Source organism: Gordonia sp. Z-3 (assembly GCF_036233855.1).
Classification (GTDB): Bacteria; Actinomycetota; Actinomycetes; order Mycobacteriales; family Mycobacteriaceae; genus Gordonia; species Gordonia tangerina.
In genome coordinates this window covers 1-57671 of sequence record NZ_JAZARS010000009.1, presented here as the reverse complement: position 1 = coordinate 57671, position 57671 = coordinate 1, and the positions used below count along the sequence as shown (strand labels likewise).

The 57671-nt window shown below is 66.0% G+C and carries 48 protein-coding genes and 1 riboswitch (1 of these 49 running past the window's edge); of the genes, 20 read left to right on the top strand and 28 right to left on the bottom strand.

The annotated features are described in order from the left end of the window. The 3 genes from arsB to VX037_RS12175 all read right to left on the bottom strand — a co-directional run. Positions 1-487, bottom strand: the 5' end (the start) of a protein-coding gene (arsB, locus tag VX037_RS12185; RefSeq protein WP_328714436.1) for an ACR3 family arsenite efflux transporter. 614 nt of this gene lie to the left of the window's left edge; 487 of the gene's 1101 nt are visible here — the first part of the coding sequence; it begins with the start codon at positions 485-487; its stop codon lies beyond the left edge, outside the window. After that, entirely contained in the window at positions 484-849 is a 366-nt protein-coding gene (locus VX037_RS12180; RefSeq protein WP_235726102.1) for an ArsR/SmtB family transcription factor, read from the bottom strand. Before VX037_RS12180 ends, arsB begins: the two co-directional genes overlap by 4 nt. Before the next feature lie 82 nt (positions 850-931). Next, complete coding sequence (locus VX037_RS12175; protein ID WP_328714435.1) at positions 932-2194, bottom strand: PucR family transcriptional regulator; 1263 nt, start codon at positions 2192-2194, stop codon at positions 932-934. Positions 2195-2322: 128 nt separating this feature from the next. Here VX037_RS12175 and VX037_RS12170 point away from each other — a divergent pair, with 128 nt between their 5' ends. From VX037_RS12170 to VX037_RS12155, 4 genes are all read left to right on the top strand, one after another. Further along, positions 2323-3837 (top strand): flavin-containing monooxygenase, encoded by a 1515-nt coding sequence (locus VX037_RS12170; RefSeq protein ID WP_328714433.1) that lies wholly within the window; start codon positions 2323-2325, stop codon positions 3835-3837. Positions 3838-3842: 5 nt separating this feature from the next. After that, positions 3843-4745, top strand: a complete 903-nt coding sequence (locus VX037_RS12165) for an alpha/beta hydrolase (protein ID WP_235726121.1) — start codon at positions 3843-3845, stop codon at positions 4743-4745. Positions 4746-5056: 311 nt separating this feature from the next. Continuing rightward, positions 5057-6061 carry a YihY/virulence factor BrkB family protein gene (locus VX037_RS12160; RefSeq protein WP_235726099.1) on the top strand — a complete coding sequence of 335 codons (1005 nt, stop codon included), beginning with the start codon at positions 5057-5059 and terminating at the stop codon, positions 6059-6061. A 78-nt stretch (positions 6062-6139) separates the two neighbouring features. Next, a complete protein-coding gene (locus tag VX037_RS12155; protein WP_235726098.1) occupies positions 6140-7009 on the top strand; it encodes a D-hexose-6-phosphate mutarotase in 870 nt (289 codons plus the stop codon). An 8-nt stretch (positions 7010-7017) separates the two neighbouring features. Here the strand turns inward: VX037_RS12155 and VX037_RS12150 are convergent, their stop codons facing one another. Then, entirely contained in the window at positions 7018-7581 is a 564-nt protein-coding gene (locus tag VX037_RS12150) for a YceI family protein (RefSeq protein ID WP_235726097.1), read from the bottom strand. 111 nt (positions 7582-7692) lie between these two features. On the opposite strand from VX037_RS12150, the gene VX037_RS12145 reads away from it, so the two are divergent. Further along, complete coding sequence (locus tag VX037_RS12145; protein WP_235726096.1) at positions 7693-8493, top strand: crotonase/enoyl-CoA hydratase family protein; 801 nt, start codon at positions 7693-7695, stop codon at positions 8491-8493. 28 nt (positions 8494-8521) lie between these two features. Here VX037_RS12145 and VX037_RS12140 read toward each other — a convergent pair whose 3' ends face one another. Next, positions 8522-9913, bottom strand: coding sequence for an NAD(P)-binding protein (locus VX037_RS12140; RefSeq protein ID WP_266063335.1), 1392 nt, complete (start codon positions 9911-9913; stop codon positions 8522-8524). Positions 9914-10044: 131 nt separating this feature from the next. Between VX037_RS12140 and VX037_RS12135 the strand changes: the two genes are divergently transcribed. Both VX037_RS12135 and VX037_RS12130 read left to right on the top strand, forming a co-directional pair. Continuing rightward, on the top strand, positions 10045-10701 hold the full coding sequence (locus tag VX037_RS12135) for a HEAT repeat domain-containing protein (protein ID WP_266063343.1): 657 nt from the start codon (positions 10045-10047) through the stop codon (positions 10699-10701). Between the two features lie 9 nt (positions 10702-10710). After that, positions 10711-11703, top strand: a complete 993-nt coding sequence (locus VX037_RS12130) for a MerR family transcriptional regulator (RefSeq protein WP_328714431.1) — start codon at positions 10711-10713, stop codon at positions 11701-11703. Here the strand turns inward: VX037_RS12130 and VX037_RS12125 are convergent, their stop codons facing one another. The 4 genes from VX037_RS12125 to VX037_RS12110 form a co-directional block, all read right to left on the bottom strand. Beyond that, a complete protein-coding gene (locus VX037_RS12125; protein ID WP_235726093.1) occupies positions 11704-12198 on the bottom strand; it encodes an SRPBCC family protein in 495 nt (164 codons plus the stop codon). It lies immediately after the preceding gene. Between the two features lie 3 nt (positions 12199-12201). Then, positions 12202-12543 (bottom strand): ArsR/SmtB family transcription factor, encoded by a 342-nt coding sequence (locus tag VX037_RS12120; protein ID WP_266063332.1) that lies wholly within the window; start codon positions 12541-12543, stop codon positions 12202-12204. A gap of 130 nt (positions 12544-12673) precedes the next feature. Beyond that, complete coding sequence (locus tag VX037_RS12115) at positions 12674-13423, bottom strand: DUF4386 domain-containing protein (RefSeq protein ID WP_287015521.1); 750 nt, start codon at positions 13421-13423, stop codon at positions 12674-12676. A 247-nt stretch (positions 13424-13670) separates the two neighbouring features. Beyond that, positions 13671-19163: an ATP-binding protein gene (locus VX037_RS12110; RefSeq protein ID WP_328714429.1), complete on the bottom strand. Its 5493-nt coding sequence runs from the start codon at positions 19161-19163 to the stop codon at positions 13671-13673. A gap of 422 nt (positions 19164-19585) precedes the next feature. Between VX037_RS12110 and VX037_RS12105 the strand changes: the two genes are divergently transcribed. Further along, positions 19586-20437, top strand: a complete 852-nt coding sequence (locus VX037_RS12105; protein WP_235726343.1) for a 3-hydroxybutyryl-CoA dehydrogenase — start codon at positions 19586-19588, stop codon at positions 20435-20437. Between the two features lie 118 nt (positions 20438-20555). Here VX037_RS12105 and fadD5 read toward each other — a convergent pair whose 3' ends face one another. The 3 genes from fadD5 to VX037_RS12090 all read right to left on the bottom strand — a co-directional run bounded on the left by fadD5 (position 20556) and on the right by VX037_RS12090 (position 24858). Then, entirely contained in the window at positions 20556-22166 is a 1611-nt protein-coding gene (fadD5, locus tag VX037_RS12100; protein WP_235725995.1) for a fatty-acid--CoA ligase FadD5, read from the bottom strand. A gap of 138 nt (positions 22167-22304) precedes the next feature. Continuing rightward, complete coding sequence (locus VX037_RS12095) at positions 22305-23720, bottom strand: aldehyde dehydrogenase family protein (RefSeq protein WP_266063327.1); 1416 nt, start codon at positions 23718-23720, stop codon at positions 22305-22307. 10 nt (positions 23721-23730) lie between these two features. Further along, the gene (locus VX037_RS12090) at positions 23731-24858 is read right to left on the bottom strand and encodes an NDMA-dependent alcohol dehydrogenase (RefSeq protein WP_235725997.1); all 1128 of its coding nucleotides are present in this window, start codon (positions 24856-24858) and stop codon (positions 23731-23733) included. 330 nt (positions 24859-25188) lie between these two features. Between VX037_RS12090 and VX037_RS12085 the strand changes: the two genes are divergently transcribed. Beyond that, positions 25189-26265 carry an AraC family transcriptional regulator gene (locus VX037_RS12085; RefSeq protein ID WP_328714604.1) on the top strand — a complete coding sequence of 359 codons (1077 nt, stop codon included), beginning with the start codon at positions 25189-25191 and terminating at the stop codon, positions 26263-26265. Positions 26266-26325: 60 nt separating this feature from the next. Here the strand turns inward: VX037_RS12085 and VX037_RS12080 are convergent, their stop codons facing one another. Both VX037_RS12080 and VX037_RS12075 read right to left on the bottom strand, forming a co-directional pair. Then, positions 26326-27912 carry a flavin-containing monooxygenase gene (locus VX037_RS12080; RefSeq protein ID WP_235725998.1) on the bottom strand — a complete coding sequence of 529 codons (1587 nt, stop codon included), beginning with the start codon at positions 27910-27912 and terminating at the stop codon, positions 26326-26328. Beyond that, on the bottom strand, positions 27905-28885 hold the full coding sequence (locus tag VX037_RS12075) for an alpha/beta hydrolase (RefSeq protein WP_328714428.1): 981 nt from the start codon (positions 28883-28885) through the stop codon (positions 27905-27907). Before VX037_RS12075 ends, VX037_RS12080 begins: the two co-directional genes overlap by 8 nt. Positions 28886-29046: 161 nt before the next feature. Between VX037_RS12075 and VX037_RS12070 the strand changes: the two genes are divergently transcribed. The 4 genes from VX037_RS12070 to VX037_RS12055 all read left to right on the top strand — a co-directional run bounded on the left by VX037_RS12070 (position 29047) and on the right by VX037_RS12055 (position 34219). Continuing rightward, complete coding sequence (locus tag VX037_RS12070) at positions 29047-29907, top strand: LLM class F420-dependent oxidoreductase (RefSeq protein WP_328714427.1); 861 nt, start codon at positions 29047-29049, stop codon at positions 29905-29907. Positions 29908-30002: 95 nt separating this feature from the next. Continuing rightward, positions 30003-30380 (top strand): thioredoxin, encoded by a 378-nt coding sequence (trxA, locus tag VX037_RS12065; protein WP_235726001.1) that lies wholly within the window; start codon positions 30003-30005, stop codon positions 30378-30380. A gap of 126 nt (positions 30381-30506) precedes the next feature. After that, the gene (locus VX037_RS12060; protein WP_328714426.1) at positions 30507-31844 is read left to right on the top strand and encodes an NAD(P)H-binding protein; all 1338 of its coding nucleotides are present in this window, start codon (positions 30507-30509) and stop codon (positions 31842-31844) included. Positions 31845-31981: 137 nt separating this feature from the next. Continuing rightward, complete coding sequence (locus VX037_RS12055; protein ID WP_328714425.1) at positions 31982-34219, top strand: NADP-dependent isocitrate dehydrogenase; 2238 nt, start codon at positions 31982-31984, stop codon at positions 34217-34219. A gap of 119 nt (positions 34220-34338) precedes the next feature. Here the strand turns inward: VX037_RS12055 and VX037_RS12050 are convergent, their stop codons facing one another. The 5 genes from VX037_RS12050 to VX037_RS12030 all read right to left on the bottom strand — a co-directional run bounded on the left by VX037_RS12050 (position 34339) and on the right by VX037_RS12030 (position 41094). Further along, positions 34339-37698 (bottom strand): ATP-binding protein, encoded by a 3360-nt coding sequence (locus VX037_RS12050; protein ID WP_328714423.1) that lies wholly within the window; start codon positions 37696-37698, stop codon positions 34339-34341. Next, positions 37695-38546: a DUF4194 domain-containing protein gene (locus VX037_RS12045; RefSeq protein ID WP_328714420.1), complete on the bottom strand. Its 852-nt coding sequence runs from the start codon at positions 38544-38546 to the stop codon at positions 37695-37697. Before VX037_RS12045 ends, VX037_RS12050 begins: the two co-directional genes overlap by 4 nt. Then, positions 38543-40006 carry a DUF3375 domain-containing protein gene (locus tag VX037_RS12040; RefSeq protein ID WP_328714418.1) on the bottom strand — a complete coding sequence of 488 codons (1464 nt, stop codon included), beginning with the start codon at positions 40004-40006 and terminating at the stop codon, positions 38543-38545. The genes VX037_RS12045 and VX037_RS12040 overlap by 4 nt, the downstream gene beginning before the upstream one ends. Positions 40007-40138: 132 nt before the next feature. Continuing rightward, positions 40139-40711: a zeta toxin family protein gene (locus VX037_RS12035; protein WP_266063324.1), complete on the bottom strand. Its 573-nt coding sequence runs from the start codon at positions 40709-40711 to the stop codon at positions 40139-40141. After that, complete coding sequence (locus tag VX037_RS12030; RefSeq protein ID WP_328714416.1) at positions 40708-41094, bottom strand: TA system antitoxin ParD family protein; 387 nt, start codon at positions 41092-41094, stop codon at positions 40708-40710. The genes VX037_RS12035 and VX037_RS12030 overlap by 4 nt, the downstream gene beginning before the upstream one ends. Before the next feature lie 202 nt (positions 41095-41296). On the opposite strand from VX037_RS12030, the gene VX037_RS12025 reads away from it, so the two are divergent. Both VX037_RS12025 and VX037_RS12020 read left to right on the top strand, forming a co-directional pair. Beyond that, complete coding sequence (locus VX037_RS12025) at positions 41297-42412, top strand: alpha/beta hydrolase (protein ID WP_235726009.1); 1116 nt, start codon at positions 41297-41299, stop codon at positions 42410-42412. Between the two features lie 149 nt (positions 42413-42561). Next, positions 42562-44052 (top strand): cryptochrome/photolyase family protein, encoded by a 1491-nt coding sequence (locus VX037_RS12020; protein WP_328714415.1) that lies wholly within the window; start codon positions 42562-42564, stop codon positions 44050-44052. 6 nt (positions 44053-44058) lie between these two features. Here the strand turns inward: VX037_RS12020 and VX037_RS12015 are convergent, their stop codons facing one another. After that, positions 44059-44910, bottom strand: coding sequence for an oxygenase MpaB family protein (locus tag VX037_RS12015; RefSeq protein ID WP_328714413.1), 852 nt, complete (start codon positions 44908-44910; stop codon positions 44059-44061). Between the two features lie 134 nt (positions 44911-45044). Beyond that, positions 45045-45108: riboswitch (guanidine-III (ykkC-III) riboswitch) on the top strand. A 15-nt stretch (positions 45109-45123) separates the two neighbouring features. Between VX037_RS12015 and VX037_RS12010 the strand changes: the two genes are divergently transcribed. Both VX037_RS12010 and VX037_RS12005 read left to right on the top strand, forming a co-directional pair. Beyond that, positions 45124-45438, top strand: a complete 315-nt coding sequence (locus tag VX037_RS12010; protein WP_235726012.1) for a DMT family transporter — start codon at positions 45124-45126, stop codon at positions 45436-45438. Between the two features lie 34 nt (positions 45439-45472). Further along, complete coding sequence (locus VX037_RS12005; RefSeq protein ID WP_235726013.1) at positions 45473-45955, top strand: SRPBCC family protein; 483 nt, start codon at positions 45473-45475, stop codon at positions 45953-45955. Here VX037_RS12005 and VX037_RS12000 read toward each other — a convergent pair. The 4 genes from VX037_RS12000 to VX037_RS11985 form a co-directional block, all read right to left on the bottom strand. Then, positions 45934-46353: a MaoC family dehydratase gene (locus tag VX037_RS12000; RefSeq protein ID WP_287015512.1), complete on the bottom strand. Its 420-nt coding sequence runs from the start codon at positions 46351-46353 to the stop codon at positions 45934-45936. The two genes, VX037_RS12005 and VX037_RS12000, sit on opposite strands and share 22 nt — an antisense overlap. A gap of 5 nt (positions 46354-46358) precedes the next feature. Beyond that, complete coding sequence (locus tag VX037_RS11995) at positions 46359-46760, bottom strand: hypothetical protein (RefSeq protein ID WP_328714412.1); 402 nt, start codon at positions 46758-46760, stop codon at positions 46359-46361. Between the two features lie 110 nt (positions 46761-46870). After that, the gene (locus tag VX037_RS11990; RefSeq protein ID WP_328714411.1) at positions 46871-47569 is read right to left on the bottom strand and encodes a response regulator transcription factor; all 699 of its coding nucleotides are present in this window, start codon (positions 47567-47569) and stop codon (positions 46871-46873) included. Continuing rightward, positions 47569-48735, bottom strand: a complete 1167-nt coding sequence (locus tag VX037_RS11985; protein WP_328714409.1) for a sensor histidine kinase — start codon at positions 48733-48735, stop codon at positions 47569-47571. The genes VX037_RS11990 and VX037_RS11985 overlap by 1 nt, the downstream gene beginning before the upstream one ends. Before the next feature lie 169 nt (positions 48736-48904). Here VX037_RS11985 and VX037_RS11980 point away from each other — a divergent pair, with 169 nt between their 5' ends. Continuing rightward, positions 48905-49483 carry a hypothetical protein gene (locus VX037_RS11980; protein WP_328714407.1) on the top strand — a complete coding sequence of 193 codons (579 nt, stop codon included), beginning with the start codon at positions 48905-48907 and terminating at the stop codon, positions 49481-49483. Positions 49484-49568: 85 nt separating this feature from the next. Here VX037_RS11980 and VX037_RS11975 read toward each other — a convergent pair whose 3' ends face one another. From VX037_RS11975 to VX037_RS11960, 4 genes are all read right to left on the bottom strand, one after another. Beyond that, the gene (locus tag VX037_RS11975; RefSeq protein ID WP_235726019.1) at positions 49569-50846 is read right to left on the bottom strand and encodes an acyl-CoA dehydrogenase family protein; all 1278 of its coding nucleotides are present in this window, start codon (positions 50844-50846) and stop codon (positions 49569-49571) included. A gap of 34 nt (positions 50847-50880) precedes the next feature. Next, positions 50881-52287, bottom strand: coding sequence for a phosphotransferase family protein (locus VX037_RS11970; protein WP_442903668.1), 1407 nt, complete (start codon positions 52285-52287; stop codon positions 50881-50883). A gap of 99 nt (positions 52288-52386) precedes the next feature. After that, complete coding sequence (locus VX037_RS11965; protein ID WP_328714403.1) at positions 52387-53886, bottom strand: CoA transferase; 1500 nt, start codon at positions 53884-53886, stop codon at positions 52387-52389. Further along, positions 53883-55688 carry an acyclic terpene utilization AtuA family protein gene (locus tag VX037_RS11960; RefSeq protein ID WP_328714401.1) on the bottom strand — a complete coding sequence of 602 codons (1806 nt, stop codon included), beginning with the start codon at positions 55686-55688 and terminating at the stop codon, positions 53883-53885. The genes VX037_RS11965 and VX037_RS11960 overlap by 4 nt, the downstream gene beginning before the upstream one ends. A gap of 136 nt (positions 55689-55824) precedes the next feature. Between VX037_RS11960 and VX037_RS11955 the strand changes: the two genes are divergently transcribed. Next, positions 55825-56763 carry a LysR family transcriptional regulator gene (locus VX037_RS11955; protein ID WP_328714399.1) on the top strand — a complete coding sequence of 313 codons (939 nt, stop codon included), beginning with the start codon at positions 55825-55827 and terminating at the stop codon, positions 56761-56763. Positions 56764-56881: 118 nt separating this feature from the next. Beyond that, positions 56882-57671: IS1634 family transposase (locus VX037_RS11950; RefSeq protein ID WP_442903667.1), on the top strand; the 790-nt coding region annotated here is incomplete at its 3' end.

Sequence of the window (57671 nt, the reverse complement as noted above, 5' to 3'; positions counted from 1 at the left end):
GGACGGCGAACATGATGACCTGGAAGATCGAGTTCAACGCGACGAGGACGGCGGCCGCCTCGCGATCGCCGCAGGCGAGGTCGTTCCAGATGATGACCATCGCGATACATCTCGCGAGCCCCACGATGATCAAACCCGTGCGGTACTCCGGGAGATCCGGTAACAGCAGCCACGCCAACGTGAACATCAGCGCCGGGCCGATTACCCAGTTCAACACCAGAGAGCCGATGAGAAGGCGCCGGTCTCCGGTCACCGAGTCCAGTCGGTCGTACCGGACCTTGGCCAGGACCGGGTACATCATGATCAGCAAGCCGAGGGCGATCGGCAGTGATATTCCGTCGATCTCCACCTCTGCGAGCGCGTCGCCGAGACCGGGGACGCCCCGACCGAGCAGCAGGCCGGCCACCATCGCCGCCCCGATCCAGACCGGCAGAAATCGATCCACGACCGACAACCGTCCGGCGACTGCGGTGTCTGTCGCGCTCACTCGGCAACCTCACACGATGTCGGCTCTCCCACCACGGCCGCGAGGTCGCTCAGCACGGCGGCGAGCTGTGCCAAAGCGTCGGAGTTGACGCGGTAGTACACCCACGTGGCGCGTCGTTCGCTGGTCACCAGTCCGGCTTCCCGCAGCACCTTGAGGTGATGTGAGATCGTCGGCTGCGACAGATCGAAAGGACCCGAGATGTCACAGACGCACGCTTCGCCACCGGGCGAGGCGGCGACCTCGCCGAGGAGGCGCAGCCGCACGGGATCCCCGAGCGCCTTCAGCGCCGGCGCCCACGACCCCGCCCGTTCCGGGGTCATACCGCCCCCGATGGCGGTCAGGACAAGCTCTTGATTCGACATGCGTCAATATTCACATACGTCGAAGTAAGGGGTCAATGTGCTGAACCCAAAGTTCATCATGACGTCATTCGCGCAGCTGCGGTCACCCCCATTGAGTAGCCGTCGTAGTGGGCGGCCCGCCCGGTAGGACGCGCGGGCCGAGAAAATGGACGATGTCGAGCGCGGTCATGACCGCCAATCGGCGTTCGCCGGGCGGGTGCCCGAGCAATTCGGTCGCCTTGCCGACGCGTTGCAAGATGGTGTTGCGATGCGTGTGCAGGCGTTCCGCCGTTGTCGACGCGTTGTCGGCCTCGGACAGATACACCCGCAGCGTTGTGCGCAGACGGTCGGCACGCTCGCCGTCGGCGGCGAGTGCACCCAGCGTGTCGGAGACGAACTGACTGGCGGCCCGTTCGTCACGCGCCAGAGCCGCGATGGGTGCGATGTCACCGAAGGTGACCAGACGGTCGCCACCCGCATTCTCGGCGACCAGTTGCTCGACGACCAGGGCGTCCGCGTGCGACGACCGGAATCCCGCTAGCCCCCAGCGGGTGGGCCCGACGGCAACTCGTACGCCCGTGGGTGCCGCATTTGCCGCATCGCGGAGGCGATCGACGGTTGCGTCGCCTTCCCTCGGTAACCACGCCCACATCGTGCGAACGCCTGCGGAGATGTTCAGCGGTGGTCGAGCCCCCAAGGCACGGGCCAGAGATGCCGCAACCGATTCCAGGGTGCCGTCATCGCCGACCGGATCGTCGAGCCACAACACCACTGCGGTGTGGTCACGTGCGACCTCGTAGCCCAGCCGTCCCGTCGCGACCCGCTCGTCGATCGGTGCGCCGTCCAAGATCAGCCGGACGGTCTCGGTCCGCCGGGCGAGTGCGCCCCCGAGCATCTCTTCGCGCAGTCGTTGCGCCTCGGCCACCAGATCGAGCAGGACCCGGTCGACATAGGTGAACATCGCCTCGGCGAATCGCTCGATGACGGCGACGAGTTCCGGGCCCGGGGGCACGACCATCGGCGCGATCTGCATGAAACGCTGCCACACCGCGGTCTGTCCTCGCCGGTACGACTGAAACATCACATCGAGCTCCAGCCCACGGCGCACAACTGTGCGCAGGATCTCGCGAGCCTCGGTCGGCGGTGTGTCCGGCAGTGGGCCGCTCGGGTCGTCACGCAGGTTTCGCAGTACATTCTCGATGTTGGCCCGATTGCTCGCAGACATCTCCTCGGTGATGGCACGATCTGCGGCGAGACTGGGCACGATCTCGGAAACGGACTCATTCATCGCGTCGACCAGATCGTCGAGTTCCTCGAGCATGCGCCCGGCGATGTCGCTGATCAGTGAGACGTCGACATCAGCCATCAACCCAGCATATGTCGGATCTTCCATAGAGGGACGCAATCAATGTGTGAACCACCATAGATCGCGGTCCTTGGTTCCCATACCGTGATGACGGTCACGATCGACGGAGATCACAAAGGAGCCTTGCGATGGTCCCCACCACACCGCCCACCGACACCGACACCGACACCGACTTTGACGTCGTCATCATCGGCGCCGGTATCTCCGGCATCGGAGCCGCCCACCATCTCAAGACAAAGCGTCCGTCCACGTCGTTTGCGATCCTCGAGGGTCGTTCGGCACTCGGTGGTACCTGGGACCTCTTCCGGTACCCCGGCATCCGCTCCGATTCGGACATGCCATCCTTCGGATTCGGTTTCAAGCCGTGGACACACCGACAGTCCATCGCCGACGCGCACGTCATTCTCGATTACCTGAACGAGGCCGTCGACGAGAACGGCATCCGCGCGCACATCCGCTACAACGCCAAGGTTGACGGCGCCGACTTCGACTCGGCCACCGGACGTTGGACGATCCGCACCACCGACGCCGAGACCGGCGACCCCATCACGTACACAGCGCGATTCATCTACTCCGGGACCGGTTACTACAACTACGAGGCGGGCTACACACCTGAGTTCCCGGGCCGTGACACCTTCCGCGGCCAGGTCATCCACCCCCAGCACTGGCCCGACGATCTCGATTACACAGGTAAGAAGGTGGTGGTGATCGGCAGCGGCGCCACCGCGGTCACCCTGATCCCGGCGATGGCCGCACAGGCCGCCCACGTCACGATGTTGCAGCGCTCCCCGAGTTATGTCCTGTCCCTGCCCGGCGAAGACGTGATCGCGAACACGATGAACAAGCTGGTCGGGCCCGACAAGGCCTACCGAATCATCCGGCGCAAGAACATCGCACTCAACCGGGGCATCTTCAAGGCGAGCAAGCGCGCGCCGAAGGTCGTTCGCAAGCTGCTGATGGCCGACGTGAAGCGGCGCCTACCCAAGGGCTACGACGTCGACACACATTTCAACCCGAGCTACGACCCGTGGGATCAGCGCCTGTGCATGGTGCCCAACGGTGATCTGTTCACTGCGATCTCATCCGGTAAGGCCTCGGTGGTCACCGACCACATCGATGCCTTCACCGAGACCGGCATCGCGCTGACATCGGGACAGCACCTCGACGCCGACATCATCGTCACCGCCACCGGTCTCGACATCATGCCGTTCGGCGGCATCGACCTGAGCGTCGACGGCGAGCAGGTCGATGTGTCCGACACGGTCGTGTACAAGGCGATGATGCTCAGTGGTGTCCCCAATTTCGTGTTCGCGATCGGATACACCAACATCGCCTGGACCTTGAAGGTGGACCTCATCTGCACCCATATGATGCGGCTCCTCGCTCACATGGACGAGCACGGTATGGACGTCGTGACCCCCGTGCTGACCGACTCGACGATGGAGCGTACTCCGCTGCTCGACATGAGCTCGGGATACGTGCAGCGGCGTATCGGGACGTTTCCGAAGGCCGGAACCGCCGGACCGTGGACCGTCAAGATGGCTTACGAGGCCGACATCGAGCGTCTCGAGCACGGCCCGGTCGCCGACCCCGCGCTGAAGTTCGAGTCGACTCGGCTCGAGACCGCCGCTGTCGCATCATGAGTGCCCTGCGTTCCGACATCACGTTCACCAGCCATGGGGTGCGCTGTGCCGCATGGCATGTGCGAGCCACCTCCGATGGCCTCGCCAGGAAAGGGAGGCGGCCGTGTGTGGTGATCGGACACGGCTTCGGCGGAACGCGTGACACCGCCTTGCTCGATTTCGCGGAGGGTTTCGCCGACGCCGGCATCGACTCGCTCGTATTCGACTACCGCGGCTTCGGCGCGTCCGACGGCACATCTCGCCAAGCCGTGTCCTACCGGAGGCAGCGTCAGGACTACCACGCCGCCGTCGACGCGGCCCGCCGGCTGCGGAGTGTCGACCCCGACCGGATCGCGCTCTGGGGCACCTCCTACTCAGGTGGCCACGTCCTTGCCGTCGCGGCAGTCGACCCGCGGGTCGCCGCGGTGGTGTCACTCGTGCCTGCACCTGACGGCGCGGCGGCGGTGTGGCAGATCGCTCGCTGCGCCGGACCGGTTGCGCCGCTCAAGCTGATCGGCCACGGACTGCGGGACGTGCTTCAGACGCTGACCGGCGGCTCGCCGCATCAGATCCCGCTGGCTGCGCAGCCGGGCTCGCTCGCTGTGCTCGCCGCTCCCGGCGCGCTGGAGGGTTATGAGGCCATCGGTGGCCCCACTTGGCGCAATGAGGTGTGTGCGCGAACCTCGCTGGAGGTTGCGTTCAACCGGCCGGTCACACACGCGCCGAAGATCACCTGTCCGACGCTCGTGCAGATCGGCAGCGAGGACCGAGTGGCTCCCCCACACGCCGCCCGCAGGGCGGCCCGTCGCGCCGGCGGCCCAACCACCGTGCTGGAGTATCCCGTCGACCACTTCGATGTGTATCTCGGTCCGTGGCAGCAGAAGGCGCTCGCAGACGAAGTCGATTTCTTGGTCGGTGCATTGGCGTGACGCCGGCGATCGCGCTTGACAGTGATGCTGCAACAAGTGATAAGCGACGCGTGCGAAGTCGCAGACGCCTTGGGGTTCATGCGAGAAGCTGGAGCTGGCGGCCCACCTGCTCATCGAGTTCACACATCGGCAGCCGCACCGGCGCACGACCCGGGAGGTGCGGTCAGGCGTTGATCGGCTCTACCCGAGACACTCGGCGTGTGCCGTGCGTCGACATAGTGAAGGACATACACTCACCGCAGCGGAGCCGCCCGGCGTAACGAACCAGCCGACCGGATCAGGTCTCTGGGTTCGACGAAAGGTGGCGCAGGGTGTCGGTGGCGGCGCGCATCGACGGCTTCCAGCGTCGCTACCCCAAGACGGGGTATCCCCTCGCTGTCGCGTACAAATTCTTCGACGATCAGGGCGGCTACCTTGCCGCACTGATCACCTACTACGGTTTCATCTCGCTGTTCCCGCTGATGCTGGTGTTCACCTCGGTGCTCGGTTTTGTCCTCGAGGGCAATCCTGAACTCCAGAGGCAGATTGTCGATTCGGCGCTCTCGCAGATCCCGGTGGTCGGTGAACAGTTGGGCGAGCAGGGCCAACTCAGCGGGTCGGCGACCGCGGTGACCATCGGTGTGGTGAGTGCGATCTATGGCGCGCTCGGGGTGTCCGTCGCCATCCAGAATGCGATGAACATCGTGTGGGCGGTGCCGCGCAACGAACGACCCAATCCGATCCAGGCGCGACTCAAAGGTGCGATGTTGCTGTCGACGGTGGGGCTGGCAGTCATCGGACTGACCGTCCTCAACGGTGTCATTGCCTCCATCGACCTCGTCGGTAACGGTCGTGTGCTGGCGATCGTGGGGCCAGTGATCCTGTATGCGGGGGTCTTCGTGGTCGGATTCCGGTTCGGCACCGCCCGCGACGTGAGTGTTCGTGACGTGCTGCCCGGCGCGATCGTCGCCGCGATCGGATGGCAGGCGTTGCAGACCTTTGGCAGCGTGTTCGTCCAACGCGTCATCGCAAACGCCAGCGCCACCAACGGGGTGTTCGCCGTTGTGCTGGGTCTGCTCGCCTTTCTGTACCTGGCATCGGTGATGGCCGTGGTGTGCATGGAGATCAACGCAGTGCGCGTGGATCGCCTGTACCCGCGGTCGCTGTTGACGCCGTTCACCGACAACGTGGTACTGACCCGGGGTGATCGAGCCGCGTATCAGGCACAAGCGCAGGCGCAGCGCCACAAAGGATTCCAGGAGATCGATGTGAAGTTCGGTCGGCACGAGCGTGACGACGCGCGATCCCACGACGACTCGCCGCCGGAGGAACCGTGACGTGAGTTCGGCGCGGCGGAGACGACTCGACCCGGTTACGCCGCACTGTGGTGTGGCACGCTGTGACATTCTGGGAATGTGACGACATCTGACGACATCGGCGGCGTACGGTACGACACTTTCCACGGGCTCGACGCGGTCGTGGTGGAGACACCGCAGGCGGTCGCCGTGATCTCCCTGTTCGGTGGGCAGGTCGTGTCATTCCTCCCGGCGGACGCTACCGCCGACGTCATCTGGCTGTCTCCCCTGCTCGCCGCACCGCCCACCCCGATTCGAGGCGGCGTGCCACTGTGTTGGCCGTACTTCGCGCGCGAGGGACAGCCCGACGATGCGCCGTCACACGGATACGCCCGCACCGCGCGGTGGGATGTGATCGGTGGGCGGGCAAACGGATCCGAGGGTGTCGAGCTCGTATTGGCACCGCAGGAGATCCCCGAAACACTTCTGCAGGCGCAGCTGACCGTGCGAGTGGGTGCCGCCCTGGAGCACGAACTACGCACGCACAATCCGAGTTCCGAACCGGTGACGATGACCGAGGCCTTCCACAACTACTTCCGGGTGGCAGACGTCGGGTCGGTACGGGTCGGCGGCCTGGACGGGCTGAGCTACCTCGACAAGTTCGATGGTATGAGATCGCATGCTCAGCAAGGCGATTGGGTGCTACCTGGCGATGACCCGCGTAGCGACCGGGTTTACCCCGCAGCGGGCGGGCGGTACCGGCTCATAGATCCCGGGCTGGGACGGGTGATCGAGGTGACCGTACGCGGTGGTCGGAGCGCGGTGGTGTGGAACCCCGGTGAGTACGGCGCTGCGGGTATGACCGACGTCGGTCCGCACTGGCATGAGTTTCTGTGTGTCGAGGCGGCCAACGCCGGTCCGGACTCGATCGTCGTGCCGGCCGGCGGCACCCACACACTGAGCCAGACGATCTCGGTCAGTGCCCGATGACGCCGCGGCTACTGCGGGACATCACACTCCTTGGTGTAGGACACGTCGATGATCACCTGGACCTCGTCGGCGACCTTGAGTGAACCCATCATCAGAGAGTATGGGCGCACGCCGAAGTCGGTCTGCGCGAGGATGGTCTCCGACCTGATGTCCCATCGATCATCGGTCTCCGTGACCAGCAGTTCGACGGCCTGGGCGCGGCGTCTTCCGTGGACGGTTAGGGTCCCGTGGGCACGGAAACCCTCATCGGTCGCGGTGATCGCCTCCGCGACAAAATTGATCTCGCCGAACTTGTCCGCTTCCAACGACTTCAGCGCATTGACCCGGGCCACCGCTCGCTCGGCGCCCGTCATTGGCGTCAGTCCGCCGGTGCCGGAGACGACCGTGAGCGAGTCGACCAGCACGACCGCCTCGAGCCCGACCGGCACCCCGGCCGCCCAGGTGACGTCGGCCGACCACTCGCGCATCTCGATGATCAGGCGGTGGCCGGCACGGGCCGCACGACCGGCGACATCGGTGTACACGGTTACCGAACCCGAGGACGCGGTCAGATGCCAGGTCGTGTCCGTCACGGGTGCCAGCCTACGGGTCGACCATGGGTCTGCGGGGCCACAAACCTGCGCACCCGGCCAATATGGGCGTCTGGCCACACGCGCCTCGGCGGGCCCCGTAGCATCGCGCCGATGAATGAAGACAGGATCACGCTCTCCATCGATGATGCCGGCGTCGCGCAGGTCACCCTGAATCGGGCGGACAAGCACAATGCGCTCGACGGGGCGATGTTCGACGCCCTGCTGGAGGTCACGTCCACTCTGCGCGACGAGCGGCGGGTGCGTGCGGTCGTTGTGCACGGAGCCGGCAAGAGCTTTTGTTCGGGACTCGACATCACCAGTCTCGGTCAGGGCGGTGGTGCGTCGTCATTGCTGGACCGCGACGACGACAGCATCGCCAATCGGGCACAGCGCGTGTCCGTCGACTGGGCGTCGGTACCCGCCCCGGTCATCGCGGCGATCACCGGCAACTGTTTCGGTGGTGGGCTGCAGATCGCGCTCGGTGCCGACATCCGGTACTCGGCCCCCGACGCCCGGCTGTCGATCATGGAGATCAAGTGGGGGCTGGTCCCCGACATGGGTATCACCCAGGCCCTCCCGCGGCTTCTCCCGGCGGATGTTGCGAAGGAGCTGACCTTCACCGGTCGGATCGTCTCGGGAACCGAGGCGCAGGCGATGGGGCTGGTGACGCGCGCTGTCTCCGATCCGCTGACCGTGGCACTCGAACTCGCCCACGAGATCGCGGCGAAGTCGCCCCACGCGATCCGTGCCGCGAAGAACCTCTACGACCGCACGTGGTCGGGGGCTGATTCGGCGGCCGCACTGAGACTCGAGAGCGAGCTGCAAGTGGGTCTGATGGGTTCGCCCAATCAGCTCGAAGCGGTGCATGCCGGTATGGCGCGGCACGCGCCGGTCTTTGCCGACCCGGACTGACGGATCCGTTGTGGCCGAAGACGGCTCGTCACGCCGATCCGCCACCCAGCCGTGCCAGACGATCCAGGCCGTCCGGTGAGCACTCGGCGAGCAGGGCGAGTGCCGCACGGATCTCCGGGGTGTCGCGCACCGACGGGTCGATGCGCGACGGGTTCAACGCGCATCGGTCGGCCCACGCGGCGATATCGGTTTCGGCGGTGAAGGTCCGGCTGGCGATGCTGCCGCGTGACTGCATGTGAATCCAGTCACGCGGGTTGTCGGACAGGCGATTCGGCGGACACAGTCGGTTGCGTTCGCGGTCGTCGTCGCGGGTGGCCGCGACATAGCCGGCGAGGGCCGCGTTGAAGCACGGGAAACCGGCCCGGATCGGTTGCAGTCGGATCCGGTCGGTGCCGAAGATCGGAACGAGTGGCGGATAACGCAGGCCCGACGCCGCGCAGTGCACCACCACGGAATCCGGCGGCAGGTTCACCGACCCACGCTCCAGAACGATCTCGTGCGCGGTGACCGCGCGGATGTGTCCGAGCCGCACCACCCGTTCGATGGTCCGCAGCAGGTCCAGTTCCCATTCGGCGAGCGTCGGAGCCTTCGCCATCGTCGGGATCACTCCCTGGTCGATCCGAAGCATCACACCGGCGTCCTCGAGCCGCGCAAACAGGTCGTCGCTGGAGGCGGCCTGCGCGGCAGCTGTCATCATGTCCGTGGCCAAGCGCAGTGCCACCAGCGGATCGGGCTGCACCACAGACCGATTCAACATCCACGGTTCGCGCGGGCGGACCCACATGATGCGGTCGGGATCGACATCGTGGCCGAGCAACCACACGATGGCGTCGGTGGCCGTCTTCCCCGCACCCGCGATGACGAAGTGACCGGGCGCCTCGGACAGTCGTGCCAGTTCGCCGACCGGGATGACCGGCACATCGTCGGCGACGGTGAACGGGGCCGCAGTGGTGGCCGGGATCGTCGGCGCGGAGTACGTCGCATCCACCACCCGGCGGCGGACATCGATCGAGCACGTGCGACCGGAGACCCGCGACGTGACCAGTTGGGTGCCGTCAGCACAGTGATGGTCACTGGTCGGGAGAAAGGTGACCTGCCCCGAAGCGACCAGTCGTCGCACGACGTCGTCGAAGTAGGCGACTATTTCGGACTGTCGAGCGCGTTCGCCGAGGCCCCGCTCCGGACCGCCCTGCTGGACGGCGCCGGTGCCCAATACCGTGGATGCCACCCCGTAGAAGACCGACGCCTGATGCACTTGCACGAAGGGGTAAGCGTCGAGCCAATGCCCGCCGGCCGTGTGCCGGCGATCGACGAGGGTGACGTGTACGTCGGAATGAGCCACCAGCGCGTCGGTGAACGCCATCCCCATCGCGCCCGCACCGACGACCAGGTAGTCGGTGCTCAGTGTTGCGTCCACCATGGTGTGCCTTCCTGCCACCCGACACGAGCGCTGGTCTGTGCGGATCGTATCCGAGAACGTCCATGTGACGCCGACGCTTGACCTTGACACCGTGACAACCTGTTGGATGGTCGGTGAAGGAGGTGATCGTGATGATCACGAACGACCAGTACCACCAGGTGAGCGGCGCGTTTGACGCTGCGAGCGCGTCCACGCGGCTGAAGGCTGCGCTGACGGCGGGAACGAGTGCCGACGAGCGATTTCTGGACATCCTCGTGGCGCGCAGCGGGGTGGAGCCGGATTTCTTTGTCCGCGACATGATGACGTGGGCGTTGTGCAGGTTGCCATCCGGACCGGTGCGCGTCCGGCTTGTCGGCGAGCTGACCTCCGACAATCCGCGCGCACGCGCTCAGGCCCTGCATACGCTGTCCAAGATCGGTGATCCACAGGTGTTCTCGAACGTCGCCGCGATGATCCACGACCGCGACGACGAGGTGGCACGGACCGCCTGGCGGGCCGCGGTCTCGTTGGTCGACCACGGTCACGATGACGACGACGCACGCGCACTCGCCGCGCAGCTGGGCATCGAGTTGGGGCGGGGAGATGACCAACTGCAACTGAGTCTGTCGAGGGCGTTGTTGGCCCTGGGCGAGGCCGCGCAGCAGGTCGTGGCCGACGCCGCATCCCACGCGGACGAGCACGTCCGCGCGCACGCTGCGGCAACCGAACGCCTGATCCGTGATCCGGATTCGGCATTCGTTCTGTCGGTCGACGCAGCCCGGCGGGTGTCGGTGGGTGCGCAAGCGTAGGCTGCGCAGATGCTGATCGGCGAGGTGGCGCAGCGCTGCGGTGTCAGTGCGCGGATGCTGCGCCACTATCACCGGTTGGGGCTGGTGACCCCCACCGGCCGCACGACTGGCGGCTACCGCCAGTACTCGGCGGACGACGTGCGCCGGCTCTTCCACGTGGAGAGTCTGCGCACGCTGGGGCTGACGCTCGAGGAGGTGAAAGAGGCTCTCGCCGAACCCGATTTCTCCCCGGACGACCTCATTGACGACGTGATCTCCCGGACGCGCGAGCGGATCGAGGCCGAACGCCAGTTGCTGGCCCGCCTGGAACGGGTGCAACACCATGCACCGAACGACTGGGCGGACGTCGTACGTGTCGTCACCCAGGCCCGCGCATTGGAGTCCGACTCCGGTGCCCGACGTCAGCAGGCCGTGCTCGCACCCACCGACGACATCGCGATCGCGGTCGACGATCTGGTGGCCGCGGTCCTCGCCGAGGCAGACGTGAATGTCTCCGGTGCTCTTCGTTGGGCCCTGGCGCGCACCGGTGTTCGTGCCCTCGACGGGTTGGTCACCGGCCTCCGATCGACCGAGGTGACCATCCGACGCCGTGCGGTCCTGGCCATCTCGGGCATCGACGTCGCGGAAGCGACGGCACCATTGCGCAGCGCTCTCGACGACGTCGATGCCGACGTTCGCGACCGCGCGGCCATCGCGCTGGCCCAGCGCGGCGATCCCGCCGGGGCGTCAGTGTTGGTCGCGATGGTGAACACCGGGCGACGCGATGTCGAAGCGGCCGAGGCGCTGGGCCGTCTCAGCGCTCACGGTTGCACCGACGCCGCCCGGCTCCTCGGAGATGCCCTGGCGGCGGCGGACGCCGGATCACGACTGCGGATCACTCAGGCGCTCGGTGAGATTGACTCCCCGACGGCCGACGGGCTGCTCGTCGCGTTGACCACGGACCCGGACCGAACCGTCAGGGCGACCGCTGCGGTGATCCTCGACGCGCGGCCGCGGCGGTGACTACCTGTCTGCGCCGGCCACGAATGCGTCGATCTGGTTGATCGCGCTGGATGCACCTTCGACCATTCCCATCTCGAGGACTTTCTGCAGTCCCTCGGCGGTTTCGTAGGTGCTGGTGTAGGTGGCCACCGTACGACCGTCCTCGTCGCGGAATCGATAGACGTTTCGCGAGACCGGCAATGACTCGACCGGATTGAATTCGTCGTCGGCGAACCCGTCGTCGAAGGTCAGCTCGGTGGGTTCGTCGACGGTCTGGATCACCCAATAGCCGGCGAACTTCTCCCCTTCCGGACTGGTCATGTAGTAGGTGACGCGGGCTCCGGGTTGCAGGCTGTGCTCGACGAAGGTCGCCGGATACGACGGCGGACCCCAGATCTTCTCCAACTGACGAGGATCGGCATAGATCTGCCAGATCCGCTCGACCGGAGCGGCGAACTCCGCCGTGATGGTCAGGGTGCGGGTGTCGATGTCGTGAGACACATTGGTGACAGGCATGATTCAGTCCTTCGATGGTGTTTCGGTTTCGATCAGTTCGTCGATTCGCGCCACTCGGCCCCGCCATACCTGTTCGAGGTCGGTCAACAGGTCCGATACCGCGCGCACCGCTGACACGTCGCCGGATGCCAACTGTTCCCGGCCACTGCGCCGTTTCACCAGCAGGCCTGCTCGTTCGAGCACGGCGACGTGCTTCTGCACCGCGGCGAAACTCATGTCGTACTTCGCCGCGAGCACCGAGACCGAATGCTCTCCTGCCAGCACCCGACGCATGATGTCGCGACGGGTGCGGTCGGAGAGCGCATGGAAGAGGGCGTCTGCTCGTTCCTCGTCCTCGTCGGTCACCTCTCAAACATACAACCAATTGGTTGTATGTCAAGGGTGGAACGGGACGATTGCACACGCTGAGAGCCCCTCCACATGTCGGAGGGGCCGGCCCTGGGCGCTTGGTGCCGCGCGGTGAGGCGCTGCGGAGTCAGGAAACCGTCGTCGAGACCCGTTCGGCCTCGAGCGATGTCGCCGCCGGCGTGGCGGTCCGATGTGCGGCGATCCGCAGGAGCCACACGGTCAGACCGAGTTCACCGACCACTGACGGCACCGCGACGATCACCAGGAAGGTGTCGGCATAGGACGCGTAGTCGGCCAGCAGGATGTGTGCACCGGTGTCGACGATGTAGGCGACACCGGCCACTGTGAGCGCAACGGTCAGCCACCGGGGTGCGCCGGCGGAAACCGACATCAGACGGGCCAACACGATCAGGTGGACACCGAACGCGGTCAACCCGATCAGCCACGTCATCTCGAACGAGCGCATTGCGAGCTGCACGTCCGCGGCCGTCGCTTCGGTGGAGTTCTCCGCTATCAGCAGGGCGGCCACCGCGAAGACCAGTCCGACACCGAGAAACACGGTGTAGGTGAGCCGCGCCCATGCGGCGAGGAGGGACAGATCTCGGTGGACCGGGCGGAACAGCACGTACAAAGCCCACGCAACGACGATGTCGACGAGGAACACGGCCGCAAACGCGATGATCCCCCACCTCAGCAGGCCTCCGTTCGCAGCGACTCCGTCGAGTGTCGCCTGCGCATCGGCGGGGTCGAACACGCGTTCCAGCACGAAGAAGTTGGCGAACATGGCCAGGGCGAAGATGGCCAGATACCCCAGTCCGGCCCAGCGGGCCGCCGAATGTGCGGAATTTTCGTGGCGAGGTGTGCTCGGTGCGGTCATGGCGTGACTCCGATCGATGGGCGGCGAATTAACCTTACGGTGTATGGCTGAAGTCTGGATGACTGTACCCTTACATTGTAAGTCTCGTCAAGGGTGAACTATACGAACCAGTGCCGGGTCGGAGGATTTCCCTCTGACCCGGCACTGGTTCGTTGTGGCCGCGATAGCCACGCACCTATTGAATTATGTTGGAGCCCTTTGTGACAGTCGGCTAGCGCCTCGTTCCTCAGGGGGCAGGTGGCACACCTCAGGACATCGCGGCGTGCGCTCCCCGCGCCGACCAGTTCGGGCTGGCCTCGATGGCGCCGATGATGCGCGGGCGCAACTCGTCGGCGCGGATCACCGCATCCACCGAACCGACCTCGACGGCACGGCGGATGCTGTGCACCTTGTCGAATTCGGCCGCGATCTCACTGATCTTCTCCGCCCGCACCGATTGCCGGATGTCGGCCACTTCGGCGTTGAGCGCGGAGCGGTCGGGACCGGTGGCCTCGGCTGCCCGTGACTCCAGATCGCGCACCCGTGGATCGGCGCCCACTCGTTTGGCGACCTCGCCGGCGAACACCACAGCCGCCGCCGGGGCGCCACCGAGCACTGACGCGAAGGAGCCGTCGATGGCCAGGACGGTCATGTTCGGATTGAGTGCCTTGGAGAACACCACGAAGGCACCACCGTGATATCGCGAGATAACGCAGAACACGATCGGACCGCGGAAGTTGACGATGGCCCGCCCGATCTCGGCGCCGTACTCCAACTGCAGTTTGCGCATCGACTCCGGTGACCCGTCGAATCCGGACAGGTTGGCCAGCACCACCAGCGGCCGATTGCCGCTGGCCACGTTGATGGCCCGCGCCGCCTTCTTCGACGACTGTGGGAACAGCGTTCCGGCAGTGTAGGTGTCGGGACCGTCGGTGGGCTTGTACCCGCGACGCTGCACCTCACGCGACTCGATACCCAACAGGCACACCGGGATGCCGCCCAGATGCACGTCGCAGACCACGGCGGTCTCGGCGTCGGCCATGCCTGCCCAGCGTTCGAGTACCGGATGGTCCTGGTCGGCGAGGGCGCGCATGACGGTTCGGATGTCGAAGGGCTTCTTGCGATCCGGGTTGCTCTCGGCCGAGAAGATCTGTCCGACCGTGGTGAAGTCGCTGCCGGCCAATACATGCGGGAAGTCGGAAACGTCGCGGTCGCTGGGGTCGCTGGTGACAGCGCGCCGCGGCGACTGCTCGCCCGGTGCGACGTAGGTGTGGTCGTAATGCGACATCAACACATCGCGCGCTGCGCCGAGGTTCGGTGCCCAGTACTGCGCCTGCCCGTTGGGGCCCATCACGCGGTCGTAGCCACCGATGCCGAAGTTGTCCTCGGCCGAAACACCGCCGGAGAAGTCCAACGACTGCTTGCCGGTCAGCACCATCGCCGAGTCCGGGGTCATCACCAGAATGCCCTTGGTGTGCATGAGCATCGTCGCCTCGGCATTCCAGTACGGCTGCGCACCGACGTTGATACCGGCGACGACGATGTTGATCTTCCCACCTGCCTGGGTGTATTCAACGACACGTTTGAGTGCCCGCGCCACCCAGTCCATGTTCTCGGTGCCCGAGTCCATCGAAATACGCGCGCCCGACGACAGCGCGTACCACTCGAGCGGGACCTGCATCTGCTCAGCCAGATCCAGTGCGGCGATGACCCGCGCACACTCCGGCTCCGACAGCGCACCCAGGGATTTCGTGGGGTCGCCGAGCAACACCACCCGCGTCACGCCGTCCGGATGCTTCTCGGTGGCGGTGGTGACCACACCCGCCACCATCGCTGCGCTGTTGCGCCCGCGCGGGCGATCCACGGGCACCAGTCGCTGCTCTGCGTCGAGGTCGTATTCGGCGAAGTCACCGAGCAGACCGGCCAACTCGTACGGGTAGACGGTGTTGCGTTTGGCTGCCCGCAGCACCTTCTGCCGGTACTCGTCGACCGGTTCGATCGGTTCGTCGGCCGGCTCGCCGACCGCGACGTCGAATCCACCGGTGGCGTTGACCGAGAAGCGGATGGCGACCTTGGTCAGCTCGCCTGTGTCGCGCTCGCGCCGCCGTGCAATGAGCAGCACCTCTTCGAGCCCGACTCCGGTGGCCGCGCCTCGGAAGTAGTCGGCGATCGTGTTCAGGTCGTCGTCGAGTGCGTCGATCGGCGGCCACACGTACATGACGATCCGATTGGTGGACGACGTCAAACGCGACCCACGCTGGGCCCGCCGGATCGAATCGACACACGAGGCCAGCGTGGTCTCCGCGGTCGGCAGGGTCAGCAGCCGCCCGTCGTGCTCGCGCATGGCGGTCAGGTCACGCACCTGAGCGAAGGCGATCAGCCGCTCGTCGGCGGGGTTCTCCTTGGCCACACACCGGAACAGGTAGACCTCTTCGTCATCGGACGACGGCAACTGGGTGAGGTCGAACTTGCGTAGCCGTTCCATCTGCATGCGCTGCGCGATGTACGGGTGCAGTCCCCGAATGAGACGTTCCTCCGACATGCCGGTTGCCGACGGTCGGAAGGTGAAGTGGTTGTGCATCCGAGCGTCGCCGCTGCCCGCGACAGTCACCGTGATCCGGTGGACCTGGGTGGGCATCGCCGTGGCGGAGATGATCTCGTGCAGCGTGGCGGCCATCGCATCGAAGGCGTCCGGCTGCTGTTCCCAGCTCAGGTAGATGTCGGCGTCGACCGACGCGGTGTCGCGGGCGAGCTCGGCGAGACCGTCCATGGTTGCGGGCAAATCGTCGAACCCGACCGCCGCCGACACGAGATTCGCGCCGTGGCGTTCGGCGACCACGAAGCTCGCGCCACCGGAGGGCTGGATGCGGATGTCGCTGAGCCCCTTGTTGCCGTAGTAGCGCCGCGTCAGCACCTCGAGCATCACCGAATTGTCGAGGTTGCCCCGCACGATGCGCTGACCGAGCAGCCGGACCAGCGGCTCGGTGCTGCGCACCATGTCCGCGATCCGCTCGGCGCGGTCGGTCGCCGTCGGGTTCTCGTCGAGGTAGCGCAACTGCTTGCGCACGTTGTTGTACACCCGGGCCCTATCCCGGCGCAGCAACGGTTGGCCGTACCAGGCGTAGATGACACCGCGGGCCAGATCGGCGATGGCCGGGAAGCGTACCTGCGTCGCTGCGACCAGACGGTCCAGCGCGCTGCCAACAGCGTCCTGGAGTTCGTCGCGCGGTGTGGGTTCGCGCAGCCACTCGCGCAGGAGTGTGCTGATCACGGTGACCGAGTCGGCCGGGTTCTGCAGCGCCAGGAAGATCCGGAAGACCGCGGCCTCCAACTCCGGGCTGCGCTCGAGATCGGGCACCCCGTAGTGGCCAAGTGCCCGACCGAGCTGGGTGTGGAAGGTCTCCGGGAGCCCGTCCCGTTCGACGTCGAGGCTCTGCAGGTACGTGTGGAAGTTCTCGCGGGCGCTGTGGACGTGTTCGACACCCAGCACCTCGCCGGACGGACGATTCTGGCTGAGCTCGGCCAGATCGGCGAACACGGTGATCAGTTCCAGCTCGTCGGCCAGCGGGCGGCGGCCGCTCTCCATCGCGTCGTGGCGGACGGCGAGGTAATCGTTGAGCAGGCGCGTCCGATCGTGCGGGTCGACGTCGAAGCCCAGCAGCTGACTGCGGAGATCCTCCTGCGTGCGAGTGGTGCGCTCGTGCGCCTGCACATCGGTGCGCTGCGCGGGCAGTTCGAGGTCGACCGCTTCGGTGGTCTCCTCGGCCGCCTCGGCGTCGTCGTCGTCGGCGAGTGGCTCCAGACGCAACAGGGTCGCGCCGGTCTCGACCTGGGTGCCGACCGAGACCATGGACTCCTTGAGTCGGGAGCGCACCGGGGCACGTAGCACCGTCTCCATCTTCATGCTCTCCAGCACCAGCACCGGCGCGCCGGCCTCGACCTCGGCGCCGACCTCCAGCGGTGTGGCCACCACCAGGGCCGGCGCCGGTGATCGCAGGACACCGCCTTCGTCGCGACTCACCCGGTGGGTGACGCCGTCGACGTCGACGAGGTGGATGGGTCCGTGAGTGTCGGTGACCAAGCGGTACCGGACATGATTGACCACCATCTGGGCGGTGTGATCGTCGAAGCGTTCGAGGTCGACATCGGCGGTGTGGGTCTCGACGCCTGCCTCGATCCCGACCCGGAAGCGGTGTGCACCGATGCGGGCGACGCGCACCCGGTAGCCGACACCACGCAGTTTGAGATCCAGCGGACGACCACTGTCGTGCTGTACCTGCGGGCGCCCACCCGACGCGGTCGACAGCAAGCGCTGCCGCTCGACGAGTTCCTCCTCCTCGTAGGCATCGATGGCGGCGGCGGCCAGTGCGATGGCCGAATGTCGGTTGGCCACCAGCCCGCCGTCGGCGCGAACGCGATCGATCCAGCCGGTGTCGGCGCTGCCGTCGATCACCTCGGGTCGACTGAGCAGTTCGAGGACGAAACTCTTGTTGGTGGCGCCGCCGGCGATGATGACTCGGGTTTCACGCATGGCGCGGCGCAATCGGCCGAGCGCCTCCTCGCGGTCACGTCCGTAGGCGATGATCTTGGCGATCATCGAATCGAAGTCCGCCGGAATCGTGTCGCCCTCGCTGACGCCGGTATCGACACGGATGCCGGGGCCGGCCGGCAGTTCGAGCAGCGCGATGCGGCCGGGTGCCGGCGCGAAGTCGCGGTCGGGATCTTCGGCGTTGAGCCGGGCCTCGATGGCGTGGCCCCGTTCGGCCGGCGGCTCGCCCTGAAGGCGGCCACCGGAGGCCACGTGCAGTTGGGCGCGGACCAGGTCGAAACCGGTGGTGGTCTCGGTGATCGGGTGCTCGACCTGTAGTCGGGTGTTGACCTCGAGGAAGGCCAGCAGGTTCTCGCCCGGGTGGTAGAGGAACTCCACGGTGGCCGCGCCGCGATAGCCGACGGCGACGGCGAGACGCTCAGCGGAGGCCTTGAGATTGGCGACCTGGTCGGCGGGCAGCACCGGTGACGCCGATTCCTCGATGATCTTCTGGTTGCGTCGCTGCACCGAACAGTCACGCACGCCCAACGCCCACGCCGTGCCCTGGCCGTCGGCGATCACCTGGACCTCGACGTGGCGTGCACCGGTGACCAGGCGTTCCAAGAACACCACACCGCTGCCGAAGGCGCGCTCGGCCTCGTCACGGGTGCGGGTGTAGGCATCGCGGAGTTCGGCATCGCTGGTCACCTTGCGAATACCACGGCCGCCACCGCCGGCCGTGGCCTTCAGCATCAGCGGGTAGCCGATATCGGCCGCTGCGGCCACCGCATCGTCGAGGGTGTCGACGCCACCACGGCTCCATGCCGCGACGGGCACACCGACCTCTTCGGCGATGAGCTTGGCGCCGATCTTGTCGCCGAGTTTGCGCATCGCCTCGGCCGACGGTCCGACGAAGGTCACGCCGATGCGTTCGCAGAGTTCGGCGAACAACGGGTCCTCGGCGACGAAGCCCCACCCGACCCAGGCGGCTTCGGCGCCGGTCTCGAGTAGCGCACGTTCGAGGATCTTGAGATTGAGATAGGGGCGCGACGCGGCCGGGCCCAAATCGTAGGTGACGTCAGCTGCCCGCACGAATGAGGCGTTGCGGTCGACGTCGGTGTGCAGGGCGATCACCTCGATCGGCTGTCCGGTCTCGGCGGACAGTCCGCGCACGGCGTGGATGAGCCGCATCGCGGACTCTCCCCGGTTCACGATGGCAATGCGAGTGAACATCACCGACTCCCTTCTCTGTGGTCGTGTCGGTCGGTCCGCGCGGGTGTCGCGCTCCCCGCCGAGCGGGTCGTGACGATTACCAGGTCGGGTGGCTCCGGCCGACGTTTCGGGTACATCGGCGACGGACACCGCTCGATTGTTGCGAATCGATTCCCTACGCGCGAGTACGTTGCGTGAGTCCGCGTGGCAGACCGCGTGAACACGTCGCCCGTGGGACGCCGAACCGGACCGCCGCCGCACCGAAAACAGGCCCGCAGCGGCGGGAATCCCGGCGAACGTGAACTCGTTGAGCGTCGGATCAATGCCAAAGATGAGGGATTGCTCACATTTCTTGCCGGGTGGTTGGTTGATCGCCGATGTGGTCGTCCCGGTCGCCACGTCTATCCTGACCACGACCCGTCCTCGAGATCTGGAGAGAATGCATGACACAGCTGGGAGTGGTCGGCGGCGGCACCATGGGCGCCGGGATCGCCGAGGTCGCGATCCGCGCCGGTGATGACGTCCTCGTCCTCGAACGCGACGACGCCGCGGCCGACGCCGCCCGTGCGCGCATCGACAAGTCGCTCGCACGTGGCGTGGCAAAGGGCAAGATCAGCGAAGACGACGCGCAGCAGGCCCTCGACCGGCTACGTCTCACCACGGCGGTCAAGGACTTCGGTGATCGCGAACTCGTCATCGAGGCTCTACCGGAGGTCGAATCGCTCAAGGTCGGGTTCTTCGCCGAACTCGACAAGGTGACCGCACCCGAGGCGATCCTGGCGACCAACACCTCGTCGATCCCGATCATCCGGGTCGCCAAGGACGTCGCCGATCCCTCGCGCGTGGTCGGTGTGCACTTCTTCAACCCGGTCCCGGTGATGCCGCTGGTGGAGATCATCAGCAGCCTCGCGAGCTCGCCGCAGGCGGTCGAGACGGTCACCGCCTACGCGCGCGACCATCTGGGCAAGAAGACCATCCAGGCCGGTGACCGCGGCGGCTTCGTCGTCAACGCGCTGCTCGTCCCCTACCTGGTGAGCGCCATCCGGATGTACGAGAGCGGTTATGCGTCCAAGGAGGACATCGACACCGGGATGATCAACGGGTGTGCCCACCCGATGGGGCCGTTGACCCTGACCGACACCATCGGCCTCGACGTGATCCTCGACGTCACCGAGTCGCTCTATCAGGAATTCCGCGAGCCGCACCTCGCGCCGCCGCCGCTGCTGCAGCGCATGGTGGAGGCCGGCTACCTCGGCAAGAAGAGCGGTAAGGGCTTCTACGACTACGCGAAGTAGACCCCCCCCCTTCGTGACGCTCGCAAGCTCGCTCCTCAGGGGTCGGGCCGCTGGTCCCTGAGGAGGCCGGAGCTTGCGGAGGCCGTCACGAAGGGCAGTCGCCGCGACGATCATCCGCTCAGTGCGCGAGACCTTCGTCCTTGCTGCCATAGGCATCGCGCAGCTTCGGCTTGACCACCTTGCCGCCGGCGTTGCGTGGCAGTTCGTCGATGATGACGAGGTCCTTGGGCTGTTTGAAGCGGGCCAGGTTCTCGTTGAGAAACGGCTCGAGTTCGGCCAACGTCAGGTCGTCGACGCCTTCGGCGAGCACCACCACTGCGACCGGCACCTCTCCCCACTTCTCGTGGGCGCGCCCGATCACCGCGGCCTCGGTGATCTTGGGATGGGAGAACAACACGTTCTCCACCTCGGCGCAGTAGACGTTCTCACCGCCGGAGATGATCATGTCCTTCGCACGGTCGACGACGTAAAGGAAGCCCTCCTCGTCCTCGCGCACCAGGTCGCCGGAGTGGAACCAACCACCGCGGAACGCATCCGCGGTGCCCTGCGGATTCTGCCAGTACCCCTTCATCATGTTGGGTCCGCGGTAGACGATCTCACCGACCTCGCCGCGCTTGACGTCATTCATCATGGGATCGACGATGCGTGCGGTCACCGCCGGTACCACCTTGCCGACCGAACCGATCTTGCGCAGCGCGTCCTTGCCTTCGAGGATGCAGGTGATCGGCGACATCTCCGTCTGTCCGAAAGCGGTCATGTTCATCGCTTGTGGGAAGTTCTCGTTCATCGCGTTGAGGACCGTGTCCGACGCAGGCGCGGCGCCCCAACTGATGGTCCGCAGTTTGAGATCACGCGGACGCGCCTGCTGCGCGGCACATACCGCCTGCCACTGGGCGGGCACCATGAACACCGAGGTCGTCCCCTCGCGTTCCAGCGTGTCCAGCATGTCGTCGGGATCGAAGGCGCCCAACGGGTGGATCACCGATCGGACACCGCGATAGAAGACCGGCGCGAACGCCGCGACTCCCGCGATGTGGAAGATGGGCGGCACCACGGATGCGACGTCATCCTCGCCGCTCTCCCCCGACGTGGCGATCACCGTCATCGCCTGCGCCTGCAGGTTCTGGTGAGTCAACATGGCGCCCTTGGGTTTACCGGTTGTGCCAGAGGTGTACATGATGAGGGCGACGGCATCCTCGGGTACATCGATCTCAGGCAGATCCGACGGGTCCTCGGTCAGCAGGGCCGCATAGTCGAGGTGGTCGGAGTCGGCAGGCCGATCGACCACGATGATGCCCTCGACGCCCCCGGCCGACGCGACGGCAGCGTCGATCAGCGGCGCCAGCATCGCCTCGGTCACCACCATCTTCGAACCGCTGTCGGTCAGCAGGAACGCGACCTCGGCCGGGCTCATCCGGATGTTCACCGGTACCGGGATCGCGCCGATCAGGTTGGCACCGAGGACAGCCTCGATGTACTCCGTGCGATTCAGCATCGCCATGAGCACGCGATCCCCGAATCGGACGCCGCGCCGGTGCAGGGCGGCCGCAAAGGCGTGGGTCCGTTCCTCGAGTTGCCGCCACGTGGTCGCCCGGTCGAGGTACTTCACCGCGACCTGATCGGGCACCATGAACGAGTGTCGGCGGATCTGGTTGTTCCAATGGTTACGCCGTGAACGCATCGGCTCGGTGGTCAGTTCGCTGGTCTGTCCGCTGGCGGTGGCAGTCATCCTCGTCTGTTCCCCTGTCGTGAAAGTGTGGGGCCATCGGGCACCCCGGAATTGTGGCCTCGACCACACAGTAGGTCGGGCTGCCGGTGTTCCGAGGGCGAATCGGCGATTCGCCGGGCGCCCGATGCCCCATGGTCGTCAGCCTTGGATCGACTTCACTTCCAAAAACTCCTCAAGCCCGAATTGTCCTGCCTCGCGGCCGATTCCGGACTGCTTGTAACCGCCGAAAGGCGCGTCGAGATTCATCCCGGCGTCGTTGACGGCGATCTGGCCGGCGCGGATCTTGCGCGCGACCTGCTGGGCGCGCTCCGTCGAGCCCGACCACACCCCACCGGCCAGTCCGTAGATCGTGTCGTTGGCGATCGCGACGGCCTCCTCCTCGGTGTCGTACGGCTCGATCGCCAATACCGGGCCGAAGATCTCCTCGCGGTGGATCGTCATCTCCGGTGTGACATCGGAGAACACCGTCGGCGACACGTAGGCACCCCCGCCCTCCGCGGGCTCGGTCTGGCCGCCGGTCACCACCCGGGCGCCCTCGTCGATGCCCTTACGGATGTAGCCGAGTACGCGTTCCTGCTGGGTGCGCGAGGACAACGGGCCCAGGACGGTGGTCTCGTCCGTCGGGTCACCCACCGTGATCGATTCGGTGACCGCCTTGGCGATGCCCTCGACCTCGGCCAGCTTGGCGCGGGGCACCAGCAGGCGGGTCAACGCCGAACACGTCTGGCCGGAGTTGATCATCGCCGCCTGCACTGCGGCCGGCACTGCGGCGTTCAGGTCGGCATCGTCGAGCAGGATGTTGGGGCTCTTGCCGCCGAGTTCGAGGGAGACCCGCTTCACGGTCCCCGATGCCAGTTCGCTGACTCGCCGTCCGGCGCGGGTGGATCCGGTGAAGCTCACCAGGTCGACGTCGGGATGAGACGCGATCGCCTCGCCCACCTCGGGTCCGGTTCCGAACACGACGTTGAAGACACCGGCCGGAAGCCCGGCCGCCTCGACGATCTCGGCGAGAATGATCGCGTTGAGCGGGGTGTTCTCACTCGGTTTCACGACGACGGTGTTGCCCGCGGCCATGCCGTAGGCGGCTTTGAGGGCGATCTGATGCAGCGGGTAGTTCCACGGCGTGATCGCTCCGATGACGCCGTAGGGTTCGCGGACGATCGTCGAGCCCCGGTAGCTCTGTTCGAATTCGAACTCGGTGACGATCGTGGCCGATTGGGCAAAGCTGTTGATCGGCAACGGAACCTGAGCGGCCCGAGCGAACGAGAGGGGTGAGCCCATCTCGCTGGAGATCACTTCTGCCAGTTCGTCGGCCCGCTCGGTGAGTCCTTGTGCGATGGCACCGAGGTAGCGGGCGCGCTCGGACACCGGCGTGGCCGCCCAGCTGTCGAATGCCGCACGCGCGGCGGCGACGGCGCGGTCGACGTCGTCGGCGGAGCCGGCCCCGACCTCAGCGATGATCTCGTCGGTCGCGGGGTTGGTCACCGGCAGCAGCGAACTTCCCGTCGCGGGAACCCATTGGCCGTTGATGTAGTGGTCCTTGTGTGTCCGCATGTGGTTCTCCTCAGTAGTCCTGATCGGTGTAGACGACGACTCCGCGCAGGTTCTTGCCCTCGGCCATGTCGCGATAGCCCTGATTGATGTCCTCGAGCCGATACGTCGTGGTCACGAGCTCGTCGAGCTTGAGGTGTCCGGTCCGATACAGGTGCAACAGCTTGGGGATCTGCGTGCGCGGACCGACCCCGCCGAAGATGGCCCCCTGCACCCGCTTCTGCAGCAAGGTCAACTCGAACAGATTGAGATCGACCTGCCCGTCCTGGAAATCGCCCATGCCGGTGACCACGACCTGCCCGCCCTTGGCGGTCAGTCCCAGGGCCTGCTGGACGTGCTCACCGGAGATCACCCCGACGGTGATGATCACGACGTCGGCCATGTGCCCCCAGGTGAGGTCCGGCAGCTCGGCGATCGCCTCGTCCACCGTGGAGTAGGTGTGTGTCGCGCCGAACTCCATGGCCTTCTTTTGTTTGAATTCGACGGGGTCGATGGCGATGACGTAGCGGGCGCCGGCGAACGCGGCGCCCTGGACGGCGTTGATCCCGACGCCGCCGACGCCCATCACCACCACGACGTCGCCGGGGCGGGTGTCGCCGATCTCGGTCGCCGAGCCCCACCCCGTCGAGACACCACAGCCCAGCAACGCCGCCTTGTCCAACGGGATGTCCTTCTCGATCTTGACGACCGACGCCTGGTGGACCGTGACATAGGGCGCGAACGTGCCCAGCAGGCACATCTGTAGCACCGGCTGCCCGTTGCGGCTGACCCGGTAGCTCTTGTCCGAGATGGCCTGACCCGACAGCAGTCCCGCGCCTTCGTCGCACAGGTTCTGCCGACCGGTGGCACACGCCGGACACGTGCCACAGGCGGGGATGAACGCCAAAACGACGTGATCGCCCTCCTCCAGCCCGGTGACACCCGGCCCGACCTTGGTGATGACCCCCGCTCCTTCGTGGCCGCCTAGGACGGGCATGAACGGCACCGGGCTGGAGCCGCTCTGCAGATGTGCGTCGGAGTGGCAGAGGCCAGACGCTGCCAGTTTGACCTGTACCTCCCCCGCAACCGGCTCGCCCAGCTCGACGTCGTCGATCTTCCATTCGGCGCCGACATCCTCGAGGATCGCTGCTTTGGTCTTCATTTGTCTGCTCCTTAGAACTCGGTGGGAACTCGGGCAAAAGCTCCGGCGCACGCACAGGTGCGCAGGACAGACGCACCGGTGACCCGCTTCGCACCGAAACTCAGCGTGTGACACCTGTCACTTCGGTCGTGGATGAGCGTATGGTCGGACTCCCGGGTGACAACAGGCCATCCGCGGCCAGAACCACTGCAATTGCGGCCATCTTCGAGCTGGACACTTGTCCCACAAAGGTGCAGGTCACAACGGCGGGTTCGTTGCCGTGATCTGGATGAGGCGTGATACTGCTCACAGGGCAGGGTGTGCGTCTGAGGAGAGGATGACAGCGTGACGATGATCGTCGAAGCCGGCGGGGAGCTGGACGACTCCGATCCTGCTGACCCCGTGTTCGCCCGCATGCCGGATCCGTGGGACCACCCCCGCACGACGGCCGGCGTGGCCATCATCTGCGACTATGCACAGCGGCACGGGAGTGCGATCGAGCGTCTGCTCGACGGCAGTGGGCTGACCCGCGCATCGCTGGGTGACGCCACCGTCCTGATCGAGGCGCAGCAGGAGATCGTCGTCATCCGAAACCTGCTCGATGCCCTCGGGCACCGACCGGCAATCGGGGCGCAGATCGGTCGGGAGTATCACCTGACGTCCTACGGTTACTACGGCTACCTGCTCCAGGCATGTGAGATCGTCGCCGACATGGTGCGCTGCGGGCTGCGGTACTCGCCGCTGACGTTCGCATTCGCCACCATGACCGGTGAGTTACTCGCCGGCGAGCGGTGGTCGCTCACCGCGCACACCGACGGTGTGCCCGACGACATCGCCGCATTCGTGATCGAACGCGATCTGAGCGCCAGCGTGCAAATGCAACGTGAACTGTTCGCCGGGACCGGCGTCACGCCGCTGCAGGAAGTGCGGTTCGCCCATCGCGTCGAGGATGCTGCGGTGCGTCGGGCCTACACCGAGGTCTTCGACGCTCCGGTTCGATTCGGTTGTACGCGTGACGAATTGATTTTCGAGCGGTCCTACCTGGACCTTCCGTTGCCGATGGCCAACCCGCACACCGCTGCGGTGATCATCGAGCAGTGCGAGCGAATTCGAGCAGAAAGGCTGCATGCCAACGGGATCGCCGGACGCGTGCGTGCCTACCTGCTCGATAGGCCGTCGCTGGACTGCACTCTCGAAGAGTGCGCTGCCGACCTGCACTACTCCGCACGGACCCTGCGTCGCGGCCTGACGCGTGAGGGTACGTCGTACCGCGCCATCCATGACGATGTGCGTCGAAGCCTCGCCCATGACCTCATGCGGGACACGAATCTGCCGCGTACGCAGATCGCCGAACGTTTGGGATATCGCGATTGGTCGAGTTTCTCGCGTGCGATGCGCCGGTGGGCGGGCACGGCACACGCACAATGACGTCAACGTCGGTTCCCCGCAGGAGCACCCACGGGGAACCGACGTCGCGCAGGGCCGGCCTCAGACCAGTTCGAACCCGTGGTACCCGGTCACTGCGATCCCGTCGAGGATCTGCTGGTAAGTGCCCACCCCACCGACGAACGGCAACGCGGCACGAGGTTTTCCGGGCACGTTGGCGCCCATATACCACGACGGAGCCTGCTTGAGCAGCGTCATGTCGGCGGCGTCATTGGTCGTGTTGACCCAGTTGTCCTCGGCCGCCACGTCCGGCTCGATGCGTGTCAGGCCGTGTTCGCGCAGGTGGCTCAACGCGGCGCTGATCCACTCCACGTGGGTCTCGATGGACGTCACCATGTTCGACAGCACCGACGGGCTCTGCGGTCCGGTCACGGTGAACAGGTTCGGGAAACCGGCCGACATCAGTCCGAGGTACGTCCGCGGTCCGTCGGACCACTTGTCGCGCAGCGTTTGTGCGCCGTGGCGGATGTCGATCGCCGCCAGCGCCCCGGTCATCGCGTCGAAACCTGTGGCCAGGATGATCACGTCGAACTCGTGGTCGGTCCCCCCGGCCCGGATCCCGTGTTCGGTGATGCGTTCGATCGGTTGTTCGTTGACGTCGACCAGCGTCACATTGGGTTGGTTGTAGACCTCGTAGTAGCCGGTGTCCACGCACATCCGTTTGGCCGCGATCGGGTACGACCGAGGAGTCAGCTTCTCGGCCACCGCCGGATCGTGCACCTTGTCCTTGATGCGGTTGCGCACATACTCGGCGGCCCGGGCATTCGCCTCCTCGTTCTGCAGGAGATCGCGGAAGGACTGCTGGAAGCACAGGCCACCATCGTCGTAGCGCATATGCAGTTCCGAACGGATGCGCCCATCGTCGAGGTCGTCGAAGAACGGCGGGAGTTCATCGCCACAGGGTATTCCGCCGACCGAGAGTCGGCTCTCCGCCCGGAAGTCGTCGTAGTGGGTCTTCAATTCCGCCAGTTCTTCGGCGATGAGCCGGTTCTGCGCGGGGACGGCGTAGGTTGGGGTCCGTTGGAACACCGTCAGCGAACCGACCGTGGGTGCGATGGCCGTGATTGTCTGAATTCCCGACGATCCGGTGCCGATGACCGCGACCCGTTTGTCGGCGAAATCCACCTCGTCGGTGGGCCAGTCCCAGGTCCAGTACACGTCCCCGGCGAAGTCGTCGAGGCCGGGGAACTCGGGAAGCAGCGGTTTGGACAGACATCCGGTCGCGGCGACGACGTAGCGCGCGGTGATCGTCGCCCCGCTGTCGGTGGTTGCGGTCCACATGTCCTGCGGATCGTCGAAATCGAGCGATACGACCCGAGTGTCGAATGAGATGTCCGTGCGCAGGTTGAGCTTGTCCGCAACGTGTTCGAGGTAGGCGAGAATCTCGGGTTGCGCCGCATAGCGCTCGGTCCAGTTCCACTCCTGCTGCAATTCGGGATCGAAAGAGTAGGAGTAACCGATCGATTCGATGTCGCATCGCGCGCCGGGATATCGATTCCAGTACCAGGTGCCGCCCACCTGCGGCCCGGCCTCGACGACATGGGCATCGAATCCCAGTTCGCGGAGTTTGTGAAGTTGATACAGGCCGGAGAAACCAGCGCCGATGATCAGTACGTCCCGGTCAGGCATCGCTGGTGGCCTCTTCCTGTGGCGCGCTGGTGTGCGCGTGATTTCTGATGAAGGTGGTGATGTGGTCGGCGACGAGCGCTATGCCGGTCTGATAGCCCGGCAAGATGTTCGCCATCTGGAAGTAGATGTGCATCTGTCCTTCTGCCTCGGCGAGGGTGACCGGTACACCGGCCTTCTCCAGCGCCCGGGCGTAGGCCACCCCCTCGTCATGCAGCGGGTCGTATTGGCAGACATAGACCAACGCGGGTGGCAGGCCCGACAGGTCGGCGGCGCGCAGTGGTGATGCGTCGGGGTGGGTTCGGGCCGCGACGTCGGGCAAATAGTGGTCCCAGAACCAGATCATCGTGTCCCGGCTGAGCATCAGTTGGTTCTCGGGGTCCACGTAGGACGGCGTGTCGACATCGCAGTCGGTGACCGGATACACCAGGGCCTGATAGTCGATCTGTGGGCCACGGCGGTCGCGTGCCCAGTGGGTCATCACCGCGGCGATGTTGCCGCCGGCGCTGTCGCCCGCGACGATCAGCGGTGCGCCGGTTGTGGCGAGTTCGGCGAGATGTTCGGCAGCCCAGCACAAGCCGAGGTAGCTGTCCTCGATCGCGATCGGGAACCGATGCTCCGGCGCCTTCCGATAATTGACGAGGACGACCGTCGACCGCGTGCGGTTCGCCAGATCGCGCCCGACATGGTCGTACTGCAGATCGATGTCACCCAGCACCCAACCGCCGCCGTGGAAGTAGACGATCACCGCTTCGGGTTCTCCCTCGGGAATGAGTGCGCGCACCCGGAACAGGCCGCCGTCGGCACCCTTGAGCTTGACGTTGCGGACCGCACCCACCTCCGGTCCCCGACCACTCATGCCGGCGAAGATGGGTCCGGTCATCCTGGCCAGTGCCGGTGTCTGTTCGCTGATCGGTGGCTGGCGTTCCTCGGCGAGTTGCTGCAACAGCCCCTGTGATACCGGTTCGAGCGGCATTCTTGTCCCCTTCTGCCTCGGCGGGGGTCGGATGACTCCCGCAGCCGAACTGTGATGTCGATCACCATCAACATAGAGCGCCGTTGGGTGCCGACAACAGCACCATTCGGGCCAACACTCGGCAATTCGGGCCACTCGGCACACCCCGGTAGGGTCGGGTCATGGAACTGAACGGGGTTGGTATCTGGAGTTCACCGCTGCGTTATGGCGATTCCGCGGAGGCGGCCGAGGCGGCGGCCGAGCTCGACGAGCTCGGGTTCACCGCGCTGTGGGTGCCCGATGTCGGTGGGCCGCTGATGGATTCGGTGGAGAACCTACTTGGGGCGACCACCAAGGCGGTCATCGCCACCGGCATCCTGAACATGTGGATGCATGAGCCGGCAGACGTCGCAGCGGCGCACGCGCGCCTCACCGCAGAACACGGACCTCGGTTCCTGGTGGGACTGGGGATCAGCCACGCGCCGTTGATCGATGCCCAGGAGGCCGGTCGGTACCGGAAGCCGTTGGCCACCACCAAAGCCTTTCTCGACGGTCTTGACGCGGCGGCCGATCCGGTTCCGGTCGACAGTCGCGTCCTGGCCGCGTTGGGTCCCAAGATGCTCGCGTTGGCATCTGAACGCAGCCGCGGAGCGCACCCGTATCTGGTGACACCCGAGCACACCGCGATTGCGCGTGCGGCCGTGGGCGAGGGACCGTTGGTCGCTCCCGAGCAGACGGCGATCCTGGCGTCGGACCGCGATGAGGCGCGCGCTATCGGCACCAAGTGGCTCACCGGCTACCTCGCAATGCCCAACTACGCCAACAACCTCCTGCGCCTGGGCTTTTCCGAGGACGATCTGCAGACGGTCAGCGACCGACTGTTCGACGCACTGATCGCCTGGGGTGACGAAGCGGTCGTGCTCGACCGGATCGAGGCACATCGTGCGGCGGGCGCCGATCATGTCTGCGTCCAGGTCCTCCAGGCCGACCATCGCGCGATGCCCCGCGAGCAGTGGCGGAGATTGGCTGCCGCCCTGAGATAGCGGGCGTCGGATGGAGCATTGCACGGAATGTGCGTAGCGTGGAGCGCGGACTGCACCCGAGGAATATACCCGTAGGGGTATGCATTGGAAGTGTCATGAGCACTCGTGAGATCACCATCGACAATCTGCAAGAGACCATCGGCCAGGACGGCATCGTGCTGCTGGACTTCTGGGCGGGATGGTGCGGACCATGCCGCCAGTTCGCGCCAGTGTTCGAGAAGGCGTCCGAGACGAACGACGACATCGTGTTCGGCAAGGTCGACACCGAGGCAGAGCAGCAGCTCGCCGGCGGGTTCGGCATCCGATCGATTCCAACCCTGATGGCCTTCCGAGATGGTGTCCTGGTTTTCAATCAGCCGGGGGCACTGCCTGCTGCGCAGCTCGACGAATTGATCGGCGCGGTCCGCGACCTCGACATGGATCAGGTGCGCGCCGAGATCGCCGCCGCCGAGAAGGAACAAACCAACAGCTGAGCGCTGGGGCGGGCCAGCCCGACGACGTGTGAGGTGAACGTGCCGATTGTCGGCACGCTCACCTCACTTTCGACGTCGAGTCGAAACGCGACCGTGGTCTGTCGGGCGAATCCGTAGGGTGGAGTCGTGGACGACTCTCGACGGTGTCTGGTGACCGGAGCCACGGGCTACGTCGGTGGCCGTTTGGCGCCCCGCCTGCTGGCCCGCGGACATCGGGTGCGGGCGCTGGCCCGCACCCCGGCCAAACTCGCCGATGCGCCCTGGGCCGCCGACCCCCGCGCAGAGGTCGTGCGTGGCGACCTGTCCGACCGTGATTCCCTGCTCGAAGCTTTCGTCGACATCGACGTTGTCTATCACCTGGTGCATTCAATGAGCACCGACGCCGACTTCGCCGACGAGGAGCGGCGGTCCGCACAGAACGTGGTGGCCGCGGCGTCGGCCTGTGGGGTGTCGCGCATCGTGTATCTGGGCGGTCTGCATCCCGAGGGTGTGGAGTTGTCCGAGCATCTGGCATCACGCGCCGAGGTCGGCGAGATCCTGATCGATTCGGGGATCGAGACGGTCGCGCTGCAGGCGGGCACCCTGATCGGATCGGGGTCGGCATCCTTCGAGCTGATCCGGCACCTCACCGAGCGATTGCCGGTGATGACCACACCACGGTGGGTGCACAACAAGATCCAGCCGATCGCCGTCGGCGACGCGTTGCACTATCTGGTCGAGGCAGCCACCGCTGACGTGCCGACGTCACGGACGTGGGATCTCGGCGGACCGGATGTCCTGGAATACGGCGACATGATGCAGCGATACGCCGAGGTCGCGGGCCTGCCCCCACGACGGATGATCGTCCTGCCCTACCTCACCCCCACCATCGCGAGTCGCTGGGTGCGCCTGGTGACCCCGATCAGGGGCAAGATCGCCCGCCCACTGATCGAGTCACTGGAGTGCGATGCGATCTGCCACGAACACGACATCGACGATGTGATCGCCCCGCCGACCGGCGGACTCATGACCTATCGCGCGGCGCTGGCCGCGACGCTGCAGCGGGTGGCCCGCGGCGACAACTCGGTGGAGTGGTCGAACGCGACCGCCGACACATGCGCTGCCGAACCTCTACCCACCGACCCGCCATGGGCCGGAGAGGTGTCGTTCGGCACCGTCGATCGACGCGTCGAGGACCGGTCAGCCCCCGATCTGTGGCGGCGCCTGCGATCGCGCACGGGCACGCGCTGGGAGGTCGTGGCGGCCACCGAGCCGACGCATCTGCGGATGGGGACCGAGCGCGGACAGCCCGGCCGCGCGTTCGTCGATCATGCGATCACCGACAGATCCGCCGACGGACACGTCGGCGCCGAACTCGTCACGACCTCGACGTTCTTTCCACGGGGACTCGGCGGTCTCCTCTACTGGCGGATCGGCGTAGCGTTACGAGCGCTCGGGGCTTCGCGCTGGGACCCGTTCCGATGACAGGTTGTGCTCTGCCAACAGGCGGGGGTGAACCGGTCGGTGCACACAACGCCCGCTCCGACGTGATACTGGTAACGCCGAGACAAAATCTCGCACCACTTGCATACGCGACCAAGAACTGGAGTTGAGAAGAGAACATGAGCGCGGAGAAGCCGACCATCATCTACACGCTGACCGACGAGGCGCCGATGCTCGCGACCTACGCCTTCTTGCCGGTGATACGCGCGTTCGCCGATGCCGCCGACATCAACATCGAGACCAGTGACATCTCGGTCGCCGCGCGCATCCTCGCCGAGTTCTCCGATCTGCTTCCCGACGACCAGAAGGTGCCCGACAACCTCGGCGAGTTGGGCCGGCTGACCCAGCTTCCCGAGACCAACATCATCAAGCTGCCCAACATCAGTGCGTCGGTCCCCCAATTGCTGGCGGCCATCAAGGAGTTGCAGGAGAAGGGCTACGACCTGCCGGAGTTCCCGGGCAATCCCAAGACCGACGAAGAGAAGGCGATCCGCGACCGCTACACCAAGTGCCTGGGCAGCGCGGTCAACCCGGTTCTGCGTGAGGGCAACTCCGACCGGCGAGCCCCCAAGGCCGTCAAGGAATACGCCCGCAAGCACCCGCACAGCATGGGTGAGTGGTCGATGGCGTCGCGGACCCACGTCGCGCACATGACCGAGGGCGACTTCTATCACGGCGAGAAATCGATGACCGTCTCCGGCGACCGCGAGGTCAAGATGGAGCTCATCACCTCCGACGGCGAGACCCTCGTTCTCAAGCCGAAGGTGTCGCTGACCGACGGCGACGTCATCGACAGCATGTACATGTCCAAGAAGGCGCTCGTCGAATTCTACGAAGAGCAGATCGAGGACGCTTACAAGACCGGCGTGATGTTCTCGCTGCACGTCAAGGCCACGATGATGCGGGTGTCGCACCCGATCGTGTTCGGACACGCGGTCAAGGTGTTCTACAAGGATGCATTTGCCAAGCACGGCGAACTGTTCGACGAACTCGGCGTGAACGTCAACAACGGTCTGTCCGACCTCTACAGCAAGATCGAGTCGTTGCCGAGCGCGCAGCGCGAGGAGATCATCGACGACCTGCACAAGTGCCACGAACACCGGCCCGAACTGGCGATGGTCGATTCGGCCCGCGGCATTTCGAACTTCCACTCCCCCAGCGATGTCATCGTCGATGCGTCTATGCCGGCGATGATCCGTGCCGGCGGCAAGATGTATGGCGCCGACGGGCGGCTCAAGGACACCAAGGCCGTCAACCCGGAGTCGACCTTCTCGCGGATCTACCAGGAGATGATCAACTTCTGTAAGACCAACGGGCAGTTCGATCCGACCACCATGGGCACCGTGCCCAACGTCGGGCTGATGGCGCAGAAAGCCGAAGAGTACGGATCGCACGACAAGACGTTCGAGGTGCCGGCCGCGGGCGTAGCCAACATCACCGACCTGGCCACCGGCGAGGTGCTGCTGACCCAGGACGTCGAGGAGGGCGACATCTGGCGGTTGTGCATCGTCAAGGACGCCCCGATCCAGGATTGGGTGAAGCTGGCCGTCACGCGTTGCCGCGATTCCGGGATGCCGGTGCTGTTCTGGCTGGATCCGTACCGCCCGCACGAAAACGAGCTGATCAAGAAGGTGCACAAGTACCTGCCCGATCACGACACCGAGGGTCTCGACATCCAGATCATGTCGCAGGTCCGAGCGATGCGGTACACGCTGGAGCGGGTCATCCGTGGGATGGACACCATCGCTGCGACCGGCAACATCCTGCGTGACTACCTCACCGACCTGTTCCCCATCCTCGAACTCGGCACCAGCGCCAAGATGCTGTCCATCGTGCCGCTGATGGCCGGGGGTGGTCTGTACGAGACCGGTGCGGGTGGATCGGCACCCAAGCACGTCAAGCAGCTCATCGAAGAGAACCACTTGCGGTGGGACTCGCTCGGCGAATTCCTGGCGCTCGCGGTGAGCCTCGAGGAACTGGGCAAGAAGACCGACGACAAGCGTGCGGTGCTGCTGGCCAAGGCGCTCGACGCGGCGACCGGCAAGCTGTTGGAGAACGACAAGGGACCGTCGCGGGCCGCCGGTGAGCTCGACAACCGGGGCAGCCAGTTCTATCTGGCCATGTACTGGGCTCAGGAACTCGCCGAGCAGACCGAGGATCCCGACCTCGCCAAGCGTTTCACGTCGCTCGCGCAAGCCCTCGCCCAGAATGAGGACGCGATCGTCGGCGAACTGAACGGAGCGCAGGGAGATCACGTTGACCTCGGCGGCTATTACTACCCGGACCCGGAGATGACCGCCTCGGTGATGCGCCCGAGCAAGACGTTCAACGACGCGCTGGCCGCCGCGCGAGACTGAGCCGAACGGGAACCACAAGCAGAACTGACATCCACGGCGGTTACGACCGCCGTGGATGTCAGTTCTCGATGTGGTTGGAGACCGGGCGGACCGTTCGACGCTGAGCGTTCGGCCCAACGTCAGACGGGCAGCTGCCCGCCGCTCGAGCGCCGCAGGTCCGAGAATGCCCGGATCGTCGTCGACAGTGCGGTGGCCACCGGCCGGGTGTCTGCGCTCCCCTCCTGGCCGACCTCGGACTTCGACACCATGACCACGTTGTCGATGTACGGCTGGATAGTGCTGGTGTTCTGCACGGTCGCGACGATGATGAGCTGGAAGCCGAACTTGCGGAACGCCGAGAGCGCCTGTTGCGCGAACTGCGGATCGGACTTCGAGAACGCCTCGTCGAGCATGAGCTGCGCGAAGATCGGGCGGTTGTCGGTACCGTCCGGACTCGCCAGGTTGAAGCTGAGCGCGCCGGCCAGGCAGAACGCCATCAGCTTCTCCTGTTCGCCGCCGGAGTTGTCGCCCGCGTTGCTGTAGGTGCGGATGGTCTCGCCGGTCACCGCGTCGTGTTCCTCGCAGTAGAAGTCAAAGCGGTTGCGCACGTCGAGGGCGTCGCGGGTCCACTGACGATCCTCCGGCGTCACCCCGGCCAGCCGCTCGCGCAGCAGCAGTATGTCCGCATACTGCTCCAGGATCGCCTGTTCGTCGCCGAAACTCACCGCAGTGGTGCGCTGAGAGATCTGCCTGGCCCGCTCGCTGAGATCGGCCACCGCAGCCAGATGCTTGCGTCCCGGGTGCAATCGCAGCCGGGTCCCGCGGTTGAACGCCACCGCACCCAGGCCGGTGTTGACACGCTCGATCTGTTCGACGATGCGACGCTCCTCGGCGTCGGCGGCCATGTGCAGGTTGAGAATTGCGCCCGGGGCCTGTTCGGTGATCAGGCGACGCATCCGTTCATAGGCGGCCGGCAGTTCACGCTCGTCGATCCGGCGGCTCACCGCGACGTAATCATGGATGCGTTCGTCGAAGTCGTCGCTGTCGTTCGGGACCGCGTCGGGGAACTCCTCGTCGTAGGTGTCGAGGATGCGGGCCAGTTCGTCGCGGGACCGTCGCGCGTCTGCGCGCATCCGATCGCGGTCCTTGGCCACCAGCTTCAGCAGTTCCTGCCGATACGGCTCCGGCGCCAGCACATCGAGGCTAGCCCCGGATTCTTCGCGGAAGCCGTCCAGCGTCTGCTCGGCCTGGGTGGAGATGTCCTCGATGTCGAGCCGGTCGACGAGGTCGAGCAGCTGGGTGCGCCGTCGATCATGTCCGGCGATCTTGTCGCGCACCAACGCCGCCTGCGAGATCGCCCCGCGTACCTGGTCCCAGATGTCATCGGCCTTGCGCTGCAAGGCTTCCACATCGGGGTGCTCGTCCATCAACAACTCGTACTGTTCGGTGAGCTGCTCCACCCGTTCATCGGCCGAGTCGGTGTCGATCTCACTCCACTGGGTGAACTGTTCGCACACCCTGCGGTAGGAGTCGCGCCGGTGTTGCTTCTCGGTACGTTCGCGGTCGAGCGCCGAACTGGCCTCCCGCGCAGCGTTGTACGCGCGTTGTTCGTCGTCGAACTCGGCCTGCAGCGCGGCGATCTTCGCGTCGACGTCCCCGACGAAGATGTGCTGGGACGGACGCAGCGACTGCCGGTCGTCCTTGACCGCGAGCTTGGCCGAATCCTTGCGCAGACCGCGGTCGGTGACGGCCTTGGCGTGCTCGGTGAATTCCGTCGGCGACTCGACACACACGTAGTTGCCGAGCCGGGTGAGGATGGCCATCGCCTCGGCCGCACACGGGTGGCCCGGGTCCACCGACCGCAACGTTGCACCGAGCGTGCCGGGTTCGGGCGCCGGTGCAGTGCGATTCTCCGCGTGGTGCAGCTGGATCCGACCACGCATGTCGTGGGTGTTGACGAAACGCAACGCGGCTCGGAAATGCTCCGCGGGAACCAGGAGTCGTAACCCGGCCGAGCGCAGCACCTTCTCGACCGCCAGCCGCCAGCGTTCGTGCTCGGGTCGGAGTTCGACGAGTTCGGCGACATAACGGAGTTCGGCTTCGTCGACCTGCAGGGCCTGGGCGATCACCCGGCGCATCTCGTGCTCGGCCCGCGGAAGCGCCGAACCGGCCTGCACCACCCGTTGCAGTTCGTCGTGGGCGGCGTCGCGCTGGGATCGAGCGGCGACTTCGCGTGCCAGGGCATCGGCGTAGTGAGCCTTGCCGGCGTCGAGCTGCCCGTCGATCCGGGTGGCCTCCTCCATCAGATGCTCGCGCAGCGTCCAGAACTCCTCGGCATCGTCGGGGAGGTCGAAATCGAGCGCCGAGACCTTGGTGTCATACGAACTGCGCCGCGCCGCGACGTCGTTGCCGGCGCGCTGCGCGGTGGTCAGTTGTTCCTGTAGCGGTGCGAGGTCACCGGTCGATGTGGCGATCCGCGACAGCAGATGACTGTGGTCCTGGCGGAGCTGATCGTGTTGCGCGGTCAACGCGGCCAGATCGGTGTCGAGGCGGGCTATCTGGTCGTCGAGATCGGAGATCTCGGGCTCCGCGGTCCGACGTCGCAGGTTGTTGAGATACGCGCGGACCGACGCAGTGTCGATCGTGTCGAGCACCGAAAACGTGGCCGATTCGGCGGCGTAACGTTCGTGCACGGTCTCGATGTTGCCGAGGATGGTGCGCTTGCGCCGCGCTACGTCGAGTAGCTCACGAGCTTCGACCAAGGGGTCGATCTGTTCGAGGGCGTCGGTGATACCCACGATGCTGCTCGGTTCGTCAAGCATGAATTCCCGCACGAATTGCGCGAGGCCGCCGACGCTCTTGAGTGATTTGGCCTTTCCCAACAATTGTTGCGCGGCATCCGAACCGCGGATACCGATCAGCGAGTAGAGCGAGGACAGGTACTTGCCCTCTCCCGGCCCGCCTCGCCAGCCGAGATCCCGGAAGATGGCGGAATTGTGGTTGGCCCGGGCCCACTCGTTGCACACGTCGACGATGTCGATGTCGCCGTCATGGATGAAGTAGGTGCTCGAGGCGTCGGTCATCTTGCCCGCCGCCAGCCATTTCAGGACCAGGCCGGTGATGGCCTCGCCCGAGGTCGAGGTGTACGTCACCGCGATCGCGGCCCATGCCGGTCCCGAGCCACGCAGGTACATGATCTCGCGCTGCCCGCCGGCGCCGCTGCGGCGTTCACCCCACGCACCGCGGATGTATTTGCCGACTGTGCGGCGGCCACTGGACGAGCCGGCCGCGGTCGCATCGCCGGATGCGTTGAAGTTGCGTCGGTGATCGGGTAGGAACGCCAATGAAATAGCATCCAGCAGTGAGGATTTGCCGCTCCCCGACGATCCGGTGATGAGGGATCCGCCGGCACTGAACGGAATCGAGTGATAGCCGTCGAACACCCCCCAGTTGATCAGCTGTAGTCGCGACAGGTGGTACTGGTCCACAGCTCCGTTCACCACTCGTCTCCTTCGTCGTCCCTGTCGTGAATGTCCCTGTCGTGAATGTCCCCGTCGTGAATGTCCTCGCCGTGAACGTCCCTCTCATCGCCGGTGTACGCACTCCGGATGGCCGCATCGGCCTGATCCGGCGATTCGCCGATGTCGTCGCCGAGTTCGCCGGCACCGATGAACTGTTCGAACTGCCGCTGCAGGTCGGTGATCACCGACGCGGTCATCACCGCCGAGATGACCGGGCTCACCGTGAAGGTGTCCGGGTCGTCGCGGTGCTTGCGCAGGAAGTCCATCTCCTCGAGCTTGTCGATCGCACGTCCGATCCGCTTGTCGAACAACGCCAGATCGCGATCGATGGTGTTGGTGACGCCGGCGAAGAGCTCGTGGATCTCCTCCCGGGTGATCAGTACATGTTCGTCGCGGGATGCCCGCACGTACTTGGCCAGGTGCAACGCGAGGATGGCGTCGTAGGTGTGGATGGTCTCACGTTTGAGGATTTTTCGTCCCCACCGCGAGTCGTAACCGGCCTGTTCCACGAAGGCCACCTCGACTTCGTCGACGACCCGTAGCCGCAGGTCGAGTTCGGAGAGCCGAACTCGCAGTGCGTCTTGGTATTCGATCACCCATGCCCACAGCTGGGGCTGACGGTCGCCGCTCACGTAGCGACGGGTCAGCAGGTTCTGCAGCGCCCAGCAGGCCCGGTCCGGTAGGGCGCTGACGTCGCCTTCGAAACGCGGGGCGCCGGGTGTGTCGTCCGGTCGACCTTTTTCGACGGCGGGCAATTCGTCGAATCCGGTGTACTCCTCGGACCGCTGGTCGCCGCGGTCGTCCCGAATGTCGGTGCTGTTACTCACGATGCTGCGTCGACCTCCGCGGTGGGGATGGGTTCGGTGAACGACAATGCGGGAACCTCGATGGCCTGATCCTCGCCTTCCAATGATCGGAACCGGATGATGGTCGACTCGGAACCCTCTGTGCCGGGCTGACGCAGTGCCCAGGACCACAGCACGATCACATGTGCCAGATAGGGTTCGTCGAGCCGGGCGAGGACGTCGGACAGTGTCGCGGGGCCGTCGGCGAGGGCCGCGTTGACGGTCTCGGTCAGCTCGACGGTGTCGACCTGCCCGGCGAGCGACGCAAACGAACTCAGATCGGCGCCGGCGGTGGCCGGGGTGGCCTGCGCCGGTGGCGTCCGATCGCGGATCTCGAAAGCGAGCCGGCCGATCGAGGTGACCGATGGTGTCGCCAACGGCAGCTCGTACCCGATGCGGCGGTCGGCCAGTGATGACTTGAGCAACTCATGCGCTGATGCGAGCGCGTCGTTGAGTTGTCGGGCGACGCCACGGCTCTGCTCCAGCGTGCCGGCGGCGACGAAACGACGGATACGGCGGGCGCACCGCTGCCGGGTCCGGCCGACCTCCCCCATCTGTTGGGTCACCAATTCGAAGAAGTTGTCCATCACCGATCGGAGCCCGGGTTCGATGTCGGGCAGCTGGTCGGTCACCGTGGAGATATCGGTGACGAGTCGTTCTCGCTGGGTCGGATCCTGGATCATCTGGGTGAACGCGTGATACGAGGTGCTCTGCGACGACTCGAGCAGGGCCTCGTAGTCGTCGAACAGCCGGCGTTGCCGATCGCGATAGGCCAGGTCGGAGTCGTGCGGGTCATCGAGGAGTTGGGTGGTGATGCGGTCGAGCATGGCGCCGTACTGTCCGATGTCGGAGACGATCTGCTCCATCTGGTAGGCGATCGCACGAGCCTCGTCCTCGGCGCTACGCAGATCGGGTCGGCGTCGGCGACCGGCATCGAGGTCGGCGAGCTCGGCGTCGAGTTCACTGATCTGGTGTTCGATTTCCTCGCGGATCTGGCCCGGATCGTCGGAGACCTGGCCCGCCACGCGTCGTAGTCCCGCCGCGATGCCGTTGATGGACCCACCCGTGGCGACACTGTCGGCTCGCCGCAGGCGTCGCATGTAGTCGAGGACCGAACGCGCTTCGGCGGTCAGGTGGCAGATGTTGTGTCCCGTGGCCGCTGCCGGCTCGGTGACCCGGTGCACCCATCCTTGTTTGGCCCACAGTTTGATCAGCTCGAGACCGTCGGGCTGATCACTGACCCCGAGTTCGGCGAGATCGCGTTCGAGGCGCACCGTGAGTTCGGGTTCCGTGCGTCGGGCGCCGAAGTCGAGGTGACGTTCCATCAGCGTCACATACAGCGCCGAGTTGGTCGCGGAGAACAGTCGCACCGCCGCCGATCGCTGAATCGAGCGGTTGGCGTCCCACGCCTGCGCCAACGTCGGCTGCTCTGAGTTGTCCATCGCCGCCTCACCGGGTCGCAGGGAAAGAGGACCCGAGGTAGTGTGCCACGTCCGCGCTCGACACTCGCACGGTGCAGGGGGCTGTATGGCCATCGGCCGAGGTCAGTGTGGTGCCGATGACCATTCGGACCGTCACCAGCTGTCTCGCAGGATGGCGGGTGCCCAGTCGGGCCAGCGCGCGTCGCCGACCAGCGTGCCGCCGGTGAACTCGGCCACGATGGCCGGCGCAACGCCGCTCGCGTTGTCGTAGACCGTCGCCTCGTCGGTGCACCCGATGGCCTCAACGGCCAACGGCCACACCCGTCGGTGGCGCGCGCGGATCTTGTCCTCGGGAACCGCGTGGCCACCCGCATCGACCCGATGTCGCACGCGCAGGACCGAGATGGTCTCCGGCACCAGGAGAACGTGCAGGACGACGACGTATCCCGCCGCGTGGGCGCGGCCGATGAGATCAAGCTTCGCGGGATGGGAGAACACCGTCTCGGCGATGAATGACCGCCCGTCGGTGATCAACCGATCGCGAGTGGCCGCCGCGACCTCGGCCGCCTCATACGATCGCGCCGCGGAGTCGCCGGGCCAGCGCTGCCGCGCGATCAGATCGGCATTGACGAAGACACTGCGCGCCAACAGTGGCGCGAGCGTGAGTTCGACGAAGGTCGATTTACCCGCCCCGTTGGGGCCGATGACCAGGTCGAGACGTCTCACTCGTCGGCCACGTGGTGCACACTGCCGTCCGGACGGTATTTGACGATGCGGCCGGCATCGTCGAGGGCCACCGTCGTGACACCGCGGGCCACCTGCGTGGCGCGATAGTCTGCGTTCGCGAGATCTTCGGCGACCCGCGCCCGGATCTCGGCGTTGAACACCCGACCCTCATCGACCGAGAGGTCATCGACCGGGTGCGCCCCGCGTAGTGCTGCGCGCACCCTACTCAGTGCAGCCGACTCGTAGGCGGTCACCGCGCGTCCGACCCGTGCCCAGTGTTCGAGCTGTTGTCTGCCGGTTCGTTGTTGTCGGCGGCCCTCGCTGATCGCGCTGTCGATCAACTCGGCGTCAAACCGGGTCACCTTGTCGGCGGAGCGAGGCATGTGTGTACTCCCGTGTATCTGCGCTGGGCCGTCGCGGCTTTGACGTTCGTGAGCCGAGCCGTTCGTGAGCCGAGCCGCCCTCGCGCGGTAGCAATATGAAACAAGTGTAGCCAATGGCTACCGCGAACGTCTCGCGTCGGGAGTACCGCCGCTGCACCCGCACACCGCTGCGGTACGCACAGATCTCACTACGATGAGCGTCATGGTGATGGCAGATCGTCGCGAGGTGCAGACGGCGGCAGGTCCGATCACGGCCCTGACGGTCGTGGGGCTCGCCGAGAGTCTGGTCAACGGTCTGGCGCGGGTACCGCTGCGACGACCCTGGCAGGGGCCCGGTGGGTTGTTGGACAACCTCGGGCAGTCGGTGACCCGGCAGGTCGTCCGGTCGTTCATGGGCTACTCGATGGGTTTGCCGATCGAAGAGTTCCGGTCCATGGAGAAGGTGCTCGACGACATCTGCCGAGTGGTGATGCCGCCGTTCGTCGCGGTGAGCAACGGCGTCGAGATCACCGCCGACACCATCGGCGGAGTGCCCGGCCTCTGGTGTCGCGCCAAGGCCAGCTCGGACGCCTATGTGGACGACCAGGAGGACAAGCAGACGATCGGCGCCACCATCCTGTACCTCCACGGTGGCGGCTACATCGGGACGTCGCCGATCATGTATACCGCGTTCGCCGCTGCGCTCGTAAGACACACCGGCTTCGAGGTATTCATCGCCGACTATCGGATGGCTCCGGAATTCCCCTTCCCGGCCGGCGTACATGACGCGGCCGACGTCTACCGTGGCCTGCTCGACCGCGGGGTTGCGCCGGAGCACCTCGTGGTGGCCGGCGATTCCGGCGGTGGCGGCCTGGCCACCTCACTGATCTCTCACCTGCACGATCACTCGATGCCCATGCCGGCGGCGGCCGCGCTGTTCTCGCCGGAGGTCGATCTCGATCTGGACCGCCCGTCCATCACCGAGAACGCGCAGCTCGACATCCTGCCGTGGAATGTACCGGTCACCCCGTATCTGCATGGTGTGCAGCCCAACGACTCCCGCGTCTCGGTCATCTACGCCGATGTCGACGCGGAGTGGTTTCCGCCGACCTTCGTGTGCTGGGGAGCCGACGAGATGTTCCGCGACGGCATCCGGGAGTTCGTCGACGTCTTGGAGAAGGCGGGCGTGCGAGTTGCCGCGATGGAGGAATTCGGCATGTTCCACGTGTTCCCGATCCTGATGCCGTGGGCCGAACCGGCCAAACGAGTGTTCCGCGCACTGCACGAACTCGCCGCTGCACACGTCGCCCCCGACCCCGACGCCGAACAAACCCACTGAGGCGGTCTGGGTCGTCGGCGATACCCGACCACCGTCACCCGGGGGGGTTATGCCCCCGTTACCGAGGTCGCAACCGGGTTGCGGTGGACTCGAGGTGCGCGATCGCGTCCCGCGCATCGATTAGCGTCGGTGTCGTAGGAGGTGGTCACGTGGCGCATGCGGCATCGACAGACCCGTTGTGGCTGTTCGGAGATCAACTCGGCCGACACATCTTCTCGGCCGCCGAGCACGACGATCGCGAGGTGGTGTTGATCGAGTCGTCGACGGCCTTTCGCCGTCGTGGCGGCCACCGACAGAAAGCGCACGTTCTGCTGTCCGGGATGCGACATCTCGCCGACGAGCTCGGTGATCGCGCCCAACTCTGGCAGGCCGAGACCTACCGTGACGCGCTCGCTGCGCTCGGCCGCCCCGTGGTGGTGCATGAACCGAGTTCGCGAGCCGCAGCGCGATTCGTGCACCGACTCTGGGTCGAGGGACTGGTGTCGGAGATCCTGCCGAACCCATCTTTTGCGCTGTCCCGCCGTGACTTCCGCCAATGGGCAGGCGATTGCGAACGATTCCGCATGGAAGAGTTCTACCGAGACCAGCGTCGGCGGTTCGAGGTGCTGATGGACGGTGACGAACCATTCGGCGGCACATGGAATTTCGATCGCGACAACCGCGAGCCGCCGCCGCGTCGGCGGACTCTCGGGATCGACGATCCGTGGTGGCCCACCGAGGATGACATCGACGAACAGGTACGTGCCGACCTCGACACCATGGATGTGGCGTTCACCGGCGACGACGGCCCGCGGCTGTTCGCAGTCACCCATGACGAGGCGCAGCGAGCGCTGGCCCATTTCGTCGGTCACCGGCTGGCCACGTTCGGCCGATGGGAGGACGCCATCATGGGCGAGGACTGGGCGATGTCGCATTCGCTGTTGTCGGTGCCGCTGAACCTCTCGTTACTCCATCCGCTCGACGTCGTCGGCGCCGCGGAGGACGCCACCCGGGCCGGCGACGTCGAGCTGGCGTCGGCGGAAGGATTCATCCGGCAGATCCTCGGGTGGCGCGAGTTCGTGTGGCACCTCTACTGGCACTTTGGATCCGACTACCCGTCCAGCAATCACCTGGATGCGCATCGATCGTTGCCGCGCTGGTTCCGTGAACTCGACGACGCCGCGGTCACCGCGCGATGTTTGTCCGATGCGTTGGCCGGAGTTCGTGAGCGGGGTTGGGTGCACCACATCCCCCGCCTGATGGTGCTGGGTAGCCACGCTTTGCAGCGCGGATACGATCCGGCCGAGCTCACCGAATGGTTTCGCGCCAACTTCGTCGATGGATTCGACTGGGTCATGCCGGTGAACGTGATCGGCATGAGTCAGCACGCCGATGGCGGGCTGATGGCCACCAAGCCATACACGTCCGGGGGCGCCTACATCTCCCGGATGTCCGATCTCTGCGCCGACTGTGCTTTCGACCCCAGGACGCGAGTCGGCGAGAAGGCCTGCCCCTTCACCGCCGGCTACTGGGCGTTCACCCATCGCCACCGGGAGATGCTGCGGTCCAATCATCGCACCGCACGTGCCGTGGCCTCGATGGGACGCCTCGACGATCTCGATGCATTACTCGAGCAGGAGCGACATCGGGATTCGTTCTGAGTTCTCTCACACCAGCGGTCGCCCGAAGCGGTTGCGCAACCGCACATCCCACAGCAGCGCACGGAACATCAGTTGCGACAGCCACAACGGCTTGCGTCGTTCGCGCTGCACCTGACGATCGACATAGGAATCGAACCACTGTTGGTCGGTTGCGGACCAGGAGACCCGGAGTGCCGTCCGGAAACGTTCGGGCAGGTAGCCGATCGTGCGCCGATACTTCGTCGGCCCGTAGCGCCGCTGGATCCACGGGTGCGCATAGCCGAAATGGGCGATGTCGAGCAGAAACTCACGGACCTCGTCGCCGATCTCGATGTCCTCGACCTGCCGATCCCAGTACACCTGGAACTGCTCGCGGTCGGCGGGCCACATCTCGGCCGGCATCTGCAGGGTGGTGCCGACGACCATGCCCTGACGGTAGAAGGTGTCGCGCTCGACACCGGTCAATGGTCCGTGCACGCGCTCGTAAATGTCTTCCCAACCGTAGTAAAGACAGGCCGCAACCCACAGCTGCAGTTCGGGATTCATGGCGTTGTACTCGACCGGACTGTCCCCGTGCGAGCGAACCTGGGCGTGCTGCCGATTGACGGCCTGGCGATAGCGACGTCGATCCTCTGCAGTGCCCATCGCGGCCACCGCGAGGTAGGACGCGGTGGTGCGAGCTCGTTTGATCGGATGTCGGTCGAGACGACCGCTCTTGACGGTGCTGTGTGCCACGCCGTATCCGACCGCGGGGTTGGCCAACTGCATGATCACGTTGGCGGTGCTCATCGTCTGCCCCATCGACAGCAGCGACCGTGCGAACATGCTGCTGTCCATCTGGTCCATCTCGGCGCGTGACATGCGCTGTGTACTGGTCATTGCCATACCCTATCTGACTACGTCTGTGTTCAGAATAGCGCCTGAGCATGCCGGAGTCGAGCCACACGCGGTGATGAGAACCGCCATGGTGGCGAAAACCACCACCTGGCGGCAGATGGGCGGCGGTACACTCGGGTATGTCGATGATGACAACCGGACGAGGTGCGCCGTACCCGGACAGCGACAAGACGGCGCCTGGAGGTCCGGAAGTCGATGTCATGGCTGATATTGGTGTTGTCTGGTGTGCTGGAGGCCGTCTGGGCCACCGCACTCGGTCGGTCGGAAGGATTCAGCAAACCGACGCCCACGATCATTTTCTTTATGGCACTGGTCGTTTCGATGGCGGGTCTGGCGTATGCGATGCGCGATCTGCCGACCGGCACCGCATATGCGGTGTGGGTGGGTATCGGTGCCTCGCTGACCGTCGTCATCGCGATGGTCACCGGCGCCGAGGCGGCTTCATGGCTCAAAGTGGGCCTCATCCTGACGATCGTCGCATCGGTGGTCGGGTTGAAGTTGGCACACTGATGAATCGGGCTGGACCGCGAAAGGACGTGCATTCGTGAGTGTTCGAGTGTTGATCGCCGACGTGTCGGTGTCCTTCCACGCCCCGTGTGAGGCGGTTTTCGATTACCTCAGCGACCCGGAGAACCGCCCGGACTGGCAGTCGAGTCTGCGTGCTGTGAACAACCTGACGACGCCGAGTGGCCGGGCCGGTGACGTCGGAACCAGTTGGACCGATGTCACCGTTGCCCCCTGGGTCGCCCCGCGACTGGAGGTCACCGAGTGCGTGGCGGGTCGACGTTGGGCGGAGATCGGTGCCTGGCATACGGTCGACGCCCATCTGTCTCTGGAGTTCTGCGAGACCTCCCGGCCCGGCACAGATGTCCGCGCACTCGCCCATCTGACCGTCCCGGTGTTCCTCGCGCCGCTGCTGCCGATGCTGCGCCTGCTGACGCCGCCGGCGCTGCGCAGCGACCTGCGACGCGCAGCGGAACTGGTCGGTGCGACCGCCTCCTCGGGTCAGTCGGCTGCAGACGCGTAACTGATCCGGATGGGCCGGATCACCGCACGGTGCGTGCTCCCGTCGGGGTCGAGAACCCAGACGGCTGCTGCGATGTGGCCGGTCGACACGAGACGTCCGGTCACATGGAGCACGGTCGGTTCGTCGCCGACACACACCGGCCGGACGAACCGCGTCTCGCAACCGGTGATCATCGCCCGGTGATCGCGAGCCCACCGCTGGGCATACTTCAGCACAATGGCAACCAGCAGCAGTCCATGTGCCACCGGCGCATCGAGTCCGGCTGCGCGCGCGGCGGCCGGTTCGATGTGGATGGCGTTGTCGTCACCCGATGCCGCGGCGTAGCGTCGGACACGGTCAAGTGTGAGGTGCTCCTCGGCGTCCCACAGCGGGGCGTCGAGGTCGGTGTGAGACGCCACGTGACTCATCCGTCGGCCTCTTCTGATCGAAAGACCAGCGTGGAAGTGCTGTCGGCGATCGGCAGGGTCTCGTCGGCGGCATGGATGTCGCTGCGGACCGTGAGTTGGGTTGCGCCGGCGCGATGTCGCACGCTCGTGACGGTGAGCAGGCCGGTGAGCAGATCCCCGCGCCGAGGCGGTCGACGCACATGCAGCGCCTCGGATGTGTGCACGATGCCATCGCGCGGGACCACTCCGGCATCCATGGCCTGGTGGGCGAGTTCGACGCTCACTCGGAAGACGACGGACACGGGGGTCTCGGCCTCCGAAACGTCCACCACCTCGGCAAAAGAAGCGATCAGGGCGTCATCGACGGCCACCGCTACCGGTGTCCGGAAGACCATTCCCTCGACCAGCTTCGTGGCCATGCTTAACGCTAGCGAATCCGAATGCGCGGCACCAGGTGCGTTGCCGGCGAATGTCCCCGTCGCCGATGTTGTGGCTGGGCTGATGGCTGATGGCTGGGGACGAGGGTGGGTCACCCCTCGTCGGGGCCGTTCGGGACCACCAGTGAATGGTCGAAGGCGTAGACGATCGCGGCGGCACGGTCGCGCAGATCGAGTTTGGTGAAGATGTGGTTGACGTGACTCTTGACCGTGACCTCGGAGATGAACAGGCGGGCGCCGATCTCGCCGTTCGTGTGTCCGCGTGCCATCAGCTTCAACACCTCGAGCTCGCGGTCGGTGAGTCGGTGGCGCGGGGACCGCCCGTGGTCGGGAGCAGAACGTCGAAACCCATGCAGGACACGAGCAGTCACCGCAGGATCGAGAAAAGCGCCGTCGGCGACGACAGCGCGCACGGCCCAGATCAGCGACTCCGCAGGCGAATCCTTGAGGATGAAGCCCGCCGCCCCGGCGCGCAGGGCCCCCGAGAGGAGTTGGTCGTCGTCGAAGGTGGTCAAGACCAGCACCGGCGGCGGTGCGGCCATGCGCCGGACCGCCGCGGTGGCGGTGATGCCGTCGACGTGGCGCATCCGCAGATCCATCAGGATGATGTCGGGGGTACAGGCGGAGACGCTGGTGACCACCTCGCTGCCGTCACCGCACTCCCCGACGATGTCGAACCCGTCACGGGCTCGAAGTATTCGGCGCAGGCCGGTACGAACCAGTTCCTGGTCGTCGACGAGCAGAACGCGGATCGGGTCGGCGTCGACCGCGACGGGATGCGTCGATGACATCAGACCGCCGTCCGCTCGACCGCCGCCGATTCGGGAGAAGCGGCCGTCGGGAAGACCGCGCGTACCACCCATTCATCGGCGTCCGGGCGGACATCCACCGCGCCGCCCAACAATCGCGCCCGCTGCTTCATCCCTTCGATCCCCGATCCGTCGGTTCCGGGCCGCGCGCCCGGCGCATAGGGGTTGCGCACGCACAGTGACACCTGGTCGTCGGCGCGCAGTGTGATCGACGCCGACGGCGTGGAAGCGTGTTTCACCACGTTCGCGAGTGATTCCTGGGTGATCCGGTAGAGAGCCGAGCCAATTGGGCCGGGGACGGCGGTGAGGTCACCGCTGCGATCGACGGACACTGTCAGACCGGCCTTCCGGTATTCGTCGATCAGATGCTCCACATCGCAGGCGCCCGGGGTGGGCGCGGCTTCGGCGCCGTCGGTGCCGAGGACCTTGACGATGAATCGGATCTCGGTCATCGCCTGGCGGCCGAGTCGCTCGGCGTCCTCGAGGGCCTCGAGCGCGTCGGCGCGATCACCGTCCTGCAGGGCGCGCCGCGCGCCGGTGACGTTGAGCATGGTGATCGACAACGAATGTGCGATGACGTCATGGACCTCGCGGGCGATCCGCCGGCGCTCGTCGCCGGCCGCGCGATCGGCTCGCACGCGTTGGGCGCGCACCTCGTTCTCCGACAACAGTTTCTGATACAGCATCATGTATCCGACCAGCCATCCGCACAGGATCGCGAGCAGGTACGCGGCGGGTGACTGCAAATGATCGGTGACTCCCGCGATGACGATCACGGTGATCGACAGCGCCAGGACCGCGACGCTCGCGCGCAACGACTCCATCGCGGCGGCGATCGCCGTGGTCAAGGCCAGAAACAGCGGCGCGATGTCCAGTGACACCGGGTCCATCAGCATCAGCCCGGTCGACACGGCCGCCAAGATGTTGCACGGCAGTTTGCTCTGCAACCACAGGTCGAGCAGGAGCGATATCAGGGCGACGCCCGCACCCATCAGGGCCCACCAAGGAGGATCGATCGGCACACGCTGCGCGGTGGCACCGATGATGATCGTGAACGAACCGAGCAGCGTCACCGCGGTGAAGAGCGGCGGGTATCCCTCGCCGGCCAACTCCAGTCGGCTGCGTATCCACCTGATCGATGACCTCACCGCCACAAGGATAAGCGGTCGGCGGCCGGGGGCATCGCATTCTGGGTGGAAACCGACTCCACCCTCGGGTGGAGAACGGTTCCGACTTCGGGATGCAGATCGGCGATCGGCTGCCGCCTAGCGTCATCGGTACCGGCAGCGACCCAACCCCAGACCCGAGGTGAGAGCAATGTCCATGTGCGCCCGCGACTACCTGAACCGATGGTTGACCGAGACCACTCCTGTTCTCCCGCAGGGAATTGTGGTGGTCGGATTCAGCGATACGCAGAGATCGTGGACCGCGGCAATCACTGCGGCCGCCGCTCTCGACCGACGTAGTCGGATCGTACTGGCGATGGCCACCACCCGTCCACGACCGCCGAGGTCGGATACTTTCGGCTACGACGCGCTGCGCGCCGATTCATACCTGCTGTCGGAACGGGCGATTCTGGATGAGAAGCTTCGCGAGGCAAAGGAAGTGGTGCTGGGCCGAACGTCGGCGACGGTGACGACCGAGGCCGTGGTCGCCGACCCGGTCCACGGGCTCGCCGAGGTCGCCGCGCGCGTGCGCGCAACTGCCGTGGTGGTGGGTATGGGCCACGACCATCCCACACCGCAGGTGCGTCGTATGGCTCGCGCGCTACCCGATGGAGTCTCACTCTTCGCCACGGACGGTCGAGATCACGTGCGGGTCATACCTCGGGCCGCAGCGCGGTCGGCGAACCGTCGTCCGGTGCTTTCTCCGGTACCGCATGCGGCCGGGGCGTGAGGGCTGGACCGGACATCCCGACGGGGGCCGATGAGTATCCCCAGGTGGCCGACGACCCGGCGTCGGCCTCCGGCAGCTGCCGGCCCTAGCCGGACGTGGTGGCGACCCCCTTCGGTGCCCCCGCAGACATGAAGCCGAAGAGATACCCGGCGATCCGGCGCATCTGGATCTCGTCGGCGCCCTCGGTGATCCGGTAACGACGATGGTGCCGGTAGATGTGCTCGAACGGCTCATGGCGCGAGTAGCCTCGACCGCCGAAGACCTGCATCGCCTGATCGGCGGCGTCGCAACAGAGTCGGTTGGCCTGGTAGTTGCACATGGAGACCTCCTGAGAGGCCGCGAACGGACCGTAGGTGTCCATCCTCCATGCTGTCTCCCGGATCAACGATCGCAGCATCGCCGCACGAGTGTGCAGTTCCACCAACGGGAACTGGATCGCTTGATTGGTCGACAGCTTCTTGCCGAACGGGGATCGCTCGTTGGCGTGTCCTACCGCCCGATCGATGCAGTACTGCGCCGCGCCAAGGCTCGAGGCTGCCTGACGGATTCGGTTCTCGTTGAAGAAGTGCTGGACGATCTGCAGGCCGCGGCCCTCCTCACCCATGATCGCCGAGTGGGGCACACGGACGTCCCGCAAGGTGATGTGGGCGTGATCGGTGGGCATGTTGAAGGTCCACAGGTACTCTTCGACAGCGAATCCGGCGGCCTGCGGGTCCACCAGGAACGCCGTGATGCCGCGAGCATCGCCGGCTTCGCCGCTGGTTCGGGCGAAGATGATGTCGCGATGCGCGACGTGGATGCCGGTGTTCCAAGTCTTCTCTCCGTTGATCACCCACGTATCGCCGTCGCGAACCGCGGTGGTCTCCATGTGAGTGGCATCCGAGCCGTGTTCGGGCTCGGTGATACCGAAGGCGAAAAACCGCTCTCCGGCCGCCAACGCCTCGACCCATTCCTCTTTCTGTTCGGGCGAACCGTACTCGAGCATCAGCAGCAAACCGACGTTGTTGCCCACGATCGCGTGTTCGTTCTGCAGGTCGCAGTGCAGGCCGAGCCCCTTGGCCGCCAGGTGCTCCCGGATGACGGCCATCGACAGATTCGAACCGTCGCGACCGCCGTACGCGGCCGGGAACGGATATCGGAAGTGTCCGGCTGCATCGGCACGACGACGTGCCTCCCGCAGCAGTGCCTCCCACTCGGCGCTGGGCAGACCACCACGGTCCCAGTCGGTGCGCGCATCCTCACGACGGTGGTCGAAGAACCGTATGTTGTCGTCGGTCTGCTCGAGCGGCACGATCTCGGCAGCGATGAACGCATCGAGCTCAGCCAGGTAGTCCGTCAGGGATTCGGGCAGTGCGAAGTCCACGTGTCAAACGCCTCTCGGTCGGCAATCGGGTTGGTCAGCAATCGGGTTGGGTGAGATGTTTGGGGTTGGCGACCGTGAGACGGTCGATCACCTCGGCGGCGACCACGGCTCGTATCCTGTCGTCACCGGCGGCCAGCGAACCGCTGCGCAGTGCGTCGGCGAGTTCGGCGCTGCTGTGCACGCCGAGTGGGGCCAGTCGTCGACGGCTCGCTTCGGCCTGCTGGGCACCGAGCAGTACCTGTCGGCGGACCGTGGCGAGCACGTTACCCGCCACCCGGGTCCGAAAACGCACCTGCGGAGAGATTCCGCTGTCGGCGGCGACCTCGTCGGTCAGGAAACCCGACACGGCGTCGAGCAGATCGAGCAACGCGGGCGCGGTGTGTGGATCCCCGTCGGCAGCAAGCGCGGTTTCCTCGGTGTTCAGCGGGTCGGGTATCGAGACAGGTGTGGTGATGCCGAGAGTGAGCAACGCATCGAATTCCTGCTCGGCACTGCGTCGTCCGATGGCGGCGAGTTCCATCGAACGTTCGGTACCGTCGAGATACCGATTGGCCTGCGAGCCGCAGATGAGGCCCCACCGCACCGTGGCGTAGAGCTCCCACCACCGCAGGGCGTCCTCCGTCGGTCGCCAGCCCGCCACCTGCGCGTAGGCGTCGAGTAGATCTGCGCGCGCACCCATCCCGGCGACCGGGCGTGGTACACCGAACCGCCAGGCCTTGGCGCACAACCAGCCGAGATCCTCCATCGGGTCCCCGAGATGGGCCAGCTCCCAGTCGAGTACGGCCGAGATCCGATCCGGCGTGATCAACAGGTTGCCCAGCCGGAAGTCGCCGTGTACCACGGTGTCACTCGGAGCGGATTCGGGCCGATGGCGATCGAGCCAGTCGATGGCGAGCACGAGTCCCGCCGGTGCGCGAGCGTACTCACGAGCGAACAGGGTGTGCAGCGCCTCGATCGGGTCGCCGATGTGGTCGAGGCCGGTCGAGGTCGACTTCATCGCGTGAATGCGGGCGAGTACGGTGCCCGCTTGTCGCGCGAAGTCATCGCGCACTGAACCGTAGGCGTCATCACGCAGGATTCGTCGGGCGATGGACTCACCATCGACGAAACGCATGACCGCATAAGGGAACCCGAGGACGCTCTGCTCGTCGGCGGAGTCGCTGAGGTCGAGGACCTCGGGGACGGGTACACCGGCGACGTACGCGGCCCGGAGCACATCGACCTCGCTGCGCAACCCGCCTGCGCCGGTCGCTGCGGCCGGTGCGGCTCGCACGATGATTGCTTCGTCGCCGCGTTCGTCCCCGACCGTGACCGCGTACGTGGTGCGGCTGGCGCCAGCAGGTACGACGCGAGCGTCCCGCAGCGTCACCGGTCGATCCCACACGGTGCTCAACCGTTCCGCGATACGCTCGCCCACCTCGGTCGGGTCGGTCGACCTCATCATGCTCATCTCGGTCACTGCTCGTGCCCCCTCACCCTTCGCGGTCCGACGATGCGACGCTACCCGAACCGACCGAGGGCTCCGTCGGTTACTCGAAAATCAACTGAACGGAAGCCATTCCGGCCGGGAGGAACCCCGGGGGACGAGAATCGTGCGGTACTCCCCCGGCGTGCGTGTCATCTGCACCTGGTCGGTGACGCCTTGGTAGCGCCCGAGCGGCGTATCGGCCGTGAACACTTCCGGATCGAGGTAGACGTGACGGTCGTCGTCGCCGGAGCGCCCCGCCACCTGATGGGCGTACTCGCGGTCGAACACGCCCATGCCCACGATCCACAGCGCGGCCCGGGTCAGCGACACGTGCACGCGATAGCTCCCGCCCTCCTGTGCGCGTCGAGACAGCGCCTCCACGATCCCCGCGGTCATCAACCACGACACGATGTAGTCGTTGACGACCAGGATCGGGGGGAGCGCCGGACGGTCGCCTCCGCCTTCGTACAACATCATCCCGGCCAGGCTTCCGGCAGTTTGGTCGAAGCCCACCCAGGACGACCACGGCCCCGTCTCACCGTTGAGTGAGGCTGTCGCGTAGACGATGCCGCGGTGACCGGCGGCCACGTCGGCCGCCGACAGCCCGATCCCGTCGAGATAGCCCGGTCGCCGGTTGGCGTAGAAGATGTCAGCATCGGCGAGGAGATGGCGAAGGCGTTGCGCTCCTTCGCCTTTGTAAGGATTCAGCAGCGTGGAGCGCACTCCGACGTTGGCGCTGACGTAGGTTGCGTCGTGCTCGAGTTCATTGGGGCGCCACACGTTGAGCACGTCGGCTCCGTGCAGGGCCAAGGCCCGTCCGACTCCGGCGCCGGCGATCACATGGCCCATGCCCAGGGCGCGCAGGCCGTCCAGTGGCCCGGTGGCGCCGGCCGGGACGGCGACCGGGTCTCCATCGGAGATCTTGGTGACCTCCACGAGCGGCATGTCGGCGAGAACGTCACGGAAATGCGGCTCGTCCAGGATGTCGGGGACCGTGCGCAACATCGGCATCACCACGCCCGCGTCGGCGCCGGCTGCCTCGAGTTCGATTCCCTTCCAGGACGCTATCGCCTCGGCGACGGCTTCCTCGTCGTCCGGCACACCGAGCAGCTTCTGCGCTGCCACCTTGATCTTGGGATAGGGGTTGAGCGGCATCATCCAGCGGTCGTCGGCGGTCCGATAGAAGCGGAATCCCAAGGCATTCGAGGGGTTCGACGGGGTGCCTGCAGGATAACCGTTGACCAGTTCCCAGCGACGATCGTAGAAGGGGCACAGGCGATGCGGGGCACTGCGCAGATCGACGGTGATGTCCTGCCCGTCACCACCGCGAACCTGCCATAGTTTGGCGATCGCAGCCGACTTCGCGGCCAGTGCGATCGCCGCCGCACCACCCAGACGTAACGTACTGGGCACCACGGGATCGGCTCCTAGGAACCTGATGGTGCCCCCGGTGTCGGTGGCGCGCATACCGATGGAGCCGAGCACATCCTCGAGTTCGGTCCGCGGATCGAAAGTGTCGTCAGTGGCAGGGTTCTCGGCGGCGGTGCGGAGCCGATCGGTCAGGCTGGTCAACGCTGCTCCTCGGTCGTCGGGACGCGGTCGGAGTCATCATCGGCGAGCAGGTCGTCGGGGATCAACACCTGGCGTGAGCGCAGGTACTCCCCGATGGCCTTGCCGACCTGGTCGACGCGTGTGTTCGACGACCCGCCGGTACCCAACAGCCCTCGGATCACGAAATGCACCGCTTGCAGTTCCGGGAACTCGTGGCGGTCCACGTCGAGGTCCTTGGCCTCGGGAAGCAGCCTGCGAAGCTCATCGCTGCTCAGAAAGCCTCTCAGCCACAACCACACCCGCGGATCACGCGTCCAGATGCCGACATTGCTGTTGCCGCCCTTGTCGCCGCTTCGGGCGTGCGCCACCAGTCCCAGAGGGGCGCGGGTGACCCGATCCGGGAGCGGCGCCTCCCGGGGTTCGGGGTGAACGGGCTGCGCCACCACGTCGGTGGTCGGCGGAATCGCGGCCGCGACCCTCCGACCGTCGTCGAGAACGGCGCGATGATCGAGAACTGTCAACGGGAGCAGGCCCGGCCAGTAGTCGATGCGAGGTCGAGGGCTCGAATGCAGACCGGCCGCGCCGTCGTGATAGTAGCCGGGGATGCCCTGCAGATAGAGGCTCCCCAGACGGCGGGCCAGATCGGCCTCGGCGAGGGCGTCGGCGGTCGGCGCGGTGGCCATCACGCGAAGCGCCACGGTGGCCGCCCACTGCGACTCCGGGTCGGCTGCCGGAGTGCCGATGGGCGCCAGGTCCAGCGTCACGCCGTCGGGCAGACCGGGCATGAGCTGATCGCGGATCAGCGCGATCTTCTCCTCGATATGCGGTGAGGTCACGAACACGGTGTTGACGACGGAGAATCCGATGGGTCCGAAGATCGCGACCTTCGTGGTGTGTGGTGGGGGGCCGCCGAGCGCACCGGACACCGCAACGCGGTCGGGTCCGACGTCGCGGACCCGGAGATCGTCGAGGCGAACGGTGACGTCAGGATTGAGATACACCGGCCCCTGGATCTCGTACATGATCTGCGCGGTCACCGTGTCGCGGGTGACCGCCCCGCCGTCGCGTGCGTGTTTGGTCACGACACAACTGCCGTCCGCGGCGATCTCGGCGATGGGAAAGCCCGGCACGGTGCGGTGTGGGATGTCGAGGAATCCGGAGAAGTTGCCGCCGACGGCGTGCGGGCCGCATTCGATGATGTGTCCGGCCACGACCGCGCCCGCCAATGCGTCGAAGTCCGACGTATGCCACCCGTGCCACCACGCGGCCGGACCCACGGTCAGCGATGCGTCGGTCACACGACCACAGACCACGATGTCAGCGCCGGAGTCGAGCGCTGCGGCCACTCCCCAACCGCCGAGGTAGGCGTTGGCGGCGAACGGGGTGGCCGCCCAGTCGGCCAGCGGTGCGCCGCCATCGAGATTGTCGAACCGGTGCCCGTCGCGCCGCAGCCGCGGCAATTCGTCGAGGATGTTGTCCCCGTCGACGTGAGCCACCCGCAGTTCGACCCCTGCGGCGGCGATCTCGTCGCGCAGCGCGGCCGCGAGGCCCGCGGGATGGAACCCGCCGGCGTTGGTCACCACTTTGATCCCGCGGTCGGCGATCGCCGCCAGGTGTGGGCGTACCTGGTCGACGAAGTAGTCGACGTAGCCGCGGCGGGGGTCGCGCTGGTAGGCCGCCGACAGCGCGGCCAGCGTGATCTCGGCGAGGTAGTCACCGACCAGTACGTCGAACCGATCGCCCGCCATCGCCTCGTCGACGGCGCTACGCCGGTCTCCGAAGTATCCGGAGAAGTTCGCGACCCGAATCGGCTCGCGTGTCATGTTCGGCCCTCTTTCTCGTTGTGTGTGCCTGCTTGCCACGCTAGGTCGATCGAGGTGTCGATCACCATCATCAATGTGGACAGTGGCGTGTGACCGGATCGGTCATGGCCCCGGCGGCGTCGATAAGGTATGCGGTGTGGACCTGATCGGACTGCGCTACTTCGTCGCGGTCGCCGAAGAACGCAATTTCACCCGGGCGGCGGCGCGGCTGCACATGGCGGCATCGCCGCTGAGCCGGCGGATCAAGGACCTCGAGCGCGAGTTCGGTGCGGCGTTGTTCGTCCGAGCGCACCATCACATCGAACTGACCCGAGCGGGCGCGGCGCTGCTGCCGCGGGCACTCGATGTGCTCGAGCGGGTCGACGGCCTGGCCGACGTCGTGCGTGAGGCGGACGCGACGACGCCGCGACAAGCGGTGATCGGCATCGCCCCCGAGGTGTCGGCGACGGTGCGGGACACCTTTCTGGCCGATCTCGCCGCGGCCCATCCAGACATCGTCCCGCGCCTGTACCCGGCCAGTACCGAGCCCCTGCTGCGGGATCTGCGCGCTGGTCAGGTCGATCTCGCGCTCGTGCACGGCCCGGTCGGTGGTGCCGAGGTGGACAGCAGATTTCTCGAGCGGCAGCCGGTGGGTGTCGCCGTCGGTTCCGATCTCATCTCCGCCGGCCGTACCTCGATCACGCTGGCCGACCTGACCGACATCCCGTTCGCCTCGATCAACCACGACTCCGCGCCGGAGATCTATCGCAACCTCGATGATCTGCTCGACCGCCACGGGATTCGCAAGCGGATCACCTTGACCGGGGACAACTTTGCCGGACTGGCGCACCTGGTCGCGAGCGGTCAGGCATTCACCTTGGTCGGGTTGGGCAATGGCATGGCCAACCGGCTCTTCTACGGTGAGCCTGTTGCCATTCTGCCGATCGACGGGCTGCGCGCGGCGATCACCACGGTTGCGGCCTGGCGGTCCAATCGCGCGGGAGCAGAACGTCTGGTGGCCGATCTCGTCACGACCGCCGAGGCACTGGATCTCCAGGCGGCCGCATCCGGGATGGCGCCGCCTGCGGTGCGCTGAGACGGGGCACCAGCTCAGGCCTGAGTTGGACCTCCCGACCGGATTTTCGGGGTTCGGTTGATTGTTGGTGCTGGTCAGGGCGTTGGTGGCCTCGAATCTCGAGCACTAATTGTGGCGGATATGGTCGGTTGGGAGCCCGTATGTCCGGAAGGTGAGGACCGCGTCGGGGGCGACCGCGGTGCAGATCGCCGAGACCGTGCAGGGTCACCGGCGGATCGTGGAACATATCGGTTCCGCGCATACCGAGGCGGAGTTGGCGGCGATGATCGCGGTGGCCAAAGGCAAGATCGACGCCGGCCAGCAACACCTTGACCTGCAATTATCGGGGGCAGAACAGGTGCGGGCCGCGGGCGAGGCGGTGATCACCCGCTATTCCAGCGAACTGTTGTGGACCACTTTGACCAGCTCGTATCGGCGGCTGGGCTTCGGTGTGCTCGGCGATGACACCTTCGCCGCGTTGGTGTGCGCGCGGCTGGTCGAGCCGACCAGCAAACTCGACACCCTGCGCGTGCTCGACGACATCGGCATCGATGCGCCGCACCTGTCGAGCATCAAACGCGCGTTGGCCCGATGTGTCGACCGCGACTACCGCCGCCAATTATCGAGAGCCTGCCTCGATCACGTCACCGCGCAGGGACCCGGTGTGGCGCTGGTGCTCTACGACTTGACCACGTTGTATTTCGAAGCCGAGGACGAAGACCAGCTACGCAAGGTCGGGATGAGCAAAGAACGCCGCGTCGACCCACAGATCACGGTCGGTTTGTTGGTGGCGCGCAACGGATTCCCACTCGACATCCATGTCTTCGAAGGCAATAGAGCGGAGACCAAGATGCTGATTCCGGTCATCACCGGTTTCGTCGAACGCCACGAGATCACCGACATGGTCGTCGTCGCCGATGCCGGCATGC

What these genes read in the sequence shown, in the direction of transcription:
- VX037_RS12180 (WP_235726102.1), bottom strand. Translation starts at nt 849, where the DNA reads ATGTCGAATCAAGAGCTTGTCCTGACCGCCATCGGGGGCGGTATGACC.
- VX037_RS12175 (WP_328714435.1), bottom strand. Translation starts at nt 2,194, where the DNA reads ATGGCTGATGTCGACGTCTCACTGATCAGCGACATCGCCGGGCGCATG.
- VX037_RS12170 (WP_328714433.1), top strand. Translation starts at nt 2,323, where the DNA reads ATGGTCCCCACCACACCGCCCACCGACACCGACACCGACACCGACTTT.
- VX037_RS12145 (WP_235726096.1), top strand. Translation starts at nt 7,693, where the DNA reads ATGAATGAAGACAGGATCACGCTCTCCATCGATGATGCCGGCGTCGCG.
- VX037_RS12140 (WP_266063335.1), bottom strand. Translation starts at nt 9,913, where the DNA reads ATGGTGGACGCAACACTGAGCACCGACTACCTGGTCGTCGGTGCGGGC.
- VX037_RS12135 (WP_266063343.1), top strand. Translation starts at nt 10,045, where the DNA reads ATGATCACGAACGACCAGTACCACCAGGTGAGCGGCGCGTTTGACGCT.
- VX037_RS12130 (WP_328714431.1), top strand. Translation starts at nt 10,711, where the DNA reads ATGCTGATCGGCGAGGTGGCGCAGCGCTGCGGTGTCAGTGCGCGGATG.
- VX037_RS12125 (WP_235726093.1), bottom strand. Translation starts at nt 12,198, where the DNA reads ATGCCTGTCACCAATGTGTCTCACGACATCGACACCCGCACCCTGACC.
- VX037_RS12115 (WP_287015521.1), bottom strand. Translation starts at nt 13,423, where the DNA reads ATGACCGCACCGAGCACACCTCGCCACGAAAATTCCGCACATTCGGCG.
- VX037_RS12110 (WP_328714429.1), bottom strand. Translation starts at nt 19,163, where the DNA reads ATGTTCACTCGCATTGCCATCGTGAACCGGGGAGAGTCCGCGATGCGG.
- VX037_RS12105 (WP_235726343.1), top strand. Translation starts at nt 19,586, where the DNA reads ATGACACAGCTGGGAGTGGTCGGCGGCGGCACCATGGGCGCCGGGATC.
- fadD5 (WP_235725995.1), bottom strand. Translation starts at nt 22,166, where the DNA reads ATGACTGCCACCGCCAGCGGACAGACCAGCGAACTGACCACCGAGCCG.
- VX037_RS12095 (WP_266063327.1), bottom strand. Translation starts at nt 23,720, where the DNA reads ATGCGGACACACAAGGACCACTACATCAACGGCCAATGGGTTCCCGCG.
- VX037_RS12090 (WP_235725997.1), bottom strand. Translation starts at nt 24,858, where the DNA reads ATGAAGACCAAAGCAGCGATCCTCGAGGATGTCGGCGCCGAATGGAAG.
- VX037_RS12085 (WP_328714604.1), top strand. Translation starts at nt 25,189, where the DNA reads ATGATCGTCGAAGCCGGCGGGGAGCTGGACGACTCCGATCCTGCTGAC.
- VX037_RS12080 (WP_235725998.1), bottom strand. Translation starts at nt 27,912, where the DNA reads ATGCCTGACCGGGACGTACTGATCATCGGCGCTGGTTTCTCCGGCCTG.
- VX037_RS12075 (WP_328714428.1), bottom strand. Translation starts at nt 28,885, where the DNA reads ATGCCGCTCGAACCGGTATCACAGGGGCTGTTGCAGCAACTCGCCGAG.
- VX037_RS12070 (WP_328714427.1), top strand. Translation starts at nt 29,047, where the DNA reads ATGGAACTGAACGGGGTTGGTATCTGGAGTTCACCGCTGCGTTATGGC.
- trxA (WP_235726001.1), top strand. Translation starts at nt 30,003, where the DNA reads ATGAGCACTCGTGAGATCACCATCGACAATCTGCAAGAGACCATCGGC.
- VX037_RS12055 (WP_328714425.1), top strand. Translation starts at nt 31,982, where the DNA reads ATGAGCGCGGAGAAGCCGACCATCATCTACACGCTGACCGACGAGGCG.
- VX037_RS12040 (WP_328714418.1), bottom strand. Translation starts at nt 40,006, where the DNA reads ATGGACAACTCAGAGCAGCCGACGTTGGCGCAGGCGTGGGACGCCAAC.
- VX037_RS12030 (WP_328714416.1), bottom strand. Translation starts at nt 41,094, where the DNA reads ATGCCTCGCTCCGCCGACAAGGTGACCCGGTTTGACGCCGAGTTGATC.
- VX037_RS12025 (WP_235726009.1), top strand. Translation starts at nt 41,297, where the DNA reads ATGGTGATGGCAGATCGTCGCGAGGTGCAGACGGCGGCAGGTCCGATC.
- VX037_RS12015 (WP_328714413.1), bottom strand. Translation starts at nt 44,910, where the DNA reads ATGACCAGTACACAGCGCATGTCACGCGCCGAGATGGACCAGATGGAC.
- VX037_RS12010 (WP_235726012.1), top strand. Translation starts at nt 45,124, where the DNA reads ATGTCATGGCTGATATTGGTGTTGTCTGGTGTGCTGGAGGCCGTCTGG.
- VX037_RS11995 (WP_328714412.1), bottom strand. Translation starts at nt 46,760, where the DNA reads ATGGCCACGAAGCTGGTCGAGGGAATGGTCTTCCGGACACCGGTAGCG.
- VX037_RS11990 (WP_328714411.1), bottom strand. Translation starts at nt 47,569, where the DNA reads ATGTCATCGACGCATCCCGTCGCGGTCGACGCCGACCCGATCCGCGTT.
- VX037_RS11980 (WP_328714407.1), top strand. Translation starts at nt 48,905, where the DNA reads ATGTCCATGTGCGCCCGCGACTACCTGAACCGATGGTTGACCGAGACC.
- VX037_RS11970 (WP_442903668.1), bottom strand. Translation starts at nt 52,287, where the DNA reads ATGAGGTCGACCGACCCGACCGAGGTGGGCGAGCGTATCGCGGAACGG.
- VX037_RS11960 (WP_328714401.1), bottom strand. Translation starts at nt 55,688, where the DNA reads ATGACACGCGAGCCGATTCGGGTCGCGAACTTCTCCGGATACTTCGGA.